The 57671-nt window shown below is 66.5% G+C and carries 51 protein-coding genes and 1 tRNA gene (1 of these 52 running past the window's edge); 33 read left to right on the forward strand and 19 right to left on the reverse strand.

Translation table 11 applies throughout. The annotated features are described in order from the left end of the window. The 12 genes from KBW98_RS05415 to KBW98_RS05470 all read left to right on the forward strand — a co-directional run. Positions 1–2518: FimV/HubP family polar landmark protein (locus KBW98_RS05415; RefSeq protein ID WP_211519107.1), on the forward strand; the 2518-nt coding region annotated here is incomplete at its 5' end. After that, on the forward strand, positions 2515–3315 hold the full coding sequence (gene truA, locus KBW98_RS05420; protein WP_211519108.1) for a tRNA pseudouridine(38-40) synthase TruA: 801 nt from the start codon (positions 2515–2517) through the stop codon (positions 3313–3315). The genes KBW98_RS05415 and truA, both read left to right, overlap by 4 nt. Before the next feature lie 9 nt (positions 3316–3324). Then, positions 3325–4017, forward strand: coding sequence for a phosphoribosylanthranilate isomerase (locus tag KBW98_RS05425; protein ID WP_211519109.1), 693 nt, complete (start codon positions 3325–3327; stop codon positions 4015–4017). Then, complete coding sequence (gene trpB, locus KBW98_RS05430) at positions 4001–5245, forward strand: tryptophan synthase subunit beta (protein WP_211519110.1); 1245 nt, start codon at positions 4001–4003, stop codon at positions 5243–5245. The genes KBW98_RS05425 and trpB overlap by 17 nt, the downstream gene beginning before the upstream one ends. A gap of 49 nt (positions 5246–5294) precedes the next feature. Continuing rightward, positions 5295–6095, forward strand: a complete 801-nt coding sequence (gene trpA / locus KBW98_RS05435) for a tryptophan synthase subunit alpha (RefSeq protein WP_211519111.1) — start codon at positions 5295–5297, stop codon at positions 6093–6095. Positions 6096–6413: 318 nt separating this feature from the next. Next, complete coding sequence (gene accD / locus KBW98_RS05440) at positions 6414–7286, forward strand: acetyl-CoA carboxylase, carboxyltransferase subunit beta (RefSeq protein WP_211519112.1); 873 nt, start codon at positions 6414–6416, stop codon at positions 7284–7286. 73 nt (positions 7287–7359) lie between these two features. Then, positions 7360–8658, forward strand: coding sequence for a bifunctional tetrahydrofolate synthase/dihydrofolate synthase (gene folC / locus KBW98_RS05445; RefSeq protein ID WP_211519113.1), 1299 nt, complete (start codon positions 7360–7362; stop codon positions 8656–8658). A 14-nt stretch (positions 8659–8672) separates the two neighbouring features. Further along, positions 8673–9593 carry an SPOR domain-containing protein gene (locus tag KBW98_RS05450; RefSeq protein WP_211519114.1) on the forward strand — a complete coding sequence of 307 codons (921 nt, stop codon included), beginning with the start codon at positions 8673–8675 and terminating at the stop codon, positions 9591–9593. A gap of 17 nt (positions 9594–9610) precedes the next feature. Beyond that, a complete protein-coding gene (locus KBW98_RS05455) occupies positions 9611–10099 on the forward strand; it encodes a CvpA family protein (protein ID WP_211519115.1) in 489 nt (162 codons plus the stop codon). 53 nt (positions 10100–10152) lie between these two features. Beyond that, a complete protein-coding gene (purF, locus tag KBW98_RS05460) occupies positions 10153–11676 on the forward strand; it encodes an amidophosphoribosyltransferase (RefSeq protein WP_211519116.1) in 1524 nt (507 codons plus the stop codon). Positions 11677–11683: 7 nt separating this feature from the next. Further along, positions 11684–12925 carry a cystathionine gamma-synthase family protein gene (locus KBW98_RS05465; RefSeq protein ID WP_211519117.1) on the forward strand — a complete coding sequence of 414 codons (1242 nt, stop codon included), beginning with the start codon at positions 11684–11686 and terminating at the stop codon, positions 12923–12925. Positions 12926–13031: 106 nt separating this feature from the next. Then, positions 13032–13769, forward strand: coding sequence for a tetratricopeptide repeat protein (locus tag KBW98_RS05470; RefSeq protein ID WP_211519118.1), 738 nt, complete (start codon positions 13032–13034; stop codon positions 13767–13769). Between the two features lie 183 nt (positions 13770–13952). On the opposite strand, the gene lexA is transcribed toward KBW98_RS05470, so the two are convergent. Beyond that, positions 13953–14585, reverse strand: coding sequence for a transcriptional repressor LexA (lexA, locus tag KBW98_RS05475; RefSeq protein WP_211519119.1), 633 nt, complete (start codon positions 14583–14585; stop codon positions 13953–13955). A 411-nt stretch (positions 14586–14996) separates the two neighbouring features. Here lexA and rpsF point away from each other — a divergent pair, with 411 nt between their 5' ends. The 9 genes from rpsF to pulA all read left to right on the forward strand — a co-directional run bounded on the left by rpsF (position 14997) and on the right by pulA (position 24083). After that, positions 14997–15383: a 30S ribosomal protein S6 gene (rpsF, locus tag KBW98_RS05480; protein ID WP_020656856.1), complete on the forward strand. Its 387-nt coding sequence runs from the start codon at positions 14997–14999 to the stop codon at positions 15381–15383. Positions 15384–15416: 33 nt separating this feature from the next. Beyond that, entirely contained in the window at positions 15417–15707 is a 291-nt protein-coding gene (gene priB / locus KBW98_RS05485; RefSeq protein ID WP_211519120.1) for a primosomal replication protein N, read from the forward strand. 30 nt (positions 15708–15737) lie between these two features. Beyond that, positions 15738–16028 carry a 30S ribosomal protein S18 gene (gene rpsR, locus KBW98_RS05490; protein WP_036249492.1) on the forward strand — a complete coding sequence of 97 codons (291 nt, stop codon included), beginning with the start codon at positions 15738–15740 and terminating at the stop codon, positions 16026–16028. Between the two features lie 38 nt (positions 16029–16066). Further along, a complete protein-coding gene (gene rplI, locus KBW98_RS05495; RefSeq protein ID WP_211519121.1) occupies positions 16067–16519 on the forward strand; it encodes a 50S ribosomal protein L9 in 453 nt (150 codons plus the stop codon). Positions 16520–16639: 120 nt separating this feature from the next. Continuing rightward, positions 16640–18037 carry a replicative DNA helicase gene (locus KBW98_RS05500; RefSeq protein ID WP_373888907.1) on the forward strand — a complete coding sequence of 466 codons (1398 nt, stop codon included), beginning with the start codon at positions 16640–16642 and terminating at the stop codon, positions 18035–18037. A 74-nt stretch (positions 18038–18111) separates the two neighbouring features. Next, complete coding sequence (locus KBW98_RS05505; RefSeq protein ID WP_211519123.1) at positions 18112–18738, forward strand: DUF47 domain-containing protein; 627 nt, start codon at positions 18112–18114, stop codon at positions 18736–18738. Between the two features lie 24 nt (positions 18739–18762). Next, on the forward strand, positions 18763–19773 hold the full coding sequence (locus tag KBW98_RS05510) for an inorganic phosphate transporter (RefSeq protein WP_211519124.1): 1011 nt from the start codon (positions 18763–18765) through the stop codon (positions 19771–19773). 136 nt (positions 19774–19909) lie between these two features. Further along, the gene (locus KBW98_RS05515; protein WP_211519125.1) at positions 19910–20695 is read left to right on the forward strand and encodes an IS1595 family transposase; all 786 of its coding nucleotides are present in this window, start codon (positions 19910–19912) and stop codon (positions 20693–20695) included. Positions 20696–20972: 277 nt separating this feature from the next. Next, positions 20973–24083, forward strand: a complete 3111-nt coding sequence (gene pulA / locus KBW98_RS05520) for a pullulanase-type alpha-1,6-glucosidase (RefSeq protein WP_211519126.1) — start codon at positions 20973–20975, stop codon at positions 24081–24083. A gap of 65 nt (positions 24084–24148) precedes the next feature. On the opposite strand, the gene KBW98_RS05525 is transcribed toward pulA, so the two are convergent. The 4 genes from KBW98_RS05525 to KBW98_RS05540 form a co-directional block, all read right to left on the reverse strand. After that, positions 24149–24388: a hypothetical protein gene (locus tag KBW98_RS05525; RefSeq protein ID WP_211519127.1), complete on the reverse strand. Its 240-nt coding sequence runs from the start codon at positions 24386–24388 to the stop codon at positions 24149–24151. 227 nt (positions 24389–24615) lie between these two features. Continuing rightward, positions 24616–24843 (reverse strand): hypothetical protein, encoded by a 228-nt coding sequence (locus KBW98_RS05530; protein ID WP_211519128.1) that lies wholly within the window; start codon positions 24841–24843, stop codon positions 24616–24618. Positions 24844–24903: 60 nt separating this feature from the next. Next, the gene (locus KBW98_RS05535) at positions 24904–27282 is read right to left on the reverse strand and encodes a GspE/PulE family protein (protein ID WP_211519129.1); all 2379 of its coding nucleotides are present in this window, start codon (positions 27280–27282) and stop codon (positions 24904–24906) included. Continuing rightward, positions 27279–28190: an MBL fold metallo-hydrolase gene (locus KBW98_RS05540; protein WP_211519130.1), complete on the reverse strand. Its 912-nt coding sequence runs from the start codon at positions 28188–28190 to the stop codon at positions 27279–27281. The genes KBW98_RS05535 and KBW98_RS05540 overlap by 4 nt, the downstream gene beginning before the upstream one ends. A 179-nt stretch (positions 28191–28369) precedes the next feature. On the opposite strand from KBW98_RS05540, the gene KBW98_RS05545 reads away from it, so the two are divergent. The 5 genes from KBW98_RS05545 (at position 28370) to KBW98_RS05565 (ending at position 38728) form a co-directional block, all read left to right on the forward strand. After that, positions 28370–29989 (forward strand): HD family phosphohydrolase, encoded by a 1620-nt coding sequence (locus tag KBW98_RS05545; RefSeq protein WP_211519131.1) that lies wholly within the window; start codon positions 28370–28372, stop codon positions 29987–29989. Between the two features lie 15 nt (positions 29990–30004). Beyond that, positions 30005–32281 carry a CHASE2 domain-containing protein gene (locus tag KBW98_RS05550; RefSeq protein ID WP_211519132.1) on the forward strand — a complete coding sequence of 759 codons (2277 nt, stop codon included), beginning with the start codon at positions 30005–30007 and terminating at the stop codon, positions 32279–32281. 210 nt (positions 32282–32491) lie between these two features. Then, entirely contained in the window at positions 32492–34102 is a 1611-nt protein-coding gene (locus KBW98_RS05555; RefSeq protein ID WP_211519133.1) for a ShlB/FhaC/HecB family hemolysin secretion/activation protein, read from the forward strand. Between the two features lie 11 nt (positions 34103–34113). Beyond that, on the forward strand, positions 34114–37890 hold the full coding sequence (locus KBW98_RS05560; protein ID WP_211519134.1) for a filamentous hemagglutinin N-terminal domain-containing protein: 3777 nt from the start codon (positions 34114–34116) through the stop codon (positions 37888–37890). Continuing rightward, a complete protein-coding gene (locus tag KBW98_RS05565) occupies positions 37856–38728 on the forward strand; it encodes a FecR domain-containing protein (protein ID WP_211519135.1) in 873 nt (290 codons plus the stop codon). Before KBW98_RS05560 ends, KBW98_RS05565 begins: the two co-directional genes overlap by 35 nt. Before the next feature lie 57 nt (positions 38729–38785). Here the strand turns inward: KBW98_RS05565 and KBW98_RS05570 are convergent, their stop codons facing one another. The 8 genes from KBW98_RS05570 to KBW98_RS05605 form a co-directional block, all read right to left on the reverse strand. Further along, positions 38786–40054, reverse strand: a complete 1269-nt coding sequence (locus tag KBW98_RS05570) for an RNA polymerase sigma factor (protein ID WP_211519136.1) — start codon at positions 40052–40054, stop codon at positions 38786–38788. Then, the gene (locus KBW98_RS05575) at positions 40054–40461 is read right to left on the reverse strand and encodes a VOC family protein (protein WP_211519137.1); all 408 of its coding nucleotides are present in this window, start codon (positions 40459–40461) and stop codon (positions 40054–40056) included. The genes KBW98_RS05570 and KBW98_RS05575 overlap by 1 nt, the downstream gene beginning before the upstream one ends. Beyond that, positions 40461–40853: a YciI family protein gene (locus KBW98_RS05580; protein WP_211519138.1), complete on the reverse strand. Its 393-nt coding sequence runs from the start codon at positions 40851–40853 to the stop codon at positions 40461–40463. The genes KBW98_RS05575 and KBW98_RS05580 overlap by 1 nt, the downstream gene beginning before the upstream one ends. Positions 40854–40946: 93 nt before the next feature. Continuing rightward, the gene (locus KBW98_RS05585; protein WP_211519139.1) at positions 40947–41303 is read right to left on the reverse strand and encodes a YciI family protein; all 357 of its coding nucleotides are present in this window, start codon (positions 41301–41303) and stop codon (positions 40947–40949) included. Between the two features lie 35 nt (positions 41304–41338). Then, positions 41339–42109 carry a hypothetical protein gene (locus KBW98_RS05590; protein WP_211519140.1) on the reverse strand — a complete coding sequence of 257 codons (771 nt, stop codon included), beginning with the start codon at positions 42107–42109 and terminating at the stop codon, positions 41339–41341. Positions 42110–42230: 121 nt separating this feature from the next. Then, the gene (locus KBW98_RS05595) at positions 42231–43997 is read right to left on the reverse strand and encodes a PhoH family protein (RefSeq protein ID WP_211519141.1); all 1767 of its coding nucleotides are present in this window, start codon (positions 43995–43997) and stop codon (positions 42231–42233) included. A gap of 268 nt (positions 43998–44265) precedes the next feature. Continuing rightward, positions 44266–44751 (reverse strand): peroxiredoxin, encoded by a 486-nt coding sequence (locus tag KBW98_RS05600; RefSeq protein WP_373888908.1) that lies wholly within the window; start codon positions 44749–44751, stop codon positions 44266–44268. A 154-nt stretch (positions 44752–44905) separates the two neighbouring features. Continuing rightward, complete coding sequence (locus KBW98_RS05605; RefSeq protein ID WP_211519142.1) at positions 44906–45286, reverse strand: Mth938-like domain-containing protein; 381 nt, start codon at positions 45284–45286, stop codon at positions 44906–44908. Positions 45287–45539: 253 nt separating this feature from the next. Here KBW98_RS05605 and KBW98_RS05610 point away from each other — a divergent pair, with 253 nt between their 5' ends. Next, the gene (locus KBW98_RS05610; RefSeq protein ID WP_211519143.1) at positions 45540–46769 is read left to right on the forward strand and encodes a pyridoxal phosphate-dependent aminotransferase; all 1230 of its coding nucleotides are present in this window, start codon (positions 45540–45542) and stop codon (positions 46767–46769) included. Positions 46770–46790: 21 nt separating this feature from the next. Then, a complete protein-coding gene (locus KBW98_RS05615) occupies positions 46791–48110 on the forward strand; it encodes a homoserine dehydrogenase (RefSeq protein ID WP_211519144.1) in 1320 nt (439 codons plus the stop codon). Between the two features lie 112 nt (positions 48111–48222). Here KBW98_RS05615 and KBW98_RS05620 read toward each other — a convergent pair whose 3' ends face one another. Then, the gene (locus KBW98_RS05620; RefSeq protein ID WP_211519190.1) at positions 48223–48411 is read right to left on the reverse strand and encodes a hypothetical protein; all 189 of its coding nucleotides are present in this window, start codon (positions 48409–48411) and stop codon (positions 48223–48225) included. Positions 48412–48690: 279 nt separating this feature from the next. On the opposite strand from KBW98_RS05620, the gene KBW98_RS05625 reads away from it, so the two are divergent. After that, entirely contained in the window at positions 48691–50583 is a 1893-nt protein-coding gene (locus KBW98_RS05625; protein WP_211519145.1) for an MFS transporter, read from the forward strand. A 9-nt stretch (positions 50584–50592) separates the two neighbouring features. On the opposite strand, the gene KBW98_RS05630 is transcribed toward KBW98_RS05625, so the two are convergent. After that, a complete protein-coding gene (locus KBW98_RS05630) occupies positions 50593–51786 on the reverse strand; it encodes a DUF418 domain-containing protein (RefSeq protein ID WP_211519146.1) in 1194 nt (397 codons plus the stop codon). Positions 51787–52011: 225 nt separating this feature from the next. Here KBW98_RS05630 and KBW98_RS05635 point away from each other — a divergent pair. From KBW98_RS05635 to KBW98_RS05645, 3 genes are all read left to right on the forward strand, one after another. Next, positions 52012–52088, forward strand: a tRNA-Pro gene (locus KBW98_RS05635). A 276-nt stretch (positions 52089–52364) separates the two neighbouring features. After that, a complete protein-coding gene (locus KBW98_RS05640; RefSeq protein WP_211519147.1) occupies positions 52365–52646 on the forward strand; it encodes a hypothetical protein in 282 nt (93 codons plus the stop codon). 17 nt (positions 52647–52663) lie between these two features. Then, on the forward strand, positions 52664–53122 hold the full coding sequence (locus KBW98_RS05645) for a hypothetical protein (RefSeq protein ID WP_211519148.1): 459 nt from the start codon (positions 52664–52666) through the stop codon (positions 53120–53122). Between the two features lie 44 nt (positions 53123–53166). On the opposite strand, the gene KBW98_RS05650 is transcribed toward KBW98_RS05645, so the two are convergent. The 3 genes from KBW98_RS05650 to KBW98_RS05660 are packed head-to-tail and all read right to left on the reverse strand — an operon-like array spanning position 53167 to position 55328. Further along, entirely contained in the window at positions 53167–53730 is a 564-nt protein-coding gene (locus KBW98_RS05650; protein ID WP_211519149.1) for an HAD-IIIA family hydrolase, read from the reverse strand. Next, complete coding sequence (locus KBW98_RS05655) at positions 53727–54413, reverse strand: glycosyltransferase (protein ID WP_211519150.1); 687 nt, start codon at positions 54411–54413, stop codon at positions 53727–53729. The genes KBW98_RS05650 and KBW98_RS05655 overlap by 4 nt, the downstream gene beginning before the upstream one ends. A 9-nt stretch (positions 54414–54422) precedes the next feature. Then, positions 54423–55328 carry a glycosyltransferase family 2 protein gene (locus KBW98_RS05660; RefSeq protein WP_373888909.1) on the reverse strand — a complete coding sequence of 302 codons (906 nt, stop codon included), beginning with the start codon at positions 55326–55328 and terminating at the stop codon, positions 54423–54425. 241 nt (positions 55329–55569) lie between these two features. On the opposite strand from KBW98_RS05660, the gene KBW98_RS05665 reads away from it, so the two are divergent. Next, positions 55570–57000 (forward strand): aldehyde dehydrogenase family protein, encoded by a 1431-nt coding sequence (locus KBW98_RS05665; protein ID WP_211519152.1) that lies wholly within the window; start codon positions 55570–55572, stop codon positions 56998–57000. 98 nt (positions 57001–57098) lie between these two features. On the opposite strand, the gene KBW98_RS05670 is transcribed toward KBW98_RS05665, so the two are convergent. Continuing rightward, positions 57099–57671, reverse strand: the 3' portion of a protein-coding gene (locus KBW98_RS05670) for a hypothetical protein (RefSeq protein ID WP_211519153.1). It continues 471 nt past the right edge of the window; the window shows 573 of its 1044 coding nt (coding positions 472–1044); its start codon lies beyond the right edge, outside the window; it ends in the stop codon at positions 57099–57101.

The raw sequence follows: 57671 nt of genomic DNA on the forward strand, positions 1-57671 counted from the left end.
GTCCGACAGCGCCGCCGCGCCGTCGAGCTACCGCGTGCGCCCGGGCGACACCCTGGGCCGCATCGCGACCAGATTGAAACCGGCCGACATCTCGCTCGACATGATGCTCGTGGCGCTGTACCGCGCCAACCCGGACGCCTTCATCGGCAACAACATGAACCGCCTGAAGTCGGGCCAGATCCTGAGCGTGCCGGACAACCAGGCCATCCGCGGCACCGGCGAGGGCGAGGCGCGCGGCGTGGTCGTGGCCCATGCGGCCGACTTCAACGCCTACCGCAACAAGCTCGCTGGCCAGGTCGAGACCGCGGCCCCGAGCCGCGCGCCGCAGGCCGGCCAGAGCGCCACCGGCAAGGTCACCGCCAAGGTCGAGGAACGCCCGACCGCCGCCAACGAATCGCAAGACCAGCTGCGCCTGTCGAAGGCCGTGCCGGGCGCCAAGGGCGGCCCGCAGGGCGCCACCGCCAGCGTCGAAGACACCATCGCCAAGCAGAAGGAACTGGACCAGGCCCAGGCCCGCGTCAAGGAGCTCGAGAAGAACGTCAACGAGCTCGAGGACCTGATGACCGTGAAGAGCCGCCCGGGCAGCGAAGCGCAAGGCGCCGCCGCCGGCGCCGCTGCCGGCGCCGCTGCCGGCGCTGCCGCGGGCAAGCTGGCCACCAAGGATGGCGAACAGGCCCCGGCCAGGAAGCCGGCCGCCAAGCCGAAGGCCAAAAAGCCGGTGAAGGAAGAGCCGACCCTGGCCGACAAGCTGATGGACAACATCGTCTACATCGGCGCCGGCGCCGCCGTGCTGCTGCTGGCGGGCCTCGGCCTGTCGCAGCGCCGCAAGCGCAAACCAGCCCCGGACAAGGTGACCATCACCGAACCTTCGGTACTGGGCGTGCCGGCCCAGGCCGCGCACTCGCTGTTCGCCGAAACCGGCGGCCAGAGCGTGGACACCAACAACAGCGTCTTCAATTCCAGCTTCGCACCTTCGGCCAGCCAGCTCGACACCAACGAGGTCGATCCGGTCGCGGAAGCCGACGTCTACATTGCCTATGGCCGCGACGCCCAGGCCGAGGAAATCCTGAAGGAAGCGCTGCGCGTGCATCCGGAGCGCCACGCAGTGCGCCTCAAGCTGCTCGAGATCTACGCCGCCCGCAAGGACCTGCGCGCCTTCGAAGCCCAGGCCACCGAGCTGCAGGGCCTGACGCGCGGGCAGGGCGACGAGTGGGCGCAAGCCGCCGCGCTCGGCCTCTCGATCGATCCGCTGAACCCGCTGTATGCGGGCGCTTCGCCGGTGGCGCCGCCGTCGCCGCCGTCGCCACAGGAACGAACCCAGCAAACCCTGCTGTCGCAGCAGCTCGAAGACGCCTTCCGCGGCGGCGCCCCGGCGGCCGCGGCGCTGGGTGCGGGCGCGGCGGCCGGCGTGATGCTCGACAAGGACGCGGACGCCGACCGCACCGCGGTGCCTGCGGCCGACGCCGACGCCACGGCGCGCACCGACGACAGCGCGCTCGACTTCGACTTGGGCGGCCTGACCTTCGAGCCGGTGGGCAGCGGCGATGCGATCGCCATGCCGGGCCCGGACGGCAAGGCCGGGACCGACACCGATGCGACCGCTGTGCCTGGCTTCGACTTCAGCCTCGACCCGATCGAGCCGGCCACCGCGGCCGCAGTCCCTGCTGCCGCCGAGAACACCGCCACGGACGACGCATTCGACCTGTCCTTCGACATGAACTTCGACCAGCCGGCCACGGCGCAGCCTGCGCAAGCGGCGGCGGCGATCGAGGAAGAGGACGAGGACTTCACCCTTGACCTGAGCCCGCAGGCCGCCCAGCCGCTGCCGGTGGACCACACGGTCGACATGCAGGGCCTGGCCAAGGAATTCGACGGCCTGCCGTCGCTGCCGGCCCTGGCCGTGGAAGCGCCCGCCGCCAAGGCGGATGAGATGAACGACCCGCTGTTCGACCTGGACAGCATGGACTTCGGCGCGCCGGCCGCGGCCAGCGCTCCGGCACCGGGAGAAGCGCCGGCGATCCGCCCGGCGGCCGACACGGCGGCCGCGTCGGCGTCGGAAGATCCGCTGTTCGATCTCGACACCATGGACTTCGGCCTGCCCGAGACCCCGGCCGCGCCTGTCGCCGCGCAGGACCAGGCGCTTGAAGACGACCCGTTCGCGCTGCCGGACGTGCCGGCCGCCGCGCCCGCCGAGGCCGCGACCCCGTCGCCGGGCGTGCCGCTCGAGCCGAGCTTCGACCTGGCCGACTTCGACCTCGAGCTGCCGGGCGCCGTTCCCGCGAACGCCTCCGCCGTGCAGCAGTTCGACGCCGCCGAGATCGCCGACGTGACCGAAATGAACCAGGTGGCCGAGCTGTCGCCCGAGCACATGGAAATGGAAACCAAGCTGGACCTCGCCATCGCCTACCAGGAGATCGGCGACAAGGAGGGCGCACGCGAATTGCTGGATGAAGTCATCAAGGGTGGCAGCAGCGAACAGGTGAGCAAGGCCAGCGCGATGCGCGAGCTGCTCGCGTGAGGCGGATCGCACTCGGAGTCCAGTACGTCGGCACTGGCTGGAACGGCTACCAGAAGCAGCCCGCGCGCAACACGGTCCAGGACCAGCTCGAGATCGCCCTCGAGAAGTTCGCGACCGTCCCCCTGCACACCACCTGCGCCGGCCGCACCGACGCCGGAGTCCATGCGATCGAGCAGGTGGTCCATTTCGACACGGAGCTCGACCGTCCGGCCCAGTCCTGGGTGCGCGGCGTGAACGCCTTCCTGCCCGACACCATCGTGGTGCGCTGGGCCCACGAGGTGGCGCCGGATGCGGAAGGGCAGGACTTCCACGCGCGCTTCTCGGCGCGCTCGCGCACCTACCACTACGTGCTCTACAACCACCCCAACCCGTCCGCGCTGCTGGCCGACCGGGCGGGCTGGGTGTTCCGCCCGCTCGACGTGGAGCGCATGCGCGAAGCCGGGCAGTACCTGATCGGCACCCACGATTTCTCGGCCTTCCGGGCCTCGGGCTGCCAGGCCAACACGCCGGTGAAGGACATGCACGAGGTCAGCATCAAGCGCCACGGCGACATCATCGTGTTCACCGTGCGCGCCAGCGCCTTCCTGCACCACATGGTGCGCAATATCGTCGGTTCGCTCATCTACGTGGGCACGGGCCGTAACGAGCCGTCCTGGATGGGCGAGGTGCTGGCAAGCCGCTCGCGCGACGTCGCGGCCCCGACTTTCATGCCGGACGGCCTGTACTTCGCCAGGATCGAGTACGATCCCAAGTGGGGGCTGCCGCAGGAAGACGCGCCGCCCCTGCCTTGGCTCTAAGGACGAGTTATGCAACGCACCCGCATCAAGATCTGCGGCATCACCCGCGAGCAGGACCTGCGCGCGGCGGTCGATGCCGGCGCCGACGCCCTCGGTTTCGTGTTCTATTCCAAGAGCCCGCGCTATGTCACGCCCGCGCGCGCGGCCGAGCTGTGCGCGGGGCTGCCGCCTTTCGTAGGGGCGGTGGCGCTGTTCGTCAATCCGTCCCTGGAAGAGGTGCGCGCGGTGGCCGAGGCGATGCCCCTGTCGCTGATCCAGTTCCACGGCGACGAAACGGACGAGCAGTGCGCGGCCATTGCCGCGGCGGTGGGCCGGCCCTATGTGCGGGCCTTCCGCGTAAAACCGGACACGGCGCCCGCCGCTTTGCTAGAATGGGAAGCTGCAAACCGCGCTGCCAGTCCCTGGTTCTCGGGCGTCCTGCTCGACACCTACGTGGACGCCTACGGCGGCGCAGGAAAGGTCTTCGATTGGTCTCTTATTCCAAAAGAGCTCGCGCCTCGGGTCGTTTTGAGTGGTGGCTTGAGCGTACACAACGCGACTGACGCGGTGGTACGTGTTCGTCCCTTCGCCGTCGACGTCAGCAGTGGCGTCGAGGAGGGCAAGGGAATCAAGGACGCCCGCAAGATCGCCGGCTTTATCGCCGCGGTGCGGGCTGCCGATGCCACCACCTCTAGTGAGTCCAGCCATGAAAGAAGTTCCTAGCCGCGGCGCCGCCGCACTGTTCAAGACCCCCGATTACCCGCTGCCAGACGCAGCCGGCCACTTCGGCCCCTACGGCGGCAGCTTCGTCGCCGAAACCCTGTCGCACGCGCTGGCCGAGCTGAACGAGGCCTATGCCCGCTACGCGGCCGATCCGATCTTCCTCGAGGAATTCCGCTACGAGCTGGCCCACTTCGTCGGCCGTCCGTCGCCCGTGTACCACGCTCGCCGCTGGTCCGAGCTCGCCGGCGGCGCACAGCTCTACTTCAAGCGCGAGGACCTGAACCACACCGGCGCGCACAAGATCAACAACGTGATCGGCCAGGCCCTGCTGGCGCGCCGCATGGGCAAGCAGCGCATCATCGCCGAAACCGGCGCCGGCCAGCACGGCGTCGCCACCGCCACCATCTGCGCCCGCTTCGGCCTGGAATGCGTGGTCTACATGGGCGCCGAGGACGTCAAGCGCCAGGCCCAGAACGTCTACCGCATGAAGCTCCTCGGTGCGACCGTGGTGCCGGTGGAGTCGGGCTCCAAGACCCTCAAGGACGCGCTCAACGAAGCGATGCGCGACTGGGTCACCAACATCGAAAACACCTTCTACATCATCGGTACCGTGGCCGGCCCGCACCCGTATCCGATGATGGTGCGCGACTTCCAGTCGGTGATCGGCGAGGAATGCCGCGTGCAGATGCCGCAGATGACGGGGCGCCAGCCGGACTACGTGGTCGCCTGCATCGGCGGCGGCTCGAATGCGATGGGCATCTTCTACCCCTACATCGGCGAGCCGGGCGTGCAGCTGGTGGGCGTCGAGGCGGCCGGCGAAGGGCTGGACTCGGGCAAGCATGCGGCGTCCTTGACGGCCGGTTTCCCGGGCGTGCTGCACGGCAACCGCACCTACCTGCTGCAGGACGAGAACGGCCAGATCATCGAGACCCACTCGGTGTCGGCGGGCCTGGATTATCCGGGCGTGGGTCCGGAACACGCGTGGCTGAAGGATTCTGCGCGCGCGCAGTACGTCTCGATTACGGACGAGGAAGCGCTGCAGGCTTTCCACGACTGCTGCCGCATCGAAGGCATCATTCCGGCGCTGGAGTCCTCGCACGCGATCGCCTACGGTGTCAAGCTGGCGGCGACCCTGCCGAAGGACAAGCTCATCCTGGTCAACCTGTCGGGCCGCGGCGACAAGGACATGCACACGGTGGCGGCGCGTATGGGACTGGATTTCAGCTGAAGGCTGCATCCCACCCATTCGTGAACGTCATTCAAATAGGAAGAACAGCATGTCCCGCATCGAACAAAGCTTCAACGCGCTCAAGGCGCAGAACAAGACCGGCCTGGTCACCTTCATCACCGCGGGTGACCCGGGCCCCGAACTTACCGTCCCCCTGATGCATGCCCTGGTCGAGGGCGGCGCCGACGTCCTGGAACTCGGCGTGCCGTTTTCCGATCCGATGGCCGAGGGACCGGTGATCCAGCGCGCCTGCGAGCGCGCGCTCAAGTTCAATATCGGCCTGAAGGACGTCTTCGGCTTCGTGCGCGAATTCCGCAAGAACGACCAGACGACGCCCGTGGTCCTGATGGGCTATGCCAATCCGATCGAGCGCATCGGCCCCGACAACTTCATTCGCTGCGCGAAGGAAGCCGGCGCCGACGGCGCCATCGTGGTGGACTACCCGCCGGAAGAGTGCGCCGCATTCGCCGACGCCATGCGCGAGAACGGCCTCGACCTGATCTTCCTGCTGGCGCCCACCTCGACGGTCGAGCGGGTCAAGCAGGTGGCGCGCTACGGCAGCGGTTTCAGCTACTACGTCTCGCTGAAGGGCGTGACCGGCGCCGGCAGCATCGACACGGCCGACGTGGCGCGCCGCGTAAGCGCGATCCGCGAGCACGTCAAGCTGCCGATCGGCGTCGGCTTCGGCATCCGCGACGGCGCCACGGCGAAGGCGGTGGCCGAGGTGGCGGATGCGGTCGTGATCGGCAGCCGCATCATCCAGGAGCTGGAAAACACGCCCCGGGAAAACGCCGTCGACGCCGTCCGCAGCTTCACCGCCGGCATCCGCAGCGCCCTCGACGCTCGCTAATCTCCCCCGGGCAATAGCCCAATAATGAGGGTCAGAGTCGAATTGCTGGGAAATTCCCTAAAGTTGTCAAACAATTCGACTCTGACCCTAATTTGTTGTTTGAAGAATAACTTCTCGGCAATTAGGGTCAGAGTCGAATTGTTGGGAAATTATCAAAAGTTGACAAAGAATTCGACTCTGACCCTCGTTCTCGCAGTCGAATAGAGAAGGGTGGAGTGGCTTGTTAAAGTGATAATTGTCGGCTTGCTACGATTCGACAAGCCGGGCCTGAGCGGCTACACTACCGCCACCTGAAAGATTTGCCGCAAAGGAGATAAGATGAGTTGGTTGGAAAAACTGCTGCCCCCTCGGATCCAGCGCTCCGATGCCGCCAAGAGCAAGACCATGCCCGAAGGGCTGTGGGTCAAGTGCCCGTCGTGCGAGTCGGTCCTCTACCGCGCGGACCTCGAGTCCAACCTGCACGTCTGCCCCAAGTGCGACCACCACATGCGCATCCGCGCCCGCGAGCGCCTCGATGGACTGCTCGACGAAGGCGGCCGCTATGAGATCGGCCAGGAAGCCCTGCCGGTCGATACCCTGAAGTTCAAGGATTCCAAGAAGTACCCGGACCGCCTCAAGCAGGCGATGGACGCCACCGGCGAAACCGACGCCCTCATCGTGCAGGGCGGCTCGATCATGAGCCTGCCGGTCGTCGTGGCCTGCTTCGAGTTCGAATTCATGGGCGGTTCCATGGGCTCGGTCGTCGGCGAACGCTTCGCCCGCGGTGCGCAGGTGGCCCTGGAGCAGAAGGTCCCCTTCATCTGCATTACCGCCACCGGGGGCGCACGCATGCAGGAAGGCTTGCTGTCGCTGATGCAGATGGCCAAGACCACCGCCATGCTGACCAAGCTGTCGGAAAAGAAGCTCCCCTTCATTAGCGTCCTGACCGACCCGACCATGGGCGGCGTCTCGGCTTCCTTCGCCTTCATGGGCGACGTCGTGATCGCCGAACCGAAGGCCCTGATCGGCTTTGCCGGCCCGCGCGTGATCGAGAACACCGTGCGCGAAAAGCTGCCGGAAGGCTTCCAGCGCGCCGAGTTCCTGGTCCAGAAAGGCGCCGTCGACATGATCGTCGACCGCCGCAAGATGCGCGAGGAAATCGCACGCCTGCTGGCCCTGCTGCAGAACCAGGCTGCCGAAGTTCTGGCCTGATCCATCCCTGGTGCGGCGCGCCTGAAAACGTGCCGCACCGTGCGCTCCCGCGCACGCCTTCCCAGACGTACACATGTCCACTCTCCCCACCACCTTGCCCGACTGGCTGGCCCTGCTCGAGTCGCGCCATGCCGAAACCCATATCGACATGGGCCTCGACCGTGTCCGCGCCGTCAAGGAGCGCATGCAGCTGGCCTTCTCCTGCCCCGTGATCATGGTGGCGGGCACCAACGGCAAGGGCTCGACCTGCGCGATGCTCGAAGCCATGCTGCTGCAGTCGGGCTACCGCGTCGGCCTGTACATCAAGCCGCACTTCCTCGACTTCAACGAGCGCGCCCGCATCAATGGCGAAATGGCCTCGAATGAAGCCCTGGTCGAGGCCTTCAATGCCGTCGAAGCCGTGCGCGGCGAGGTGTCGCTGACCTATTTCGAATTCACCACCCTGGCCATCATGCATCTGCTTTCAAAAAGCGGCGTGGACGTGGCCATACTGGAAGTCGGCCTGGGCGGCCGCCTGGACGCGGTCAACGTGGTCGACGCCGACGTCTCCATCGTGACCAGCATCGACATCGACCACACCGCCTACCTGGGCGATACCCGCGAGAAGATCGGCTTCGAGAAGGCGGGCATCTTCCGTCCGGGCAAAGTGGCGATCTGCAGCGACCCGGTGCCGCCGAGCACCCTGATCGAGCATGCCGAGGACATCAAGGCCGACCTCTGGCTGCTGGGCCGCGACTTCAACTACCAGGGCGACCAGCAGCAGTGGAGCTACGGCGGGCGCAGCCAGCGCCGCAATTCGCTGGCCTATCCGGCCCTGCGCGGCGCCAACCAGCTGCTCAACGCCTCGGCCGCACTGGCCGCGCTCGAAGCCCTGCGCATGCAGCTGCCCTGCGGCGCCCAGGAAGTGCGCGCCGGCCTGGCGATGGTCGAGCTGCCGGGACGCTTCCAGGTGCTGCCGGGCCGCCCGACCCAGGTGCTGGACGTGGCCCACAACCCGCATGCCGCGGCGACGCTGGCCCAGAACCTCGGCAACATGGGTTTCCACCGCTTCACCTATGCCGTGTTCGGCATCATGGAAGACAAGGACATCGACGCCGTGATCGCGCCGATGGCCGGGATCATCGATCACTGGTGCGTGGCCGACCTCGATTCGCCGCGCTCGGCCAAGTCGGCGGAGCTGGCGGAAAAGCTGGCCGCCCTGAAGCCGGCCGGCGCGAAAGAGGACGATTTTTCGGTCGCCGCCTTCGCCAATCCGGGCGAGGCCTATGCGAATGCCCTCAGCCGCGCAGGGGAGAATGATAGAATTGTGGTCTTTGGCTCGTTCTACACCGTCGCAGGCGTGATGGCGGCCCGCAAATCCTCTCTTCACTGATCGACTGAAAACGCATGGGCTTGTTCTCGTTCGGCAATAAAAACAAGCAAGAAACTGTCCGGGACAGCGGCCATTTCGTCAAGGATGACGATGCCGCGATTGGCGAGCGCGCCCGCTCCAAGCGCGCCTCGCACGCAGGAGAGGGCGCGCGGCGCGGCCGCGGTCCCGATCCGATACTGCCCGAAAAGAAACGCGCGCGCCGCCGCCTGGTCGGCGCCATCGCCCTGGCCCTGGCGGCCGCGGTCGGCCTGCCGATGCTGCTCGACTCCGAGCCCAAGCCGCTGGCCGGCGACATCGCCATCCACATTCCGTCCAAGGAAAAGGCCGCGCCGCTGCCGGTGCCGGCCGAGCCTGCTTCAACGGCGCCGGTATCCGCTTCCGAAAGCGTGGACAGCGACGAAGAGATCGTCGATGTCCCGTCCGACACGCCGCCCGCCGCCCCGTCCGCGCCGAAGGCCGCGCCCGCCAGCGTCGAGCCGCCGCCGGTGCGCACCGTCGAGACCGCCAAGCCGGATGCACCGAAGCCCGAGCCCAAGCCCGAGGCCGTGAAACCCGAGCCGGCGCGCAAGCCCGAGCCGGAAAAACGCGAACCCGAGAAGAAGCCCGCCAAGCAGGCCGAGCCCAAGACGGCTGAAAAAGCCGAGAAACCGCGCGCCGACGAGAGCGCCCGCGCCATGGCCATCCTGGAAGACAAGCCAGTGGTCAAGGCCGAAGGCCCGGCGCCACGCTACGTGGTGCAGGTCGCCGCGCTGGCCAGCCAGGAAAAGGCCGCCGAACTGCAAAGCCGCCTGCGCGCGGCCGGGGTCTCGTCCTTCACCCAGAAGTCCGGCGACCTGATCCGTGTGCGCGTCGGCCCGTTCAGCAAGGAAGAAGCGGAAAAAGTCCGCGCCAAACTGGGAAGCATCGGCCTGTCGGGCACGATGGTGCCGCTCTGAGACAGGGTTGAGCAGGCGTGACGATTTTCGATTATCTTGTCCTGTTCGTACTGGTGTCGTCCGTTGTCATCAGCACCCTGCGCGGGCTGGTCAAGGAAATCCTGTCGCTGCTGGGCTGGATCGTCGCCTTCGTGGTGGCGAACGCCTACGGGGCCAAGCTGGCGCCCATGCTGCCGGAACTGATTCCGGGCGAGACGGCGCGCCTGATCCTGGCCTTCATCGTCCTGTTCCTGGGCGTGCGCATCTTGATGGGCCTGCTGTCGCTGGCGATCGGGGCCCTGGTGGAAGCCACCGGCCTGAGCCTTGCGGACCGTGGCCTGGGAGGATTATTCGGCTTGGCGCGCGGCATTGTAATCGTGCTTGCCGCCGTCATATTGTGTGGGATGACGGCCATTCCCCAACAGCCTTTCTGGAGAGACGCGCTGCTGTCGCCCATGGCGGAAACCGGCGCGCGCACCGTCAGGCCCTTCCTGCCCGCTGCGCTGGCGCAGCACGTCAGATACTGAACCAAGTTTTGAACTTTTTAGCAATCAAGCAGTCCAGTTTTTAGGAGCGCACCATGTGTGGCATCGTCGGCGTCGTCTCGCACTCTCCCGTCAACCAGCTTCTGTATGACGCATTGCTGCTGCTGCAGCACCGCGGCCAGGATGCGGCGGGGATCGCGACCAATCACAGCAGCATGTTTTCGATGTTCAAGGCCAACGGCCTGGTACGCGACGTGTTCCGTACCCGGAACATGCGTTCGCTGCAAGGTAACACCGGTATCGGCCACTGCCGCTACCCGACCGCGGGCTCGTCGAGCGAGGAAGAGGCGCAGCCGTTCTACGTTAATGCGCCCTTCGGCATCACCCTCGCGCACAACGGCAACCTGACCAACCAGGCCCAGCTCAAGGAAGAGCTGTTCCGCAACGACCGCCGCCACATCAACACCGACTCCGATTCGGAAGTGCTGCTCAACGTGCTGGCCCACGAGATCCATGAGGCGGCCGACGGCTTCACCCTGAGCCCGGACGCCGTGTTCACGGCCGTCGCCGCCGTGCACCGCCGCGTCAAGGGCGCCTACGCCGTGGTGGCGCAGATCGCCGGCCATGGCATGCTGGCTTTCCGCGACCCCTTCGGCATCCGCCCGCTGTGCATCGGCGTGAACGAGACCGAGCAGGGCAAGGAATACCTGGTGGCCAGCGAATCGGTGGCCCTGGAAGGCCTGGGCTTCCGCTTCGTGCGCGACATCGCGCCGGGCGAGGCGGTCTTCATCTCGGACGACGGCGCCCTGCACGAGCGCCAGTGCGCCGAGAACCCGTCGCTGAACCCCTGCGCCTTCGAATTCGTCTACCTGGCGCGTCCCGACTCCGTGATCGACGGCGCCTCGGTCTACGCCACCCGCCTGCGCATGGGCGAATACCTGGCCGACAAGATCCGCAAGGAGATCCCGGTCGACGAGATCGACGTCGTGATGCCGATCCCGGATTCCTCGCGTCCGGCCGCGATCCAGCTGGCCCTCAAGCTGGGCGTGGAATACCGCGAAGGCTTCATCAAGAACCGCTACATCGGCCGTACTTTCATCATGCCGGGCCAGGGCATGCGCCGCAAATCGGTGCGCCAGAAGCTCAACGCGATCAGCTCCGAGTTTAAGGACAAGAACGTGCTGCTGGTCGACGATTCGATCGTGCGCGGCACCACCAGCCGCGAGATCGTGCAGATGGCGCGCGAAGCGGGCGCCCGCAAGGTCTTCTTCGCCTCGGCCGCGCCGCCGGTGCTGTACCCGAACGTGTACGGCATCGACATGCCGACCCGCGACGAGCTGATCGCCCACGGCCGCACCGTCGAAGAAGTCTGCAAGGAGATCACCGCCGACCGCGTGGTCTACCAGGACGTCGATGCGCTCAAGCGCGCGATCTCGGACGTCAACCCGGCGCTGAAGAACTTCGAGGCCTCGTGCTTCGACGGCGTGTACGTGACCGGCGACGTGACCCCGGAATACCTGGACAAGCTGGAATCGGCGCGCCACAACCCGACCAAGGCCACGGTCGAGGACCCGGTGCGCACCCAGCTCAACCTGAATCCGCCGGTCGCCGCCGAGTAAGTCAGCCATGACCGAGTCCAACAAGTACGGCTTCACCACCACGATCCTGCACAACGATCGCCGCAAGGCGATCGAGCAGGGCTCGCTGCACAAGCCGGTGCACACCTCGGTGGCCTTCGGCTACGGCGATGCGCGCCAGCTGGCCTCGGTCTTCCAGGGCAAGGAGCCGGGCTTCCGCTACGGCCGCCAGGGCAACCCGACCGTCGGCGCGCTCGAGGACAAGATCACGAAGATGGAGGACGGGTTCGCGTCCCTGTGCTTCGCCACCGGCATGGGCGCCATCGGCGCGCTGTTCCAGGCGCTGCTCAAGGCGGGCGACCACATCGTCTCCTCGTCCTTCCTGTTCGGGAACACCAACAGCCTGTGGCAGACGGTGGCGGGACAGGGCGTTGACGTCGCGTTTGTCGACGCGACCGACGCCGCCAATGTCGAAGCGGCGCTCACGCCGGACACCCGCCTGGTGTTCGTCGAGACCATCGCCAACCCGCGCACGCAAGTGGCGGACCTGGCGCGCATCGGCCAGCTGTGCCGCGAGCGCGGCATCCTCTACGTGGTCGACAACACCATGACCACGCCCTGGCTGTTCCGTCCGAAGGCGGTCGGCGCCGGCCTGGTGGTCAATTCGCTGACCAAGTCGATCGGGGGGCACGGCATCGCGCTGGGCGGCGCCCTGACCGACACCGGCCTGTTCGACTGGAGCGCCTACCCGAACATCGCCCAGAACTTCCGCAAGCAGCCGCCGCAGGCGCAGGGCATGGCCCAGCTGCGCGCGAAGGCCCTGCGCGACTTCGGCGCGGCGCTCGGTCCGGAAGCGGCCCACCACATCGCCGTCGGCGCGGAGACCCTGGCGCTGCGCATGGAGCGCACCAGCGCGAATGCGCTGGCGCTGGCGCAGATGCTCGAGGCCGACGAGCGCGTGTCGGCGGTCCACTACCCGGGCCTGGCTTCGCATCCGCAGAACGGCATCGTCAAGGAACTGTTCCGCTCGGGCGGTTCGCTGCTGTCCTTCGAGCTGAAGGAAGGCATCGACTGCTTCGACTACCTGAACCGCCTCAAGCTCGGCATCCCGGCCAGCAACCTGGGCGACACCCGCACCCTGGTGATCCCGGTGGCGCATACCATCTTCTTCGAGATGGGCGCGGAGCGGCGAGCCAGCATGGGCATCGCGGAGTCCCTGATCCGCGTCTCGGTGGGCATCGAGGATACCGATGACCTGCTGGCGGACTTCCGCCAGGCGCTGAGCGCCTAGCGTCAATACGGCCGGCTGCGATGCCGGCCGTTTTTGTTTCAGCGGTTGAGCAGGGCGGGCGAATGCCGCTATCATGGGGATTCGATTCGCCACTTCTTCGCCACCCATGAAACGTTCCCTGTCCGTTCTCGCCCTTTCCCTCCTGCTGTCCACCGCTGCTGTCGCAGGCCCGCTCGACGACGCCCACGCCGCCTTCGCCAAGAAGGATTACGCGACGGCGCTCAAGCTGTACACCAAGCTGGCCGACGCAGGCAACCCGGAAGCGCAGCAGCACCTGGCGCAGATGTACTGGTATGGCGAAGCGGGGCAGGTGGACGAGGCCAAGGCCGAGGCGCTGTTCCGCAAGTCGGCCGCCAAGGGCAACAAGGTGGCGGCGGCCTCGCTCGACGTCATGAAGCAGCGCGTGGAACGCCGCGCGGACATCGATTACTGGGTCAAGGGTTACGACGGTTCGGAACTGAAGTCCGGCGAATTCGCCTGCAAGGCGCCGCGCATTCCCAGCATGTCGAAGATCAACGACGAGATCGACCGCGTCAGCGGGGCGGTGACCACCTGGCAGAACTGCTACAACAAGTTCGTCACGAACCTGAACGAGTCCTCACCGCTGACCAAGAAGATCCCGGCGGATATCGCCAAGCTGATGAGCAAGCAGGAGACCGAGGCGGCCCAGGCTCACCTTGAGCGCGTGCGCGAGAACCTGGCGGAAGAGGCGAAGGTAAGTTCCAAGCTGATCCTCGCGGATTTCGCCGCCTGGCGCGCGGCGACGGAGGCGTATGTGGCGGAGCACAATGCGATGATCAAGAATAATGCGGGGGATGGGTCGATCAAGTCGAAGGTGAAGTGAGTGTGATTGGCTGATCGGGCGAACTTGTGTCCCCGCCTTCGGGGGGATGACGTTGATTGAAAATGCCGATCCAATCAACGATGTAACTTCGGCCACGCACCTATGCACGTCATACGCGCCACCGGCGCCTATGACTCCCCGCGAAGGCGGGGACCCAAGTGCGTAGCGTAGAGACAGCGCAGCTTAGTGCCAGCTACGCATCAACCCCACCGCCAGCCCTTCCAGCGCAAACTCGTCACCCGGTTCCACCCGGATCACCTTGAAGTCCGGATTCTCCGGCAGCAGCTCGACGGTATTGCCCGTCTTGCGGTAGCGCTTGACGGTCACTTCCTCGCCGAGGCGCGCCACCACGATCTGTCCGTTCTTGGCGCTGTCGATCTTCTTCACCGCCAAAAAGTCACCATCGCAGATGCCCGCGTCGCGCATCGACCAGCCCTTGACCTTCAACAGGAAGTCCGGGCGCGCCGAGAACATGGCGGCGTCGACGCTATAGGTGGCTTCCACGTGTTCCTGCGCCAGGATGGGCGAACCGGCGGCAACGCGGCCGACCAGGGGCAGGGACATCATCAGGGCCGGCGGCGGCATCGGGATCTGCTCGACGCTGGCGCCGACCAGGCGGATGCCGCGCGAGGTGCCCGGCGAAATCTCGATCGCGCCCTTGCGCGCCAGGGCCTGCAGGTGCTCCTCGGCCGCATTGGCCGACCGGAAGCCCAGTTCGGCCGCGATTTCGGCGCGTGTCGGCGGGAAGCCGGTGTTTTCGATCGCTTCCTTGATCAGGTTGAGGATCTGTTCTTGCCTTGCAGTGAGCTTGATCATGGATGTGGTACGGCAATGGTTATAGGAGCAGACTGTATTTTTGTACAGTATTCTGGTATGCGCAAGGGGAAACGCGCGAAAAGTGTAAAAAAATTGTGCAGCGCGGGGTGGGGAGGGGTGATTCTCGTGGTTTGCACGCCAACTTGGGTCCCCGCCGGCGCGGGGATGACGTTCTGAAGTTGCAGGCCACAACATCTTCTGCGATCCGCACCATCTGAACGTCGTCCCCGCGCAGGCGGGGACCCAAGTCCGTAGCAAACCGCCAACATCCCCCGAGCGTAGCGAGTCCCTGGACCCCACATACCATTTCCCATCCCCCCACTTTTCAGGCTATAATCGAAGGCTTTCCCTTCCCACACTCGTCTTGACGCCGAGGTGGGCATTTGTTTAAACGTCCTCAAGGAGTGTTGCATGCGTCATTATGAAATCGTTTTTATCGTCCACCCGGACCAGAGCGAGCAAGTCCCGGCGATGATCGAGCGTTACAAGACCACGGTGACCAGCCGCGGCGGTAACATCCATCGCGTGGAAGACTGGGGCCGTCGCCAGATGGCTTACCAGATCCAGAAGCTGCCGAAGGCACACTACATCTGCATGAACATCGAATGCGACAACGAGACCCTGGTCGAGCTGGAAACCGCATTCAAATTCAATGATGCCGTCCTGCGTCATCTGACCGTTAAGATGAAGAAGGCCGAAACCGCACCGTCGCCGATGATGAAATCGGTCCAGCGCGAAGACGCAGCCAAGAGCCACCGCGCAGAAGCAGCAGCCGCTGCCCCGGCCGCAGCTGCTTAAGTTTTTCTCCAGGAATTTGTTTGATCGGTAGTAGTGAACCAGCTCGAGCTCGAAGCGACCATCGCCGAGCGTGATGTCCTGCGCTACACCCCGGCCGGCGTACCCATCGTGTCCGCCATCCTGATGCACAGCGGGCAGCAGGAAGAAGCCGGAGTCGCCAGGCTCGTCGAGTTCGAAATCCCCGCCTTCGCCGCGGGTGAGATTTCAGGCAGGTTCGGCAGCGCGGAACTCGGCGCCAGCTACCGTTTCACCGGATTCCTTGCAAAGAAAAACCGCAACAGCAAAGCCCTGGTGTTTCACATCATTGATTTTCAAGCCGCATAAGCGGCACTAGATAGATACAGGAGCCTCAAAATGGCATTCGGTAAAAAGTTCGACAAAAACAAAGCTAAAGAAAAACTCAAGCGCAAGCAGCAGAACCCGCTGTTCAAGCGCAAGAAGTTCTGCCGCTTCACCGCCGCCGGCGTGGAACAGGTGGACTACAAGGACGTCGACACCCTGAAGGACTTCGTCCAGGAAAACGGCAAGATCATGCCGGCACGCCTGACCGGCACCAAGGCGCACTACCAGCGCCAGGTTGACACCGCCATCAAGCGCGCCCGTTACCTCGCGCTGCTGCCGTACACCGACCTGCACAACGCCTAATCGTCGGCCACGACAGTCAAAAGATCCTGGAGAAAAATATGCAAGTCATTCTGTTGGAAAAAGTTGTTAACGTCGGCAACCTGGGCGACGTGGTGAAAGTCAAGGACGGTTACGCACGTAACTTCCTGATCCCGCAAAAAATGGCGCGCCGCGCTACCCAGTCGGCTGTGGCCGAGTTCGAAGCCAAGCGCGCCGAACTGGAAAAAGCTGCTGCTGAAAAGCTGGCTGCTGCCCAGGCGCAAGGCGACAAGCTGAGCGGCATGACCGTCACCATCGCCCAGAAAGCCGGCGTGGACGGCCGTCTGTTCGGTTCGGTCACCAACTTCGACATCGCCGAAGCCCTGAGCAAGCAAGGCTTCCCGGTCGAGAAGTCGCAGGTTCGCCTGCCGACCGGCCCGCTGAAGACCACTGGCGAGTTCCCGATTGCCGTCGCGCTGCACACCGACGTCGTCTCGGAAATCACCATCGCCGTCGTCGGCGAAGCTGCCTGATCAGCCGCATCGGCAACAGCCTAAGCTGTTGTTGTATAAAAGAAAAAAGCCGGGTTCGCCCGGCTTTTTTTATTGGCAAGTTTCACCAATTATTTCAGCCGTGTGACCGGAGCAGGTATAATGCCCGCCATGAACGCCGCCCCCGCCGATCCGCAAATCGAATCCCTGCGCATCCCGCCGCACTCCATCGAAGCAGAACAGTCCGTCATCGGCGGCCTGCTGCGCGATAACGCGGCCTGGGACCGGATCGCCGACTTCATGCACGCGGACGATTTCTACCGCTACGACCACCGGATCATCTTCGAACAGATGGTCCGCCTGATCAATTCGGGTAAGCCGGCCGACGTCATTACCGTCTACGAAGCCTGCAACCAGCTCGGCAAGGCCGAGGAGGTGGGCGGCCTGCAATACCTGAACGCGATGGCGCAGAACACGCCGTCCGCCGCCAACATCCGCCGCTATGCCGAGATCGTGCGCGACCGCGGCATCCTGCGCAAGCTCATCACCGTCGCGGACGAGATTTCCGGCAATGCGTTCAACCCGCAGGGCAAGGAAGTCAAGCAGATGCTGGACGAGGCCGAGTCCAAGATCTTCGCCATCGCCGAGCAGGGCGCCCGCGGCGCCCAGGGCTGGACCGCCGTGCAGCCGCTGCTGACCCAGGTGGTCGAGCGCATCGACGAACTGTATTCGCGCGAGAACCAGGGCGAGATCACCGGCGTGCCGACCGGCTTCATCGACCTCGACCGCATGACCTCGGGCCTGCAGCCGGGCGACCTGGTCATCGTCGCCGGCCGTCCGTCGATGGGCAAGACCGCGTTCTCGGTCAATATCGGCGAGAACGTCGCGATCGAAGCCGGCTTGCCGGTGGCCGTGTTCTCGATGGAGATGGGCGGCGCCCAGCTGGCCATGCGTATGCTCGGTTCGGTCGGCCAGCTCGACCAGCACCGCCTGCGTACCGGCCGCCTGAACGACGAGGACTGGCCGCGCCTGACGCACGCCATCCAGAAGATGAACGACGCCCAGCTCTACATCGACGAGACGCCGGCGCTGAACCCGATCGAGATGCGCGCCCGCGCGCGCCGCCTGGCCCGTCAATGTGGCAAGCTGGGCCTGATCATCGTCGACTACCTGCAGCTGATGCAGGGCAGCCAGCCGGGCGACAACCGGGCTTCCGAGATCTCCGAGATCTCGCGTTCGCTCAAGGGCCTGGCCAAGGAACTGCATTGCCCGGTCATCGCCCTGTCCCAGCTGAACCGCTCGCTGGAACAGCGCCCGAACAAGCGTCCCGTCATGTCCGACCTGCGCGAATCCGGCGCTATCGAGCAGGATGCGGACGTGATCATCTTCCTGTATCGCGACGAGGTCTACAACCCGGACTCGCCCGACAAAGGAACCGCCGAGATCATCATCGGCAAGCAGCGTAACGGTCCTATCGGCGCGATTCGCCTGACCTGGATCGGCCAGTACACCAAGTTTGGCAATTACAGCGGTAACCTCGCCATTTACCAGGGCGACTAAACCGTCGAACCTTTGCCGCTGCCGATCCGGTGCAGCGGTTTCGAAGTCCCAAGAGATTCACAACGGAGAACAATATGTTTGGACGCCTCATGCCCACGGAGGGCAAGTTTTTCGATCTTTTCAACCAGCACGCCGCGCTGTGCGTAAAGGGTGCGCAAGAAATGGTTGGCCTGATGACCAACTTCGACGACCTGGAAACCCGCACCCACGCCGTGGAAAGCATCGAGAAACAGGCTGACAAGATCACCTACGCCTGCGTCGACCTGCTGCACAAGACCTTCATCACCCCGCTCGACCGCGACGACATCCACAAGCTGATCACCCGCATGGACGACATCCTCGACATGATGGAAGACGCGGCCCAGACCATTTCGCTGTACGACCTGCACGCCGTGACCCCGGAAGCCAAGCGCCTGGCCGAACTGTGCCTGTCGTGCTGCCTGAAGGTCCAGGAGGCCGTCGGCCTGCTGCACGACATGGGCAATGCCCAGAAGATCGTCGCCATCTGCGAAGAGATCGACCGCTTCGAGTCGGACGCCGACCACGTGATGCGCGCCGCCATGTCCAAGCTGTTCCGCGACGAACCGGACGTGCGCAACCTGATCAAGATGAAAGCCATCTACGAGATCCTCGAGACGGTCACCGACCGCTGCGAAGACGTCGCCAACATCATCGAAGGCATCATCGTCGAGAACGCATAACGCGGCCACAGAACAAGAATAACTATGGAAACTCTACACATCAGCATTTACGTGCTGGGCATGCTGGTGCTGCTGGCGCTGGTGTTCGACTTCATGAACGGCTTCCACGATTCGGCCAACGCCATCGCGACCGTCGTGTCGACCGGCGTCCTGAAGCCCCAGACCGCCGTGGCCATGGCCGCCTTCTTCAACTTCATCGCGATCTTCGTGGTGAGCATGAAGGTGGCGCAGACGATCGGCAAGGGGACCATCGACCCGCACGTGGTCGACCACTACGTGATCTTCGGGGCCCTGGTCGGGGCCATCGTCTGGAACATCATCACCTGGTACTACGGCATTCCCTCCTCCTCGTCGCACGCGCTGATCGGCGGCCTGGTAGGCGCCGCGGTGGCCAAGTCGGGCACCGGCGCGCTGATCTCGGCAGGCCTGATCAAGACCGTCATGTTCATCGTGCTGGCGCCGCTGCTGGGCTTCGTGCTCGGTTCGGTCATCATGCTGATGGTGTCGTGGATCTTCGTGAAGTCCACCCCGCGCAAGGTCGACGTCTGGTTCCGCCGCCTGCAGCTGGCCTCGGCGGCCGGCTACTCGCTGGGCCACGGCGGCAACGACGCGCAGAAGACCATGGGCATCATCTGGATGCTCCTGATCGCGGCCGGCTACACCAGCCCGACCGATGCGCTGCCGCCGACCTGGGTCATCATCTCGTGCTACGCGGCGATCAGCTTCGGTACGCTGTTCGGCGGCTGGCGCATCGTCAAGACCATGGGCCAGAAGATCACCAAGCTCAAGCCCGTCGGCGGCTTCTGCGCGGAGACCGGCGGCGCCATGACCCTCCTGATGGCGAGCTTCTGGGGCATCCCGGTCTCGACCACCCACACCATCACCGGCGCGATCGTCGGCGTGGGCGCCTCGCAAAAGGCCTCGGCCGTGCGCTGGGGCGTGGCCGGCAACATCGTCTGGGCCTGGATCTTCACCATCCCGGCGTCGGCCTTCATGGCGGCGGTGGCCTGGTGGATCGGCACCCACATCATGTAATGCCTGCCTGAATGGCGCAAAAAAAAGCGGAGCTAAGGCTCCGCTTTTTTTTTGCGCTGTCACCGCTGCGTGTGGAATTTGAACTGTCGGGTTCCATCGCAGTCCAACCGTGATCTCACGGACCAGCGGAGCGGCGATGGAAAAGCAGCGCTTTGCCAGATGGCTGAGGCAAGTTTCCGTACTAACCAGGCGCCAGCGTCTCCAGCTGATGGACGGCTTGCGGCCAGCCGTCGGGATGGACCGGGTGTGCGAGGCGATTGCGGGAGCGGACCCAGATCCCTGCTGTCCATTATGTCAGGCGCGGCGCTCCTACCGGCACGGTCACAGCCGGGGGCTGCAGCGCTACCGTTGCCGCGCCTGCGGCAAGACCTTCACGGCCTTGAGCGGCACACCCTTGTCCCGACTGCGCCACCGCGCCAAGTGGCTCGACTGCCTCGGTAAGATGCTCGACGCTAAAAGCGTACGGGCAAGCGCCAAGGCGGTCGAGGTCCACCGCAACACCAGCTTCCGCTGGCGCCACCGCTTTCTCGCACTCGCCAAGCATGACCGTCCGCAGCGGCTGGCAGGCATTGCCGAAGCCGACGAGCTGTTCCTGCTGGAATCGCAGAAGGGATCGCGCAAGCTCGACCGGCCGGCGCGGCGCCGGGGTGGCGTCGCCTCGACCCGCGGCATCTCGCGCGAGCACGTGTGCGTGCTGGTCGCCCGCGACCGCACCGGCGGCACCCACGATTTTATTACCGGACGTGGCGCCTTCACCAAGGATCAATTGCACCTGCATCTGCTCCCTGTGCTCGACCCCGATGTCCTGCTGGTGACCGATGGCCACCCGGCTTACCTGGGCTGGCAATGGGCGCTGGATGGAGCCCGCATCGCCACGCCGGAGCAGTTCTTGCGCACGGCGATTGGCGTCTTCAACACGTAACGGGCACAGCGCCTTTTTTTTGCGCGTAGGGTTGGCAGCTTCGCCGCCGACGCGTTCAACCGTCATCTGAACTGCGTATCGGCTTTGACGCTGCTGCCTGAACGCGTCGGCAGGAAATCTGCCGACCCTACGATCGTGTTGTCGTTCGCATACACACTCCATTTACATTTTTGCTAACGCTAGTAGTAATATTACACAGTAGCCGCTGGCCACCGCTGCCGCCGGTACCAAAGCCTCACAATGAAGGCAGCGCAAACAAAAACAAACAGGAGACACAATGTCGAACGGACGTAGTTTCACTTCACGGCTGCGCGTACTCGCGGCCGTGCTCGCCGCAGGAGGACTATTAAGCGCCTGCGGCGGCGGCGCAGAGCCGGGCACAGCCGGCATGTCGGCCAACCGCAGCCTGAGCGCCACCACGGCGGTCGCGGCCGCCGAGGCCGTGGCGCCGGGCAGCATCCGCATCCACTTCCGCCGGGTCCAGGGCGACACCGCCCAGTGGGGCGTGTATTCCTGGGACGGCCCGCAGAACCCGAGTTCGGCCTGGATCACCGACCGCTTCATGTTCACCAAGACCGACGGCTTCGGCGGCTACGTCGACATCCCGCTGGCTGCAGGCAAGAGCGCGCTCTGGTTCCTGGTCACGGACGGCAACGGCACCAAGAACTGCGGCGCCGACCAGGGCGCCACCCTGAATGCCGACGTCTACACGAAGGGGCAGGAGATCTGGCTGCTGGAAGGCGACTGCACCATCTACAGCAGCGCCCCGGCGATCAGCCTGGGCAACCTGTCGAACGCCAGCGCCCACTGGCTGTCGGCGCGCCACCTGGCCTGGCCGGGCGTGCCCGCCGCCGGCAGCTACCGCCTGTACTACGCGAGGGAAGGGGGCCTGGGTTCGAGCACCGAGGGCGTGACCGGCGCCGACGGCAGTTTCGCGCTCCTGCCGTCGAATCTGCCGCACGTCCTGCGCCAGAAATTCCCGCACCTGGCCGGCGCGACCGGCCTCGAGCTGTCGACCTCCGACGCTGCCCAGGCTGCCGGCTTGGCCAGCGCCCAGTTCGCGATCGCCCAGTTCGGCGGGGACGGCCGCCTGGTGCAGGTGACCTCGCTGCAGAACGCCGGCATGCTCGACGAGGTCTTCGCGGCCAAGGCCGTCAACGCCCAGCTGGGCGTTTCCTTCGACCGCGCCGGCGTGCCGACCTTCCGCGTGTGGGCGCCGACCGCGCGCTCGGTGGCCCTCGATATCTATCCGGACGCCAGCTCGCCCGCGGCCACCCAGGTTCCGATGGCGCGCGACGCCGCCAGCGGCGTGTGGACCTATACCGCTCCGAGCGCGGCCTGGACCAACCGCGCCTGGTACACCTACACCGTCAAGGTGCTGTCGCGCTGGGCGAACAACACGGTGGTCACCAATACGGTGACCGACCCGTATTCGGTCAGCCTGAACGCCAACGGCCGCCGCAGCTTCGTCGCCGATCTCGATAGCCGCGCGCTCAAGCCGGCCGGCTGGGACGACCAGCGCAGCCCCAGACTCGAGCACCCGGCCGACATCTCGCTGTACGAGCTGCACGTGCGCGACTTCAGCGCCGGCGACGAGACCGTACCGAGCGCCCACCGCGGCAAGTACCTGGCCTTCGCCGACCGCGACTCGAACGGCATGCGCCACCTGAAATCGCTGCAGAAGGCGGGCCTGAGCCACGTGCACCTGCTGCCGGTGTTCGACATCGCCAGCGTCGACGAAACCGGCTGCACGACGCCTTCCATCCCCAACGCGGCCCCGGATTCCGAAAGCCAGCAGGCGGCGGTGGACGCGGTGCGCGACAGCGACTGCTTCAACTGGGGCTACGACCCGGTCCACTACAACGCGCCGGACGGCAGCTATGCGACCAACGCCAACGACGGCGCCACCCGCGTGCGCGAGTTCCGTTCGATGGTGCAGTCCCTGCACGAAACCGGGCTGCGCGTGACCATGGACGTGGTGTTCAACCACACCAGCGGATCGCAGCAGGGACCGACCTCGGTGCTGGACAAGATCGTCCCGGCCTATTACTACCGCCTGAACAACAACGGCGCCATCCTGAACGACAGCTGCTGCGCCGACACCGCGGCCGAGAACGCGATGATGGGCAAGCTGATGATCGACTCGGTGGCGCTGTGGGCGAAGCACTACCAGGTCGACAGCTTCCGCTTCGACATCATGGGCTTCGCGCCGCTCGACCTGATGAAGCGCCTGCAGGTGGAAGTGAACCGCGCCGCCGGCCGCGAGATCTACCTCTACGGCGAAGCCTGGAACTTCGGCACGGTGGGCAACGACGCGCGCTTCGTGCAGGCGCGCCAGGCCAACATGTTCGGCAGCGGCATCGGCTCCTTCAACGACCGCCTGCGCGACACGGTGCGTGGCGGCGGCTGCTGCGACGGCGGCGCCAACCTGGTGAGCCAGCAGGGCTTCATCAACGGCGTGTGGTACGACCCGAACGGGCAGGCCAGCCAGTCGAAGGACGATGCGTTGCGCCTGGCCGACCTGGTGCGCGTGGGCCTGTCCGGCACCTTGCGCGACTACCGTTTCGTCGACCGTTTCGGTTCGCTGCGCAGCAATGCCCAGATCGACTACTTCGGCCAGCAGGCCGGCTTCGCGGCCGCGCCGGCAGAGACCATCAACTACATCGAGGCGCACGATAACCAGACCCTGTTCGACATCAACGCCTTGCGCCTGCCGCAGCAGACCAGCGTGGCCGACCGTGTGCGGGTGCAGAACCTGGGCGCGGCCATCGTGCTGCTGTCGCAGGGCGTGCCCTTCATCCACGCGGGCCAGGAGATCCTGCGCTCCAAGTCGCTCGACCGCGACAGCTACAACGCGGGCGACTGGTTCAACCGCCTGGACTACAGCTACGCGTCGAACAACTTCGGCGTCGGCTTGCCGATGGCCGGGGTCAACCGCGACAACTGGTGGGTGATGCAGCCGGTGCTGGCCAATCCCCTCATCAAGCCGGACAGCCGCGCGATCCAGTCGGCCAAGGCGGTGTTCGAGGAATTCCTGGCGATCCGCAAGGACAGCAGCCTGTTCCGCCTGCGCAGCGCCCAGGACGTGAGCGAGCGCCTGCGCTTCTTCAACACCGGCCCGGACCAGCAGCCCGGCCTGGTAGTGATGCGCATCGACGGCGAGCAGCCTTACCGCTACCGCGACGCACAGTACCGCAGCGTGGTGGTGCTGTTTAACGTCGACAAGGCGGCCAAGACCATCGCCATTCCCGAGCTGAAGGGGCGCAAGCTGTCGCTGCACAAGCTGCAGCGCAAGTCGGATGACGCGGTGGTGCGGGCTTCGTCCTACGAGCCGGCCAATGGCAGCTTCATGATTCCGGCGCGTACCGCGGCGGTCTTCGTGGAGTAAGGGGGTAAAGCAAAAGGGCCGTGAACGCGCTGCGTTCACGGCCCTTGCCGGCATGCGCCCGCGGATTACATCCGCGCGTTCGGATCGAGCACGGAGCCGCTCTGGCGCACCATGTTCTCCAGGTCTTCGCCGCTGGTGACCTTGGTGCGGTCGGTGCGCTTCGGATCCTTCTTGGAGAAGAGCGTGCCGGTCGGGACGTAGCGGTCCTCGTAGGCGACCTTCTCGCCGGGCTTGGATTCGGTGGGGGTGGCGGCGCAGCCGGCGAGCAGCGCCAGCGAGCCAAGGGCCATCAGGATGGTCTTCATTGTGAGCTCCGGGTTAAATGTATGTATGTTGCGCGCATTCTCGTTCAACTGATGCGAACAACGCCTGTCATTCTAATGCGGCGAAGTGCAGTCCGGTGTCACCAATTGTCGCTTTTCGGACGGGCATATCGCGGACCTTGCTCTTCCCGCTCCGATGAAGACGGCGCCAAAGAAAAAGGGCCGTGAACGCAGCGCGTCTCCGGCCCTCGCACCATGGCCTGTGCAGCCTACATCTTGGCGCCCGGGTTGATGACCCCGCCACCGTTGCGGACCATTTCCTCCAGTTCGCCACCGTTGGTGATTCGGGTGCGGTCGGTGCGTTTCGGATCCTTGTTCGAGAACAGGGTGCCGGTCGGGACGTAGCGCTCCTCGTAGGCCACTTTCTTGCCGGGCTGCTTGTCGACAGCGGTGGAGGCGCAGCCTGCCAGCAGCATGCAGGCGCCAACGAGCATCATTGTGATTTTCATTGAGATTTAACTCCGGTTAAATGAATGTATGCTGCCTGCATCTTCCCGTCATCTGATGCACACGGCGCGTACCATTTTAATATCAGTCAAACCGGAAAGTACCTTCTCGATGCCGTCCATTTTCAGGGTCCGCATCCCGTCTTCGAGCGCCGCGGACAGCAGCGCGGCCACGCGCGCGTGTTCGACGATCAGGCGCTTGAGGGCGTCGGTACCCAGCATCAGCTCGTGCAGGCCCACGCGGCCCCGGTAGCCCTTGGTGCAGGCCTCGCAGCCGGCCGCGCGGTAGAGGGTGAAGCGGCCATCGGGGTCGGCGTGGCGGGCGCGCCATCCGGCCAATATGCCGGCACGCGCCGCTTCCGGGTCCTCGAGGAAACCTGTTGTATTTGACAGGTCCTCGCAGTACTCGGATAGCAAATCGGCGATTTCGTCCTCTCCCGGATGGTAGGGCTGGCGGCAGGCCGTGCACAGGCGCCGGGCCAGGCGCTGGGCCAGCACGCCGAGCAGGGCGTCGGCGAAGTTGAACGGGTCCATGCCCATGTCCATCAGACGCACGATCGATTCGGGTGCGCTGTTGGTATGCAGGGTGGCCAGCACCAGGTGGCCGGTGAGCGAGGCCTCGATCGCGGTGCCGACCGTCTCGCGGTCGCGCATCTCGCCGACCATGATCACGTCCGGGTCGGCGCGCAGGAAGGCGCGCATCACGGTGGCGAAGTCCAGGCCCGCCTTGCGGTTCACCTGCACCTGGCGCAGGCCCTTCTGGGTGATCTCGACCGGATCTTCCGCGGTCCAGATCTTGGTCTCGGGCGTGTTCAGGTGGGCCAGGATCGAGTGCAGGGTGGTGGTCTTGCCCGAGCCGGTCGGGCCGCACACGAAAAACAGGCCGTAGGGCTTCTCGATGGCCGGGCGCAGGCGCTCCAGGTTGGCCGGCAGGATGCCCAGCTGTTCGAGCGGGATCGGTTCGCCCGCCTGCAGGATGCGCATCACCACGTCCTCGACCCCGCCGCTGGACGGGATGGTGGCCACGCGCAGCTCGATGTCGAGCGGGCCGTACTTGCGGAACTTGATCTTGCCGTCCTGCGGCTTGCGGCGCTCGGAGATATCGAGGTCGCACATGATCTTGACGCGCGCCACCAGGGCGTTGCGGTAGCTCGACGGGATCTCGATATAGGGCACCAGCACGCCGTCCTTGCGGAAGCGGATGCCGGTCTTGCCCTTGCCGGGCTGGGGCTCGATGTGGATGTCCGACACGCCCTGGCGGTAGGCGTCCACGATCACTTTGTTGAGCAGCTTGACCAGCTCGTTCTCGACCGCTTCCGAGACCTCCGAGGGGCCTTCGCCGTCCTCGTCGTCTTCCAGGCCCGAGAGCAGCTCGCCCACCGACTCGCCGCTGCTCGGGCCGGCGCCGAAGAACTGGTCGGCGGTCTGGCGGAACTCCTGGCGGGTGGTGACGCGCCAGCTGACCTTGGCCTTGGGAAAGAGCTGGGACACGATGCGCGAGGCGCCGGTGCGCTCGGGGTCGAGCGCCAGCACCACCAGGCCGTCGCGCCCGTCCTCCAGCGGCAGCCAGCCGTTCTCCTCGACGTACTGGGGCTTGATGTTGCGCAGCAGCTCGACCGGCTTGAGCCGGTCGGCGCGGAAGGGCTCGTAGGGCACGCCGTAGAAGCCCGCCAGCGCCGCGCCGATGGCGGGGCGGCGCACGCGCAGCTGTTCGGTCAGCACATCCTCGATGTCGAGGTCGCGGTCGCGCGCGTTGCGGCTGGCCTGCTCCAGCTCGGCGGCGGACAGGACCGCCTCCTGCACCAGGACGTCGTACTTGCCCCGGAGCGGCTGGGGCTTGATGCGCTTGTCGAGCGCCACCGCCAGGGTTTCGCACAGGCGGCGCACGCCGTCCAGGTAGAGCGCGGGGAAGGGCCCGCCGTCGCGGTGGTTGATGAACTGGACCACGCCCAGCAGCTCGCCGCCGTTCGTCACCAGGGGCGCGGCCAGCATCTCGCGGGTGCGGTAGCCGGTGCGCTGGTCGACCCCGCGCTGGAAATGCAGTTCGGGCGACAGGCGGCGCAGCTCTTCCTCGTCGTAGACGTCGGCGATCGCCACCGTCTGGCGCGACAGGGCGGCGAAGCCGGCCACCGAGCTGGCGCCGATCGGCAGGCGCAGGTCGCGGAAGGACGTCAGGCCGGTCTTGACCTTGGAGACGATGGTCTCCTTGTCCGGCGCCACCGCGTACAGGGTGAAGCGGTCGCAGTGGAACAGGTCGCAGAAGTCCATGCCCAGGTCGAGCATGATCTCGTCCAGGTTGGCGGTGGCGTGGATCTTGGTGGTGATGCTCTGCAGTTTGGCCAGGAAGGCCAGGCGCCGCTCGGCGTCGCCGGCGCCGGCGCGGCGCTCGATTGCGGGATAGGAGCCGGGAGTGCCGCCGTCGTGGTTCATCGCAGTGTGACTTCGAGTCCTTCGTAGGCCAGGTGGATCCGCAGCTCGCCCAGGCGGCCGTCGCGGGCGCCGTAGCGGGCCAGCACGCCGGCGAACGCGGCTTCGAGTTCGTCGTCGCTGCGGGTGGGTTCGTGATGGGTGCAGTATAGCGCGCGTGCGCCGACCCGCAACGCCATCTCGAACGCGGCGTCGAAGGTGCCGTGGCCCCAGCCCAGCTTGGACGGGTATTCCTCTCGCGTGTAGGAGCAGTCGACGATCAGGGCGTCGACGCCGCGCATGGCGGCGTCGATCTGGCGCTGGCGCTCGGCCAGGTGCTCCTCGAAGCCGGCGTGCTCGAGGCTGCCCGGCGCATGCGGGTTGTGCCAGGGCTCGTGGTCGCCCGTGAAGAACACCGATTTGCCGCCGCATTCGATGCGGTAGCCGAGGTTGGTGATCGGGTGGTTCATCAGCACGTTCGAGACCCGAGCGTCGCCCACCTCGATGGCCTGCCCGATCTCGAGGGTGCGGTATTCGATGGTGGCGTCCATCTGGGTTTCGCTCACCGGGAAGTAGCTGTTCTGCAGCTGCACGCCCATCACGTGCTCGATGCCCTTGCCGGTGACCGGGTCGTAGGCGCCGTGCAGGCGCACCCGGCTGCCCTTGATGAACAGGGGCGTGAAGAAGGGCAGGCCGTGGATGTGGTCCCAGTGGCTGTGCGTGATGAGGATGTTGGCCTGGATGCCGCCAGGGTGCGGCATGCCGGCCAGCAGGTGCTGGGCCAGCGGGAACAGGCCCGTGCCGCCATCCAGGACGATCAGGGTTCCGTCGTCGGTGCGCACTTCGATGCAGGTCGTGTTGCCGCCGTAGCGCGCGGTGCGCGGACCCGGAGACGGGATCGACCCCCGCACTCCCCAGAAGCGGAATTTCATCAGGACTCCCCAGCCAAAACTAGTCTTTGTTGTTGTAGAAACAGGTTCGATGATAGCGGGTTTGTGTCCCCATGGCTCCAAAAATCGCAGATTCTCACCGGAAACTGTGGTCAGCCAGGCGTAACAAAGCTACACTCACACCGAATTACCCATTTGCAATTCAAATTGCCCGCTTGACCATGGAAGAGCTGAACCCCTCCCAAATCGCGCAACGCCTGCACCAGCTGACCGAGCTCAGCGTGGCGCTGGGCGACAACCGCGACACCGCAGCGCTGCTCGACCGCATCGTGCGCGTGGCCAAGCAGATGACCGACGCCGACGGCGGTACCTTGTACCGCCCGAGCGAGGACGGCGCGCACCTGTGCTTCCACATCTCGATCAACGACACCCTCGGCATCTACCAGGGCGGCGTCAGCGGCAAGGCGATCGACATCCAGCCGGTGCCGCTCTATGACAACTACGGCAACAAGAACCTGGCCTCGGTCGCGGCCTATGCGGCCAACTTCAACCAGTCGGTCAACATCGAGGACGTGTACAAGGCGGACGTCTTCAATTTCTCGGGCATGCGCGCCTTCGACGCCGCCTTCGGCTACCACTCGCGCTCCTTCCTGACGGTGCCGATGGCCGACCACGAGGGCGAACTGGTGGGCGTGCTCCAGCTGATCAACGCCAAGGATCCCGAGACCGGCGCGATCCGCGCCTTCACCCAGACCGACCAGCGCTTCATCGAGGCCCTGGCGGCCCAGGCGGCGGTGGCGCTGACCAATCAGCAGCTGGTCAAGCAGCTCGAAGGCCTGCTCGAAGCCCTGGTCAACCTGATCAACATCGGCATCGACGAAAAATCGCCGTATACCGGCCGCCACTGCCAGTTCGTGCCCGAGCTGACCATGATGCTGGCCGAAGCGGCGCACGCCTCGAGCGAGGGCCCGCTGGCGGGGTTCAGCATGAACGAAGGCGACCGCCGCGAGCTGTGGCTGGCCGGCCTGCTGCACGACTGCGGCAAGATCACGACCCCGGTGCACGTGGTGGACAAGGCGACCAAGCTGCAGACCATCTTCGACCGCATCCACATGATCGACACGCGCTTCGAGGTGCTGCTGCGCGACAGCGAGATCCGCGCCCTGCGCGCCCAGCTCGCGCCGGACGCCAACCGCGCCGCCATCGAGGACCGCCTGCAGTCCGAGCAGGCGCGCATCAAGGCCGACCGCGACTTCCTGCGCCGCGCCAACATCGGCGGCGAGGGCATGTCGCCGGAAGACCAGGAACGCGTGCGCCTGATCGCGCGCACCCGCTGGACCGGCCCAAGCGGCCGGGAAGAGGATTTCCTCAGCGCCGAGGAAGTGCTGAACCTGACCGTGCGCTTCGGCACCCTGACCGAGGAAGAGCGCAAGATCATCAACAACCACATCGTGGTGACGATCCGCATGCTGGAATCGCTGCCCTGGCCGAAGCACCTCAAGAACGTGCCGGAATACGCCGGCGGCCACCACGAGCGCATGGACGGGAAGGGCTATCCGCGCGGCCTCACGCGCGAGCAGATGTCGGTCCAGGCGCGCATCATGGCCATCGCCGACATCTTCGAGGCCCTCACGGCGCGCGACCGCCCCTACAAGAAGGGCAAGACCCTGTCGGAGTCGCTGCACATCCTGGGCAAGTTCGCGCTCAACGGTCACATCGATCCGGACCTGTTCGACGTCTTCGTGCGCCAGAAGGTCTACCTGGAATTCGCGCGCAAGAACCTCGATCCGTCCCAGATCGACGAGGTCGACGAGGCGGCCATCCCTGGCTACCGGCCATAAATTCCGGAGCCAGGCATGGGACGCATCCGGCAGGCATTCGGCCGCGCGTGGTCGAAATACGGCGCGCGCTGGGCGCTCGGGATGCTGCTCACCGTGATCGCGGTGCTCTACCCGCTGGACTTCTGGACCAGCCACACGATCGTGCGCCAGGACACGATCATCGCCGACCTGCGCATGCGCCTCGAGCCCTTCGAGCTCGATCCCTCGATCGTCATCGTCGATATCGACGGCAAGAGCCTGAACGAGATCGGGCGCTTTCCCTGGCCGCGCGACGTGCTGGCCAGGCTGACGCGCCAGCTGACCGTCCACTACGAGGCGGGCGCGGTGGGTTTCGACGTCTCGTTTCCCGAACCGGACTTGAGTTCCGGCTATGCGGTGCTGGAGCGCCTGGCCCAGCGCGAACTGAAGGACGTGCCCGGGATAGGGCGAGAGCTCGGCCAGCTCAAGGAGCAGCTCGACTACGATGGCCTGTTCGCCCAGGCCCTGCGGGACCAGCCGGTGGTGCTCGGCTTTAACCTCTCGGCGGACCAGAAGAAGGGCGTCCTGCCCGAACCCGCGTTCACCACCGACTATCTGAACGGACGCACGGTGCTGGCCTATGCCGCGGACGGCTACGAGGCGAATATCACGCGCCTGCAGGAGGCGGCGGCAGGCGCCGGCGTCTTCACGACCGAGCCCGGTCCGGACGGCCTGGTGCGCAGCTCCCCGTTGATGTTTCGCATCGGCGACGGCTTCTATCCGGCCCTGTCGGTGGCCACTGCCGCCGCTTTCGTCGACGCCACGGCCGTCAAGCCGCGCTTCGTGGAAACGGTGGACACGCTGTCCGCGCTCGATCGCGAGACCGACACCGTCGAATTCATCGACATGTACTTCGACAAGCGTGCAACCGGTTTTCCGGTCGGCCAAGCGATGACGGTGACCGTGCAGTACCGCGGCAGCGGCGGCCCGGAAGGCGGCGCCTTCCGCTATGTCTCGGCCGCCGACGTGCTGGCGGGCCGGGTGCCGAAACAAGTGTTGGAGGGGACCATCGTCCTGGTCGGCACCACCGCGCCGGGCCTGCAGGACCTGCGCGCCACGCCCGTGAATCCGGTCTTCCCCGGCGTCGAGGTGCACGCCAACCTGATCAAGTCGATGCTGGATGGCCGCTTCAAGACCCGGCCGTGGTGGGCGCATACGGTCGAAGCGATCCAGATCGGCGTGGTCGGCCTGGTCTTGACCGCCGCGCTGGCGCTGCTGTCGCCGGCCTGGTCGGTGCTGGCGGCCGGCCTCGTGTTCGCGGCCTGCGCCTGGTTCAACTACTACGTCTATACCGAGCATGACTTCGTGCTCAATGTCTTCATCTGCCTGCTGCTGATCGGCGCCCTGTTCGTGCTGAACCTGGCCTGGGGCTACTTCTTCGAGTTCCGCAAGGGCAGGGCGCTGGTCTCGCGCTTCGGCGAATACGTGGCGCCCGAGCTGGTGGCGAAGATGGCCGAGGACCCGGCCGCCTACAACATGGACGGAGAAAGCCGCGAGCTCACCGTCATGTTCGTCGACGTGCGCGGCTTCACCACGATCTCGGAGGGCCTGAGCCCGAAGGAGCTGCGCGAGTACATCAACCTGTATCTCACCGCGATGTCCGAGGACATCCGCTCGGCCCACCAGGGCACGCTCGACAAGTACATCGGCGACGCCGTGATGGCCTTCTGGGGCGCGCCGGTGCATTTCCCCGACCACGCCAGCCGCGCGGTGGCGACCGCGCTCCTGATGCAGGCCAGCGCCGAACAGCTGAACCGCGACTTCCTGCAGCGCGGCTGGCCGGAACTGAAGATCGGCATCGGCCTGAACACGGGCCTGATGCACGTGGGCGACATGGGCTCGGCGATCCGCCGGGCCTACACGGTGATGGGGGACGCGGTGAACCTGGGGGCGCGCCTGGAAGGCATCACCAAGGTCTATGGCGTCGGCATCGCCGTGGGCGAGGCGACCCGCCTGGCGGCGCCCGGATTCGTATGGCGCGAACTGGACCTGGTGCGGGTCAAGGGCAAGAACGAACCGGTCGCCATCTTCGAGCCGCTGGGCAAGGCCGGCGACCTGGCGCCCGCGGCGCTGGACGAACTGGCCGCCTGGGAAGCGGCGCTGCGGCTGGTGCGCAGCCAGCACTGGGACGCGGCGCAGGCCGCGCTCGAGGCGCTGCAGGCCGCCCATCCCGCGCGCGGCCTGTATGCGCTTTACCTGGAACGCATCGCCCACTACCGCCGTTATCCGCCAGGGGCGGATTGGGACGGCGTCACGAGCTTCGAGACGAAATAGGCGCACCGCCCGCGCGAAGTTGCATCAGAACAACAATTCGGGTTGCGCCTGCCCCCCTCCCGGTGGGGGAAGTTGCTTTTGTCACCCTATTTTTTCTCTGCTGCAAGTTAAAGCTGGTTACACTCATACCGCATGCATGCCCTGGCGCGCCCACGGCTTGCCTCCGGCCGCAACAGCACCCGATAAGAACGACAATTCGTAGAGTCAAACATGAAACAACGCTTTGCACGCCTGCTCGCAGGCTCCGTGCTTGCCGCCGCCGTCAGCGCCGCGTGGGCGCAGGAACCCGCTGCTCCCGCGGCCGCCGATGACGTCGTCCGCTTCGAGATCAGCCGCTTCGACGTGGCCGGCAACAGCCTGCTCGACCCGAAGGAGGTCGAGCGCGCCGTGGCGCCCTATGTGGGCGCGCAGCGCGACTTCGGCGACGTCCAGCGCGCCCTGGAGGCGCTCGAGGCGTTGTACCACGCGCACGGCTACAACGTGGTGACGGTGCAGCTGCCGGAACAGGAACTGAACGGCGGCGTGGTGCGCCTGAACGTGGTGCAGACCCGGATCGGCAGCGTCAAGGTGAGCGGCAACCGCTACCACAGCGAAGACAACATCCGCCGCAGCCTGCCGGCCCTGGTGCCGGGCCAGACCCCGAACCTGAAGCAGGTCTCGGCCAACCTCAAGCTGGCCAACGAGAACCCCTCCAGGAAGATCAAGCTGAGCCTGGGCAGCGGCGCGGCCGACGACAGCGTCGACGCCAGCATCGAGGTGGCGGACGACAAGCCGTGGAGCGTGATGCTCAACCTCGACAATACCGGCAGCGAGGAAACCGGCAAGACCCACGCCGGCGTGGTGCTCCAGCATGCGAACCTGGGGGGGCTCGACCATGTCGGCAGCCTGCAGTACACCACCACGGTGGAGAAGCCCGACCAGGTCGCCGTCTGGGGCCTGGGCTACCACATCCCCCTGTATGCGCAGGGAGCGGCGCTGGACTTCTACGCCAGCTATTCCGACGTCGATTCCGGCATCGTCAGCGCCGGCCTGTTCGACCTGGCCGTGAGCGGCCGCGGCGCCGTCTACGGTGCGCGCTATACCCGGATCCTTCCCAAGAGCCTGCTGGCCGGACGCGACTTCGAGGCGCGCCTGCTGCTGGGCGCCGACGTCAAGGCCTACAAGAACAGCGTGCTGTTCGCACAGGAGAACTTCGGCAACGACGTCACCGTGCGTCCCCTGAGCATCGGCTACACGGGCCGGGTGGCGCTCGATGGCGGCGAGGCGAGCTTCGCGTTGACCCTGCTGCGCAATGTGCCGGGCGGCTCGCGCGGCGGCAAGGAAGACTTCCAGCGGGCCCGCCTGGGGGCCAAGGCGGGCTACACGGCGCTGCGCTTCTCGGGCGCCTGGAGCCGGGCCCTGGGCGAGAGCGACTGGCAGGCGCGCCTGCTGGCCAACGGCCAGGCAAGCGGCGACGCCCTGGTGCCGGGCGAGCAGTTCGGCGCCGGCGGCTCGACCTCGGTGCGCGGCTTCGACGAGCGCGCACTGTCGACCGATTCGGGCCTGGGCGCCAACCTGGAACTGTACACGCCGAACTGGTGCAGCCGCGCCGGCTGGCAATGCCGCGCGCTCGCCTTCTATGACACCGCCTACGGCAAGCGCAAGCATGCGCTGCCGGGCGAACTGGCCAGCACCACCATCGCCGGCGCCGGCCTGGGCCTGCGCTTCGCGGTGGGCAGCTCTGCCTCGCTGCAGGCCGACTACGGACATGTCGTGAAAGAGGGCGTGTTGAAGGGCGCGGGCAGCGGCAAGCTGCACGTGCGCCTCGGCCTGGCTTATTAAGGAAACACCAGATGAACAATCCACTCTTCAAGGTCCGCGCTCCGGCGCTCCGGCAGGCCGCCATCTTCCTGGCCGCCGCGGCGGTCTGCCTGAACGCTGCCCAGGCCGCGCCGGCGCTGCCGCAGGTCGTCGCCGGCCAGGCCAGCTTCGCCCAGCAGGGCAATGTGTTCTCGATCACGAACACGCCCGGCACGATCATCAACTGGCAGAGCTTCTCGGTCAATCCAGGCGAGATCACGCGCTTCGTCCAGCAAGGCAGCGACAGCGCGGTGCTCAACCGCATCCTGGGCCAGGACCCGTCGCGCATCCTGGGTGCGCTGCAATCGAACGGCAAGGTCTTCCTGATCAACCCGAACGGCATCCTGTTCGGCCGCGACGCGCGCGTGGACGTCAACGGCCTGGTGGCCTCGACCCTGAACTTGAGCGACGCCGACTTCCTGGCCGGCAAGCGCCGCTTCACGGCGGGGGCCACGGCTGGGGCGGTGCGTAACGAAGGCGCCATCACGACCCCGGGCGGCGGCCAGGTCTTCCTGGTCGCGCCGCAGGTCGAGAACAGCGGCGTGATCAGCGCGCCGAACGGCGACGTGATGCTGGCCGCCGGCCGCAGCGTGGAGCTGGTCGATTCCAGCAACCCGGACCTGCACGTGGTGGTGTCGGCGCCCGCCGACCAGGCTGTCAACCTGGGCCAGGTGGTGGCGAACAGCGGCCGCATCGGCATCTACGGCGCCCTGGTGCACCAGCGCGGCGCGGTCAATGCCGACAGCGCCGTGGTCGGCGCCGGCGGCAAGATCGTCCTCAAGGCCAGCCGCGACACGGTGCTCGACAGCGGCAGCGTGACCAGCGCCAAGGGCGAGGGCAAGGGCGGCGAAATCCACCTGCTGGGAGAACGGGTTGGCCTGGCCGGCAACGCGGCGGTCGACGCCAGTGGCCGCCTCGGCGGCGGCATCGTGCTGGCCGGTGGCGACTACCAGGGCAAGAACGCCCTGGTGGCCAACGCGCGCCAGACCTGGTTCGGCAAGGACGCCAGCATCCGCGCCGACGCCACCCGGCAGGGCGACGGCGGCAAGGTCGTGCTGTGGGCCGACGGCGCCACCGCGGCCTACGGCAGCATCTCGGCGCGCGGCGCCGGTACCGGGGCCCAGGCGGGCAAGGGCGGCCTGGTGGAAACCTCGGGACACGAGCTGGACGTGAGCGGCATCCGCGTCGATGCCGGCGCCAGCCATGGCCGCAAGGGCACCTGGCTGCTCGATCCCTACGACATCGTGGTCGCGGCCGACGGCAACGCCAGCGCGGCCGACGTCGCGCTGTTCGGCATGGGGTCGAACAGCGGCGAGACCCGGGTCTCGGCCACGACCCTGCTGGCGACCAACGCCGACATCGTGCTCCAGGCCCAGCACGACCTGACCTTCGCGCAAAGCCTGAACACGCCCTACAGCCTGCGCGCCGAGGCGGGCAACAGCATCTTCGTCAACGCGCCGCTGCAGGCCGGCGGCAATCTCGATTTCCGCGCGGCCAACAGCTTCACCCTGAGCGCCGGCGCCACGCTCGCCAGCGCGAACACCATCGACTTCAAGGCCGAGCGCATGACCTTCGACGGCGGCGTCGGCGGCGTCGGCAGCGCGCTGCCGGTCATCAGCTTCAGCACATACAACGACGCCACCGCGATCAACGTGCGCGGCACGGCGACCGGCAGCGTCCTGACCCTGGACCCGGTCAAGCTGAACGCGATGGGCGCCTACTCGATCAACATCGGCAACAGCGCCCACACGGGCGCGATCAGCATCGACAATGCGCTGGGCCTGAACAGCCACCTGGCGATCGACACCCAGGGCGTGATCAACATCAATGCCCCGGTCATCCTGAGCGGCAGCGGCAGGCAGTTCATCGGCAACCTGCATCCCAAGCTGGGCGGCGGCGCGGTGATGGTGCATGGCGGCGGTTCGATCGACGCGGCCGGCGGCATCCAGATGAGCGGCAACTCACTGAGCGTGGACGGTGCGCTCAGATCGAGCGTGATAAAGCTCGCGGCCGGCGACAGCCTGGTCGTGAACGGCACCCTGGACGCCGGCAGCCTGGCCGACCTGAGCGCGCTGGGTTTGATCAACGGGGCGGGCGCGATCAAGGCGCCAAGCCTGAAGATCGAGGCCGAGTCGGTCTACCTGCCCGGCGCCAACAAGGTCGGCACCCTGGCCGGCCTCGCCGCCGGCAACCTGTTCCGCTTCAACTGGGTCGACAGCCTGCGCGTCGGCACCGTCGGCGGCCTGACCGGCCTGAAGGCCGGTGTCGAACTCAACCTGACCGGCGGCGCCTTCGCCGTCGACAGCTGGGCATCGGGCACCGCGGTGGTGATCGACGCCGCCTCCATCGGCGGCGGGGGCGTCCTCAAGGGGGACTTCGTGTCGCTGACCTCGCGCGGCGGCATCGGCGCCGACAACCTCGCGCTGCGGACCAGCACCGGCATCCTGTCGGCCATCAACACGGCGGCCGGCAGCGCGCCGATCAAGATCGTCAACGACCGCGCACTGATCCTGAAGGACGTGGTGCAGGCCGGCAGCGGCAACGACGGCGCGATCTCGATCGACAGCACCGGCGGCCTGACCGTGGCGCGCACCGAATCCTTCGGCCAGGGCGTGAAGACCGGCAGCGGCAACATCAGCCTGGTCACCCACAGCCCGCTGACCATCGAAGGCAGCGTGACGTCGACGAGCGGCAACATCCGCCTGTTCGCCGACAACGGCGGCGCGGTCACCATCCGCAACACGGCCAGTGTCAACACCAGCGGCAACCTCAGTCTCGAAGGCGGCAGCGCCTCGATCGCGCCGGGCAGCGTCCTGGTGCCGGCGGAACGCCTGCAGGTGACCACCACCGCGCCCCAGCCCCAGCCGCAACCGGACCCCAAACCGGAACCCGATCCCGATCCCGTGCCTGATCCCGATCCCATCCCCGATCCGGAGCCCGAGCCGCTCCCGCCGCCCCAGTTGTCCGCCTGCCTGGCCAATCCGGCGCTGGCCGGCTGCGGCCCGGTGCTGGAAGCGGCGCTGCAGTCCTGCGTCGCCAACCCGCTCGGTGCGAACTGCTCGGCCATCCTGCCGTCGCTGGCGCAGTGCCGCGCCAATCCCAAGCTGCCGGGTTGCGAGCCGGTGATCGCGCGCGCCACTTTCGAGGCCTGCCTGGTCGATCCGACCGGCCCGAACTGCGCGGTGGTTCTGCCGCCGATCGAGGTCTGCAAGCTGACCCCGGGACGCGAAGGCTGTGCACAGACCCTGCAGGTGACCTTCAATTCCTGCCTGATCGACCCGAGCGACGCCGTCTGCGCGGGTGTGCTGCCGACCCTGTCGGAATGCACCGGCCGGCCGGGCGCGCCGGGTTGCGAGGTGGTGCTGCCGACCCTGGCGCAATGCATCGGCAGCCCGTCGCTGCAAGGCTGCGAAGTGCGCCTGCCGGGCGTGGCGCAGTGCGTGGCCTCGCCGTTCACCGCGGGTTGCGAGGCGGTGCTGCCGGTGGCGGCGCTGTGCACGCGCGACCCGTCCCATCCGTCCTGCCTCGTCCCGCTCAACGGCGGGGCAGGCGGCTCGCCGACCGCGCCGGTCGTCAAGGCCCAGCGCGTGGTGCTCGACCTGATCGACCGCCAGATCCGGGACGAACCGGGCAAGCAGGCGGCGCAAGCGGCGACCGGCGCAGGCCAGCCGGACAAGGATGACAAGGGCGACAAGCTGGCCGGACCTGCGTCCGCGGAGAACACTGGAGTGAAGAATGAAAAACCTGCGACTAAACTGTACTGCAATTAAGGCTGTCCTGTTCGCCGTGCTGCTCGGCTTCGGCGGCGCGGCCTGGGCGGCGCAGGTGGCGGGCATGATCACGCGCCTGAGCGGCCCGCTGCTGGCCAAGAAGGCCGACGGCAGCGTCAAGGTGCTGGCCCTGCGCTCGGAGATCGAGAGCGGCGACACCCTGGTGTCGGAGAAAAATACCTACGCCCAGATCAAGTTCGTCGACAACAGCGAGATCACGCTGCGTCCCGGCACCACGTTCAAGGTGGAGGATTTTTCCTTCGACCAGAACAAGCCGGAAGACGACAAGGCCAGCTACAGCCTGGTAAAGGGCGGCCTGCGCTCGATTACCGGCCTGATGGGCAAGCGCAACAAGGAAAAATTCTCGCTCAAGACCCCGACTGCGACCATCGGCATCCGCGGCACCACCTTCGTGGTGCAGTACGTGCCGCCGCCGGCGGCGGGCGCGAACGGCCTGCGGGTCGTGGACAGCGTGGACATGCCCGGGCTGAGCGACGAGATGGTGCAGAACCTGGCCGGCAAGAACGGCGCCGGGCAGGGCAAGGTTGCGCGTGGCGCGGATGGCCCGGTCAACCCGGGGCCGCAGCAGAAGCTGCCGCCCGGCCTGCACCTGCAGGTGACCGACGGCGCCATCATCGTCACTAACAATGGCGGCGCGCTGGGCTTCCAGGCAGGCCAGTTCGGCTATGTGCCGAGCGTGAACCAGCCGCCGGTGATCGTGCCCTCGAACCCGGGCATCCAGTTCGTGCCGCCGCCGTCCTTCGACGCAGGCAGCGGCGGCCCTACGGCCAGCAACGGATCGGGACAGGGCGACGCGACCGACTGCATCGTGCGCTGAGCGGCGCCCGCACCATCCACAGCCCCGCGCGCCGCTCGGCCCGCGGGGCTTGTTGTTTCAGGCGCCCATGGCCGCGGCGCGGGCCAGCAGCAGCTCGCGCTCGCGCGCATTCGCGGTGAGGGCGGCGGCGCGCTCGAATTCGATCCTGGCCTCGGGACCGCGTCCGAGCTTGGCCAGCAGGTTGGCGCGCACGCTCGGCAGCCAGTGGTAGCCATCCAGCTTGCCGCCGGCCGCCAGCGCATCGGCCAGTGCCAGGCCGGCGGCCGGCCCTTCGGCCATGCCGACCGCCACCGCGCGGTTGAGTTCGACCACCGGCGAGGGCTGGCGCGCCGCCAGCTCCGCATACAGGTCCGCGATGCGGCGCCAGTCGGTCTGCTCCGGCCGGTGGGCGCGCGCATGGCAGGCGGCCAGCTCGGCCTGCAGCACATAGGGGCCGCGCGGCAGGCCCAGTTGCGCGGCGCGCTCCAGCGCGGCCAGGCCGCGCCGGATCAGGACCCCGTCCCAGCGCGCGCGGTCCTGGTCGAGCAGCAGCACCGGCCGCCCGGCGGCGTCCAGGCGCGCATGCATGCGCGAAGCCTGGAGCTCCATCAGGGCCACCAGCCCGTGCACCTCGGGCTCCCCCGGCGCCAGCTCGGCCAGGATGCGCCCGAGGCGCAGGGCTTCCTCGATCAGCTGGGGGCGCATCCAGTCCTCGCCGGCGGTGGCCGCGTAGCCTTCGTTGAAGACCAGGTAGACCGCTTCCAGCACCGTGCCCAGGCGCTCGTCGAGCTGCTCCGGCGGCGGCAGCTCGAAGGCCACGCGCGCCTCGCCGAGGGTGCGCTTGGCGCGCACGATGCGCTGGGCCATGGTGGCCTCGGGCACCAGGAAGGCGCGCGCGATCTCCTGGGTCGACAGGCCGCCCAGCAGCTTGAGGGTGAGCGCCACCCGGGCGTCCGGCGGCAGCACCGGGTGGCAGGCGGTGAACATCAGGCGCAGCATGTCGTCCTGGAACACGTCGCGCCGCTTGTCGTCCAGGCTGTCGGAGAAGTCGGGCTCCACGAGCGCCTCCCGGGCCTCGAGGTCGAGGCCGATCTGTTCGAGTTTCTGCTGGAGCAAGCGGTCGCGCCGCAGGCGGTCGAGGGCGTTGTTGCGCGCGGCGGTCAGCAGCCAGGCGCCGGGGCGCTCCGGTATGCCGTCGTGCGGCCAGTGCTCGAGCGCCGCGACCAGCGCATCCTGGGCCAGCTCCTCGGCCAGCCCGACGTCGCGCACGATGCGCGCCACGCCGGCCACGATGCGGGCCGACTCGATGCGCCAGACCGCCGCGATGGCCTTCTCGACCGCTTCCATCAGGCCTGCGCCGGCGGCATCGACTCCATATAGGCCAGCTCCCAGATATGGCCGTCCGGGTCCTCGAAGCCGTGCTGGTACATGAAGCCATGGTCGCGCGCTTCGGTCGGCACGCTGCCGCCGGCCGCGCGCGCCTTGGCCACCATCTCGTCGACCGCGGCGCGGCTGTCGCGCGACAGGCAGACCAGCACCTCGGTGCTGTCCCTGGCGCTGGAGACCGGCTTGCGGGTGAAGCCCTGGAAGAAGGGTTCGGCCAGCAGCATGACACAGGCATCCGGGTTGACGATCATGCAGGCCGCGTTCTGGTCGCTGAACTGGGGGTTGAACTCGAAGCCGAGGGCGCCGAAGAAGGCCTTGCTGCGTTCGAGGTCCTTGACCGGGAGGTTCACGTAGATCTGGGTGTTCATCACTGCTCCTTGTGCATGTCGGTGTGGAAGGGAAGGTCGTCCATCTCGTACAGCGGGCGCACCTCGATCTCGGCGCTGGCGCCCTCGCCCTGCGGGTTGGGGAAGCGGCGCGCCCATTCGAGCGCTTCCTCGCGCGAGCGGACCTGGATCAGGGTGTAGCCGGCGATCAGCTCCTTGGTCTCGGCGAAGGGGCCGTCGATCACGCTGCGGCGGCCCGCCTCGTAGCGGATGCGCCAGCCCTGGCTGCTCGGCTTGAGGCCGTTCGCGTCGAGCAGCACGCCGGCGCGGGCCAGTTCCTGGTGGTACTCGCCCATCGCGGCGAACAGCGCCGCCTCGGGCATGACGCCCGCCTCGGTCGCGCCCGTCGCCTTGACGATGATCATGAAACGCATGTCGTTCTCCTTGGTTGGAAAGCGGCGCATGCCGCGTTCACTCCCTACGACGAACGGCGGCGCGGCGTTTCGACATCGCCGCGCACATTTTTTTCAGGGCTCGAAGCAGGGCGCCAGCGCGCGCACCTCGACCGTGGCCCATTCGGCGGCCGGGCAGCGCTGGGCCAGGGCCACCGCTTCCTCGCGCGTGTCCACGTCCAGCAGGTAGAAGCCGCCGACCATTTCCTTGGCTTCGGCGAAGGGACCGTCGACGATGCGCGCGCGGCCGCCGGCGGTGCTGACGCGCACCGCATGGTCGAGCGAGGAGAGCGATTCGGCGCCCAGCAGCAGGCCGCGCTCCTTCAGCTCGTCGCCCCAGCGCAGCATGCGCTCGTAGACGGCGCGGCCTTCGGCGTCGCTGCGCGTGGCGCGCTGGCCGACGGGTTCATGGATCAGCAGCATGTGGGGCATCCCGGTCTCCTTTTGGTGTTGTGAATCCGGCTATTTTAAGCGGGCTTGGCGGAGCGGGCCACGGCGGCGCGCAAGCCCAGCTGGACCGCCAGCGCGCAGATGGTCGCTGCCACGAAGCTCGACGCCAGCGGCTGGGCTCGCAGCAGCAGGGCCAGCACCAGGCAGAACACGGCGAAGGCATAGTAGCCGCGCACCATGCCGCGCAGCAGGTCGACCGCGAAGCCGGGGCCCGAACTGCGGTGCGAAAAGCCGACCAGCACCGTACTCATGACGGGGAACATGGCGAACATGCCGCTCAGGCGCGGGCCCATCTGGGCGGCGGCGGCGGTCACCGCCAGGGTCAGGAGGGCGCCGGCGGCCATGCGCCAGGGCAGGTCGCGCGCCGGGGCGCCCTGGCTGTCCTTGCGCCCCTTGACGTGGCCGATCAGGCGCGGGGCGGCCAGCAACGCCGCCAGCACGGCGGCGAAGCCGACCCACAGCGGCAACTCCAGGCTGCGCAGCAGGGCGACCGATATAGCCCAGGCGAGCAGGGCGGCGCTCATCGCCGCGAATACGCCCTTGTGCTGCGCCACGCGGGCGTAGGCGATGCTGAAGACCAGGATGGCCAGCACGGCGAGCAGGGTGTTGGCGGCGGCGGTGGCGGCGAAGTCGCTGCCTTGTTCGAGGGCGATGGCCAGCAGGATGGGACCGGAGACGATGGGGAAGGCGGAAAGCCAGCCGGCGACGGCGGGGCCCCAGCGGCGGCCGGCCAGGGTGACGGCGGCGATGAGGGAGGGGACGAGCAGGAGCTTGAGTAAGAGGGGCATGCTTGTTGTGCGGTGACAGGAGAGGGTAAAGGTATGTTGCGAACTTGGGCGCAATTTGTACCCGCGGAGAATAGGAATAAAAAAAGCCCGCCATCCGGCGGGCTTTTCACACTACGATCGATCAAAGCACGTCGCTCGCGTGATCGGCCAGGCGCGAACGTTCACCGCGCGCCAGGGTCACGTGCCCGCTATGCCCCCAGCCCTTGAAGCGGTCGACCACATAGGTCAGCCCGCTCGAGCCTTCGGTGAGGTAAGGCGTGTCGATCTGGGCGATGTTACCCAGGCACAGGATCTTGGTGCCCGGGCCGGCGCGCGTGACCAGGGTCTTCATCTGCTTCGGCGTCAGGTTCTGTGCCTCGTCGATGATCAGGAACTTGTTGACGAAGGTGCGGCCGCGCATGAAGTTGAGCGACTTGATCTTGATGCGCGAGCGGATCAGGTCCTGGGTCGCGGCGCGCCCCCAGTCGCCGGCGTCGCCATCGGACTTCATCAGCACCTCGAGGTTGTCGTCGAAGGCGCCCATCCAGGGCGACATCTTCTCTTCCTCGGTGCCCGGCAGGAAGCCGATGTCCTCGCCCACCGGCACCGTCACGCGGGTGACGATGATCTCGTTGTACTGCTTGGTCTCCAGCACCTGGGCCAGGCCGGCGGCCAGGGCCAGCAGGGTCTTGCCGGTGCCGGCCTGGCCGAGCAGGGTGACGAAATCGCAGTCCGGGTTCATCAGGAGGTTGAGGGCGAAGTTCTGCTCGCGGTTGCGCGCGGTGATGCCCCACACGTTGTTCTTGTTGTGGCTGTAGTCGCGCAGGGTCTCGAGCACCGCGGTCTTGCCGTTGATCTGCTTGACCTGGGCGTAGAAGGGCGAGTCGCCGTCCTTCGGTTCCAGGTAGACGAACTGGTTCACCAGCAGGCCGGGAACCACCGGACCGGTGATGCGGTAGAAGGTCGAGGAATAGCCGTTGCGGTTTTCCTGCCAGGACTCGATGTCCTTGCCGTGCGAGTCCCAGAAGTCGTCCGGCAGCTGGACGATGCCCGAGTACAGCAGGTCGGTGTCTTCCAGCACATGGTCGTTGAAGTAATCCTCGGCCGGCAGGCCCAGGGCGCGCGCCTTGATGCGCATGTTGATGTCCTTCGACACCAGCACGATCGCGCGGCCGTCCATCTGCTGCTCGAGCGCGCGGACGACGCCCAGGATCTGGTTGTCGGCCTTGCCCGAGGGCAGGCCTTCGGGCAGCGGGGCCGAGTCCAGCTTGGTCTGGAAGAACAGGCGGCCCTTGGCGTCCTTGTTGCCCAGCTTGGCCAGCGGGATACCGGATTCGATCGCGTCGTCGTCGACGTTGGCGATCAGGGCGTCGAGGGTGCGCGAGACCTGGCGCGCATTGCGCGCGACTTCCGACATGCCCTTCTTGTGGTTGTCGAGCTCCTCGAGGGTCATCATCGGCAGGTAGACGTCGTGCTCCTCGAAGCGGAACAGCGAGGTCGGGTCGTGCATCAGGACGTTGGTGTCGAGCACGAAGACCTTGGTGATGCCGGACTTGTCGGCCTTGCGGCTGGTGGAAGACTTGACGGTCACTTCGACCGGCTTGTGCTTGGCCGGATGCGGCTGCTCGGCGTCGGTCTCGCGCAGCTTGGCCACGGTGGCCGGCGCGCTGCGCTGGGTTTCGCCGCGCGCCGGCGCGGGGACGGCCGCCAGCACGGGCGCGGCTTGCGCGGCTTTCTTGCGGGCGCGGCCCTTGGGCGCTGGCACGGCCTGGCCGCTGATCAGCTCTTCGAGTTCGGTATCGGTCTGGGTGGATGCGGGACGGACCGGCGACTTGCCGGGTTCCGCCTTCGGGTAATCCTTGGCCAGCAGCATGGTGGCTGGCTTGGTGGGCATTTTGGGTAGTGGCATCAGGTTCTCAATCTCAAAAAAGACGGGAAGGCCGAACGTGCGCGGGCCACAGGGCCGCGCCGTCGTTCGGAATCGGTACTCGGGAAAGGGCTGCCATGCTGATTGGAGCCGGGAGAAGCCCGGTCCGGCAGGCAGCCAGATTGGAATGATGCGGATGTGTTACGGGTTGACTCAAAATAGGCGATGGCTATCCAGGTACGTTAAGAAACTGGAGCCATCCATCGGAACCTGGATAACCTGCTGCTCGCGAAGGTTTTTCAAGTTCTTCTTAAGGCTGGCTCTTCAAAAATTCCAGCACTTCGGCGACGTGATCATTGACTTTCACGCCACGCCATTCTTTCACCAATCGGCCTTGAGCGTCAATGACAAACGTACTGCGCTCGACCCCCCGGACCTGCTTGCCATACATATTCTTCATCTTCATGACATTGAACTGGGTGCAGACGGCCTCGTCGGGGTCGGAAATCAGTTCGAAGGGCAGGCCCAGCTTGCCCTTGAAGTTCTCGTGCGAGCGCAGCGAATCGCGGCTCAGGCCGTAGATCTCGGCGCCCAGCGCCTGGAACTCGGGATAGGCTTCGCGGAAGTTGATGCTCTCGGTAGTGCAGCCTGGCGTGTTGTCCTTGGGATAGAAGTACAGCACGGTGTACTTGGCGGGACGTCCGGCCAGCTCGAAAGTCAGGCCGCCGGTCATCGGGGCAGAAAATGGGGCAACCGGCGTTGGGGTGATCGGTGCGGCGTTTGGGCTCTCGGCCACGGGGCTCTCCTGGCAGGGGCAGCGCGGCGCGCTGCGGTCAATCTCCCTGGCGCACAGGGAGCGGCAGTGCGCATGATAATCCCGCACCGCCTCCAGAGGCTAGTCCCTGCCGCCAGGCTGATAATTCCGCCAGGTGGGGATTAGTTTCTTTTTTTCAAGTGGTCTGTTCGATAATCAGGGCCAGCGTGACCTTGCGCCCTTCGCCCATCAGGATGTTGTAGGTGCGGCAGGCGGCCTGGCTGTCCATGCATTCGACGCCGATGCGCAGCGCCGAGAGGCTGGCGACCAGTTTCGGATGGACGAAGCGCTGGCGCTCGCCGGTGCCGAGCACGACCACGTCGGGCGCATCCTTCGCGATCTCCTCGAAGTGGGCGGCGGCCAGGTCCTCGAAACGGGCGACGTTCCACGGACGCGGCGGGACTTCGGGCATGACGGTGAGGCTGAACTCGAAGCGCTGGGCATTGATTTCGACGCCCTTGGCGTCGTAGCCGGTCACGGTCTGGTATTGTTGAGTGTTGTCGGAATGGAGCTTCATGGTCTTGCGTTTTCAGAGGCGAAAGTAGTCGCTCATTGTAACCGGATCGGCAAGGTTGCCTGATTCCGCTGCCTAAGGCAGAATGGTATTTTTCGCACTGCAACATACGGAAGGGTCGAAAAACCTGCTGCGCGTTGCACTGTCGTCCTGCGATGCTCGCTGTACTCATGTACAGCTGCGCTTCTCGGACAACATTGCTGCCGCTCGCGACGGTTTTCCGATGCTTCCTTAGCGCATTCTTCCAGGGGATATCTTGCGACCCATTTTCAAATCGAACAAACTCGACGACGTTTGCTACGAAATCCGTGGCCCGGCCCTGGAAAAGGCCCGCCAGATGGAAGACGACGGCCAGAAGATCATCAAGCTTAATATCGGCAACCTGGCCGTGTTCGGCTTCGATCCGCCGGACGAGATCGTGCACGACATGATCCGCAACATGCAGGGCGCGGCCGGCTATACCGATTCCAAGGGCATGTTTGCGCCGCGCAAGGCGGTCATGCACTATACCCAGGAAAAGAATATCCAGGGCGTCGGCATCGACGACATCTACCTGGGCAACGGCGCCTCCGAGCTGATCGTGATGGCGATGCAGGGCCTGCTGAACAACGGCGACGAGGTGCTGGTGCCGGCGCCCGACTATCCGCTCTGGACCGCGGCCGTGAGCCTGGCCGGCGGCAATCCGGTGCACTACGTGTGCGACGAGCAGTCCGGCTGGTTCCCCGACATCGAGGACATGCGCAAGAAGATCACGCCGAACACGCGCGCGATCGTCGTCATCAACCCGAACAACCCGACCGGCGCCCTGTATCCGCGCGAAGTGCTGCTCGAGATCGTCGAACTGGCGCGCCAGCACCAGCTGATCATCTACGCCGACGAAATCTACGACAAGACCCTGTACGACGGCGAACAGCACGTGTCGATCGCCTCGCTGGCCGACGACGTGCTGTGCCTGACCCTGAACGGCCTGTCCAAGAACTACCGCTCCTGCGGCTACCGCGCCGGCTGGATGACGGTGTCGGGCGAGAAGCGCCATGCCAAGGGCTATATCGACGGCCTGAACATGCTGGCCTCGATGCGCCTGTGCGCCAACGCGCCGGGCCAGTACGCGATCCAGACCGCCCTCGGCGGCTACCAGAGCATCGCCGACCTGGTAGGCCCGGGCGGACGCCTGCTCAAACAGCGCGACCTCGCGCACAAACTGCTGACCGATATTCCGGGCGTGTCCTGCGTGAAGCCAAAAGCCGCGCTGTACATGTTCCCGCGCCTCGACCCGAAGATGTACCCGATCACGGACGACCAGCAGTTCATCTGCGAACTGCTGTCCGAGGAAAAAGTGCTGCTGGTGCAAGGCACCGGCTTCAACTGGATCGCCCCGGACCACTTCCGGCTGGTGTTCCTGCCCAATTCCGACGACCTGACCGACGCTTGCGGACGCATCGCGCGCTTCCTCGACGGCTACCGACGGCGCCATGGACGCGCCTAGACTTCAACGAGAAACCACACCATGAAACCCATCAAAGTTGGCCTACTGGGGCTCGGCACCGTCGGTGCCGGCACCTATAACGTTCTTCAGCGCAACCAGGAAGAGATCCGCCGCCGTGCCGGCCGCGGCATTGAAATTACCATGGTGGCGGCGCGTAACATTGAACGGGCACGCCAGCTGACAGGGAACACCATCGAGGTGGTCGCCGACGCCTTCGCCGTGGTCAACCATCCCGACATCGACATCGTGGTGGAACTGATCGGCGGCTACGAGCTGCCGCGCGAGCTGGTGCTGCAGGCCATCGCCAACGGCAAGCACGTGGTCACCGCCAACAAGGCCTTGCTGGCCCTGCACGGCAACGAGATCTTCGCCGCCGCCCAGGACAAGGGCGTGACGGTGGCCTTCGAGGCGGCCGTGGCCGGCGGCGTGCCGATCATCAAGGCGCTGCGCGAAGGCCTGACTGCCAACCGCATCGAATCGGTGGCCGGCATCATCAACGGCACCACCAACTTCATCCTTTCCGAAATGCGCGAGAAGGGCCTGGACTTCGCGACCGTGCTCAAGCAGGCGCAGGAACTGGGCTATGCCGAGGCCGACCCGACCTTCGACATCGAGGGCGTGGACGCGGCGCACAAGCTGACCATCATGTCGGCGATCGCCTTCGGCATCCCGGTGCAGTTCGACAAGGCCTACATCGAAGGCATCAGCAAGCTGGAAGCGGCCGACATCCGCTACGCCGAGCAGCTGGGCTATCGCATCAAGCTGCTGGGCATCACCCGGCGCACCCGTACGGAATCGGGCGAAGGCATCGAGCTGCGCGTGCACCCGACCCTGATCCCGGCCGCGCGCCTGATCGCCAACGTCGAAGGCGCGATGAACGCGGTGCTGGTGCAGGCCGACGCCGTCGGATCCTCGCTGTATTACGGCAAGGGCGCGGGCTCCGAGCCGACCGCCTCGGCCGTGATCGCCGACCTGGTCGACGTGACCCGCCTGGCGACCGTGGACCCGTACTGCCGCGTGCCGCACCTGGCCTTCCAGCCGGGCGAGATGACCGACGTCGCCATCGTGCCGATGGCCGAGATCACCACCAGCTACTACCTGCGCGTGCACGTGAAGGACCAGCTGGGCGTGATGGCGGACCTGACCCGCATCCTGGCCGACGCCGGCATCTCGATCGACGCCGTGCTGCAGAAGGAGCCGGGCGACCAGACCGACCTCGACATCATCATGCTGACGCACCAGACGCGCGAGAAGAACATCGATGCGGCGATCGCCAAGATCGAGGCGCTGCCGGCGGTGATCAGCAAGGTGACGCGGATTCGCCTCGAAGCGCTGAGCTGATTGATCGTAGGGTTGGCGGCTCCGCCGCCGACGCGTTCAAGCGGCGCTTGCCGGATCGTTCGCGAGAACGGAGCCGCCAACGATCACCGCGTGGACGGGGGACCCGTCCACCCTACGTCATCGGCGGCATATCCCACTGCAGCGGCATGGCGCCGCGCACCCCTTCGGGCACACAGCGCATGGGCTGCGCCTCGTCGTCGTCGAGAAGGGCAGTGGTGAGGAGGAGCAGATCCTGCTCGATGTGCTCGAACAGCGCGCTGGCGACGCTGGCGTAGCAGACGTGGAAGGTGGCTGAAGTCATCCGCGGATTCTACCTGCGCTGCACTGCAGCATGGCCCGGGAAAAGGGCCTCCTTGACCCACTTCAATTAGGGGTCGCCCGGGATCATACAGTTTGATTCCGCACGGCCGTCCAGCGCCACGTTTTGTGTTGAATGGCGATCGCGTATCAAAATATGCAACCCCCGGTATTCCCTGCGGCGACCAGATCATGAATTTGAGAAACAGCGTTTGTGAGCCCGGGGCGGCCGTTGTACAGTACGCACTCCCGTTCAGCGAACTTTTTCAGCAATCTCTAGCGCATGAGCCATCCGAACCAGTTTTCCCTGCTGACGCAGCGCCGCTTCGGCCCCTTCTTCTGGACCCAGTTCCTAGGCGCCTTCAACGACAACCTGTTCAAGACCGCGCTGCTGGTCGTGCTGACCTATGACGCGCTGTCCTGGACCACGCTCGATCCGGCCCTGCTGAACAACCTGATCCCTGGCCTGTTCATCCTGCCCTTCGTGCTGTTCTCGGCCACGGCCGGCCAGATCGCGGACAAGTTCGACAAAGGGCAGCTGGCGCGCTTCGTCAAGCTGCTCGAGATCGCCATCATGGGCGTGGCCTGCATCGGCTGGATGACGCATACCTTGTGGCTGCTGGTGGCGGCCGTGGCCGGCATGGGCCTGCATTCGACCCTGTTCGGCCCGGTCAAGTACGCCTACCTGCCGCAGCAGCTGAAGCCCGAGGAACTCGTGGGCGGCAACGGCGTCATCGAGATGGGCACCTTCGTCGGCATCCTGCTGGGCGAAGTGGCTGGCGCGGTGCTGGTGGCGACCAAGCCCTTCGGCATCGAGCTGGTGGCGGCTGGCACCCTGGGCTGCGCCGTGCTGGGCCTGGCCGCCAGCTGGCGCATTCCCCCGTCGCCGGCCCCGGCGCCCGAGCTGAGGATCAGCCGCAATCCCTTTGCGGAATCGCTGCGCAACCTGAATTTCTCGCGCCAGAACCGCACGGTGTTCCTGTCGATGCTGGGCAATTCCTGGTTCTGGTTCTACGGCGCCCTGGTGCTGGCGCAATTCCCGCTGTTCGCCAAGGACTACCTGCATGGCGACCACAGCGTCTTCGTGCTGCTGCTGACCGTATTCTCGCTCGGCATCGGCGCCGGTTCGCTGCTGTGCGAGCGCCTGTCGGGCCGCAAGGTCGAGATCGGCCTGGTGCCTTTCGGCTCGATCGGCCTGTCGGTGTTCGGCATCGACCTGTACTTCGCCAGCAGCGCCTATGCCGGTGCCGGGACGGCCGCGCTCGACGCCTTCGCGCTGCTGGCCCAGCCGGGCGTGCCGCGCATCCTGGCCGACATCGTCCTGATCGGTATCTTCGGCGGCTTCTTCATCGTGCCGCTGTTCGCCCTGATCCAGACCCGCTGCGACCAGAAGCACGTGTCGCGCACCATCGCCGGCATGAACATCCTGAACGCGCTGTTCATGGTGGCTTCGGCTGGCGTGGCGATCCTGCTGCTGGGGCAGGGCTTCACGATTCCCGAACTGTTCCTGGTCACGGCCCTGCTGAACGCCGTGGTGGCGGTGTACATCTTCTCGCTGGTGCCGGAATTCCTGATGCGCTTCCTGGCCTGGCTCCTGATCCACACCGTGTACCGCGTGCGCACGGTGGACGTGGCGCGCATCCCGGAGGAAGGCCCGGCCGTGCTGGTATGTAACCACGTGAGCTATGTCGACGCGCTGGTGATCGGCGCCGCCAGCCCGCGCCCGATCCGCTTCGTGATGGACCACCGCATCTTCAAGACGCCTTTCCTGAGCTGGCTGTTCCGCGCCGCCAAGACCATCCCGATCGCGCCGGCCAAGGAAGACCCGTGGGTGATGGAAAAGGCGTTCGTGGACATCGCCCATGCCTTGCACGATGGCGAGCTGGTCTGCATCTTCCCGGAAGGGAAGCTGACCTCGACCGGCGAGATCAGCGAATTCCGCGCCGGCATCGCCAAGATCGTCGCCCGCAGCCAGGTGCCGGTGATCCCGATGGCCCTGCGCGGCCTGTGGGGCAGCATGTTCACGCGCGACAAGACCAACATTTTCGAGCGCCGCATCGAACGCGGCGTGCGCTCGAAGCTGGCGCTGGCCGTCGGCTTGCCGGTGACGCCGGAGCAGGCCACTCCGGAATACCTGCAGGAGCAGGTGCTGGCCTTGCGCGGCGACTGGAAATAAACAGGGCGCTCAGCCCGGCTGGCGCAGGGGCGCCGCGGCCGGGCGCCCGATCCAGGTGGCGCGGTGCCACAGGGCTTCCAGCGGACCCTGCGTGTGCCGGCGCAGCCACCAGCTGCTGAACCAGATTTGCAGCACCGCCAGCGCGATCCCGATCAGGAGGCAGAGGCTGGCGCCGGTGAGGGCGTACAGGCCCAGCCCGAATCCATAGTAGAGGACGGTGCCGGCGAGGGACTGCATCATGTAGCTGGTCAGGCTCATGCGTCCCAGCGGCGCCAGGCGCGCCAGCATCCTGCCCCCGGCCGCCCCGCGGTGGAGCAGGGCGAAGCCGGCGACCAGCAAGGCCGCGAAGGCCAGGTTGGCCCAGGAACTGAACATCAGCACCAGGGGCCGCTTCAAGCCTTCAGCGCCGTTCCAGCCGTCCAGGCTGCGGTGGGCGAAGAACAGCGGAACGAACAGGACCAAGGCGATGAGGGCGATCCTGCGCCAGCGCACCGCCGCGGCCGCATCGTCCGCAAAGAAGCGCGCCCGGCAGGCCAGCATGCCGAGCATGAACAGGGCCGGGATCTGGAACAGTCGGCCGTTCTCCCAGCTCCACAGGATCGCGGCTGGCCTGCCATTGAAGAGATTCCCGCTCCATACTTCCCACATCGAACCGTGCATCAGGTAGGCGTTGCCGCGTCCGAAGTAGGCCCAGGATGCCGGGTCCGGCAGCTTGAGCGCGGGCGCGGGAAGGGCGCGCAGCAGCTCGACCAGGGCATAGGGCTGGAGCAGCAGGACGCAGACGATCGCCAGCACCAGGCGCCGAGGCAAACGGGCCACCAGCAGCAGGCTCGCGCCGAGCACGGCATACATGGCCAGGATGTCGCCCTGGTAGAACATCGAGTTCACCAATCCGAAACCGAGCAGGAGCAGCAGGCGCCACGCGAAGCGGGCGCGAAAGTCCTCGCCGACGGCTGCGCGGCGGCCATCCTGCAGCGCGAAGGTGAAGCCGAACAGGAAGGCGAAGATGGCGTAGGCCTTGCCGTGGAAGAGGAAGAACAGGGTTTCCCAGACGAGCTTGTCGAGGCTGATCATCCAGGCCGGCAGATGGGTCGGAAAATGGTAGAGATCGAAGTGTTCGAGGTTATGCAGCAGCATGATCGCCAGGATCACGAAGCCGCGCAGGGCGTCGACCACGGCAAGACGTTCGGACGAAGTGGGCATCTCAGCTCCAGCGAAGGACGGAGGGGCCATTGTAGGTGGTAGCGTTACCACTGCGGCGATGCCGGGCTCTGCAATTGGTGAGAGATGGGGTTGCTGCTTGATCCCGGGAATCGCTTCCGGGACCGCCGGAAGGGTAGGCGGCTTACGTCGGCGCAAGCCTTTTATTGAAAACGTATAACAAAAACTCAAGGTTTTTTTCCGGCTCTGATATAATTGCTGGCTAGTCGGGGCGTAGCGCAGCCTGGTAGCGTACCTGCATGGGGTGCAGGGGGTCGGAGGTTCGAATCCTCTCGCCCCGACCATTAACATCAAGGCATTGCAGTTCATCGTAATGCGGCGCAATAGCGCACAACCGCCGTCTGCACATGCAGGGCGGTATCCAGGGAAAAGCCGCATTGCGGCTTTTTTTTCGTCTGAAGAATGGTACCGGCTACCGGACTCGCCTGAAGAATGTGAAGCGGGCAGAAGCTCATCTTGCCATGCGGTAACAAGTTTCGTACACTGAGCCTTTCCCTATTCTTGCTTCCGACCGGCCATGGCCGCTTAGTGCACGAGGGCGTTTCATCGATGAGGCAACGATGGCTTTTTCCTCGGTTTGGACGAACTTCTTCATGGCCTACGCGGCTGTCATGCTGGGGCATCGATGGATGAGCAAGCGGGAGTTCCGCCAGCACCCCGATAAAGGCCGGCGTTACCAGGCGCTTCCTCTCGCCTACAAGTTCGCTTGCTGGTTCATGGTCATGCCCTTACTGGCGGGCACTGTCGTACATGAATTTCTTGGCGCCTTGGGCCTTGCTTCCTTTCTCGTGCTCGAAAGCGCCTGCATTCGCTGGTATCGGCGTGCCGGCCTGCTTCGGTGATCAGGGAGCGAAAGCGGATGCATGAGATCACAGGCGAACCGGCCGGCAAATGGAAGGCGTGGGTAAAGTGGATCTGGCTGGCGATCGCGCTACTGGGCGGCGCCTGGATAGTAGGGATGTCCCGGCAAGATACTGGCGTCACGCTGGCCTGGGCTGCGGTGATCCTTTTCATGATGGTCCGGTTTCGCATCACGGAACAACGCTTCGACCTCCTGGTCGACCGGCATCCCGTTCGCGTCGACATCTACACGGACAAGCGCCGGCGTACATGGATACAGTGGAAAAGCCGAGGCGCCACCATGCGCGCCTGCATCCAGGAAGCGTATTGCACGGGCTGGGTGAACCACGACATCACACTCGACGAAAGAACGTATCCGCTGCGGATTCTTGTCAAACCGATCGGTGATGGCTACATGGTTTTTCCTGCCAGCCGCGAGTTCGAGATGCGTGTGATCCGGCATTCGTACTCCTGTTAACCAGGCTGGGCCCGGGTTGCGGACATCACCTTGGACACCTGGGCTTAGTTCACTTCATCGTGCTCGGCAATCAGCAAGGCCGCGCTGTACAGATCCGGCGCCATGCGCGTCGGAAGGCGGCGCGGGCCGAGCCGCCATTCGGTTTCGTTGCCGTTGTCGATTAGCAGGGTGCGGCAGCCGGCCCGGTTGCCGGCTTCCACATCGTGCAGCACGTCGCCGATCATCCACGAGGCGCGCAGGTCGATGGGATGGTCGCGGGCGGCGCGCAGCAGCATGCCCGGCGAGGGCTTGCGGCAGTGACAGACCAGCGCATAGGCGGCAACGGTGCCGAGCGGATGATGGGGGCAGTAGTAAAAGCCGTCGAGCGTAAGCTGCTCGCGGAACAGCAGGTCCGACAGGCGGTCGGCCACCGGCGCCATGACCTCCTCGCCGAAGCAGCCGTGCGCGATGCCGGACTGGTTGGTGACCACGAACAGCCGGTAGTCGAGACCGGCGAGCAGGCGCAGCGCGGCGCCGGCTCCCGGCAGCAGGTGAATGCGGCGCGGCTCGATGTTATAGGGCAGGTCGTCCACCAGGGTCCCGTCCTTGTCGAGGAAGATTGCTTTCATTCCGCTTTCCCCAAACCGCTGCACGGTGCCGGCTGCTCCGTCTCGCCGGAACCGGCGCGGCCAAGGAGCACGTGCGCGTACCCTGCGGCCACGTGGCTGCGTGAGGCGCGCAGGTGCCGGCGTCCCGCCAGTCCCATGGCCTGGGCGCGCGCCGGCCGGCGGTACAGCCTGTCGAGGCGTTCGGCCAGCGCCTCGGCGTCGCGCGCGGGAACCAGGAAGCCGGTCACACCGTCGACGACCAGGCCCTCCATGCCGCGAACCCGGGTGCCGACCACCGGACGGGCATGGGCCATTGCCATCGCCGGCGTGAACCCGCAGGGCGCATACCAGGGCGTGCTCGCGACCACGTTGGCCGCGCCATAATAGTCGTTCAGGCGCTCGCCAAGGCCGTCGTGCCCGGCCGGCGCAGCGAAGCACACCTGCGCCTTGACGCCGAGATCGGCGGCGACGTGGCGCAGGCGCGCCAGCTGCGGCGCGTCGCCGCGGCTTTCGCCGGCGATGACGATCAGCCAGGCATCCGCACCCCAGCGTGCGCGCAGCATGGCCAGGCCCTGGATGGCGGTGTCCGCGCCGGCGCGCGGCGCCAGGCCGGCGGCGTGCAGGACGATGAAGCGTCCTGGCTCGAGACCCAGGCGGCGCCGGGCCGCCGCCATGCGGGTGGCGGTATCGCGATAGGCGGGCATGGGGGGGCCTCAGGCGAAACGGACGCGATAGCGCACCGCGCCGGCCGGGCGCCAGAACACCGCCAGCGGCGGCAGCAGGGCGGACGTGAAGACCATCTCGGCCACGTGCGAAAGGCTGCGGGCGGCCCCGTGCAGGCGCTGGGCGCACAGGCGCGCCGTCAGCAGCAGTGCGGCGACGGCCGCATAGTGTCCCCAGCAGGGATGGGCTTCGATCTTCTGGCGGTACAGGGCCGGGTGCTTCTTGTATAGCAGCGCATCGAATACCGCGTGGCGGATCTGCAGCAGGCTGGCGCCCCGGGGCGCGGGACGCACCGGATGCACCGCCAGCGCCTGCGGCGCGCGCCCGAGCCGGACCCGGTGCTCCAGCAGGCGGAAATGCAGGTCGGCGTCGGCGCCGCGCTGCACGCTGAAGCATTCGTCGAAGCCGTCCATGCGTTCCAGCACCGGTTTGCGGATGAAGCAGCTGGCGCTCGTGAGGTCGAGCTGCGCATGCGCATGGGCGCTGCGCTGGCGGTCGGTGGGATGCACCGGCACCGGCGCGTCGATGCGCCCGCAGACGACGTCGACGTCGTCGCGGAAGGCGGCCAGGCCCTCGGCCAGCCAGTGGGCGGCGGGCACCGCCTCGTCGCTGGTGAAGGCGACGATGTCCGCGCGCGCGGCGCGCCATCCCCGGTTGCGCGCCGCCGCCGGGCCGCGCGGGCCCGGATTGGCGACATAGGACAGGCGCGGCCCACGCTCGAGGGTGCGCGTGCGCCAGCCCGCCACCAGGTGCTGGGTATGGTGGTTCGGTTCGCCGTCCACGACGATGATTTCGTAGCTGCGCGGGTCCAGGCGCTGGCGCATCAGCGCATCCAGGCTGCGGTCGAGCAGATCCATGCGGCCGCAGGCCGGCAGCACGACCGAAACGGCAAGCACTGCGTTATCCCTTGCTGACATTGACATGTGAGGTCTCGTTCAAGAAGGTGTCGAGTGCCGTTCGATTGCTCTGATATTGCTGAGTTCCTGCGCGGCGGGGCGGCTTCGATGTGCATCAACCGGTGCGGCGCCCGGCGGCAGTGTAGCAAACGGCGCCGGCATTTTCGGACGCTCATGCCGGCGCCGTTTGCTACACTGCCGCCTGACATCACCATCATCACCATAACAACAGGGACCGAGCATGAAACAACTGTATATCGATGGCCAGTGGATGGCCGGCGCAGGCGTCACCACCACCCGCAGCCCGTCCGACCGCAGCGACGTGATCGCCGAGTACGCGAGCGCGGGCGCGGAGCAGGCCGCGCTGGCGGTGGCGGCGGCGCACGCCGCCGCGCCGGCCTGGGGCCTGTCCGGGGTGCAGCAGCGCGCCGACGCCCTCGACGCCATCGGCACCGAGATCCTGGCGCGCAAGACCGAACTGGGCACCTTGCTGTCGCGCGAGGAAGGCAAGACGCTGCCGGAAGGCATCGCCGAGGCGGGCCGCGCCGGCGCCATCTTCAAGTTCTTTGCCCAGGAAGCCCTGCGCGTGCGCGGCGACCGCCTGGCCTCGGTGCGCCCCGGCATCGAGGTCGACGTCACCCGCGAGCCGGTCGGCGTGGTCGGCATCATCGCGCCGTGGAACTTCCCGATCGCCATTCCGGCCTGGAAGATCGCGCCGGCCCTGGCCTACGGCAATACGGTCGTGTTCAAGCCGGCCGAGCTGGTGCCGGGCTGCGCCTGGGCGCTGGCCGAGATCATCAGCCGCGCCGGCCTGCCGCCGGGCGTGTTCAACCTGGCGATGGGGCCGGGCCGCGTGGTGGGCGAAGCCATGCTGAACGACAGCCGCGTGAACGCCATCAGCTTCACCGGCTCGACCTCCACCGGCGAGCGCGTGATGCTGGCCTGCGCGCGCCGCCGTGCCCGCATGCAGCTGGAAATGGGCGGCAAGAATCCGCTGGTGGTGCTGGCCGACGCCGACCTCGACGTCGCCGTCAATGCCGCGCTGCAGGGCTCCTTCTTCTCGACCGGCCAGCGCTGCACGGCTTCGTCGCGCCTGATCGTCGACGAACAGATCTACGGCAAGTTCGTCGACGCCCTGGCCGGCCGCATGGCGGCGCTCAAGGTCGGCCATGCGCTGCACCAGGGCATCGACATCGGTCCCGTGGTCGACAGCTCGCAGCTGGAGCAGGACCTGTCGTACATCGAGATCGCCAAAGGCGAGGGCGCGCGCCTGGTGTGCGGCGGCGAGCGCCTGCAGCGCGAGACTGATGGCTACTTCCTCAGCCCGGCGCTGTTCGCCGATTGCGAGCCGGGCATGCGCCATGCGCGCGAAGAGATCTTCGGACCGGTCGCCTCGGTGATTCCGGCCAAGGGCTACGAGCATGCGCTGGCCCTGGCGAACGATACCGAGTTCGGCCTGACCGCGGGCATCTGCACCACTTCGCTCAAGCACGCCACGCATTTCAAGCGCAACGCCAAGGCCGGCATGGTGATGGTGAACGTGCCGACCGCGGGCGTCGACTACCACGTGCCTTTCGGCGGCACCAAGGGCTCGAGTTTCGGGCCGCGCGAGCAGGGCAGCAACGCGGTGGAGTTCTTCACGACCGTCAAGACCAGCTACACCAGCGCCTGACGGCGCCGCGCCCGTGCAATAAAACGAGGAGGGCTTCCTGCGCAGGAAGTCCTCCCCGCAGACGTCCTGCGAACGCAGGCCGTCAGGAAGCCCTCGGGCTACTTGCGCGAGAAGCCGGTGTCGTCGTCCATCTTGCGGTCGCCGGCCAGCTTGTTGGCGCCGGCCGGGCTGCGCGGCAGGCCGCCGACGGTATCGTTGGATTCATGCACCGCCGGGTCGCGCTGCATGCTGCCGCCCGGCTTCCAGCCCGGGTTGTCGCTGCGCGGGCCGCTGTTGCCCGGGCTGCGCGGCAGGCCGCCCGACACGTCGTTCGACAAGTGCACGTCTTCGGTGCCGGTGTCGCGCGCATGCTCGCCGGTCTGCGATCCATCGCGGTCGGCGCTGTACTGCGAGTGGCCGCCACTGCGCTGCTCGCTGCCGCCTTCGCCTTGCGCGGACTGGACGCTGCCGGACTGCGCGTTCTGCGGACCGGCCTGCATCGCATTGGGCGGCGCACGGAAGCTTTCCTGGTCACGGCCGTAGAGTTCCTCGTGCGGCGTCGCGGACAGGTCGGCCTGGGCGCTGCGCAGCGGCGATTCGCCGACCACCTGCGGCGCATCGTAGTGCTGGTGGTGATGACCCATGGAGCCGCCGCGCAGCTCCGGCTGGGCGACATTCTGGGGATTCAGGTC

The organism is Massilia sp. ST3, from assembly GCF_018119405.1.
Lineage (GTDB): Bacteria > Pseudomonadota > Gammaproteobacteria > Burkholderiales > Burkholderiaceae_D > Telluria.

Bases quoted from the DNA above. Each gene is read 5' to 3' on its own strand.
- KBW98_RS05585 (WP_211519139.1), bottom strand. From the start codon at position 41,303: ATGCCCCACATGCTGCTGATCCATGAACCCGTCGGCCAGCGCGCCACG.
- KBW98_RS05655 (WP_211519150.1), bottom strand. From the start codon at position 54,413: ATGCCCGCCTATCGCGATACCGCCACCCGCATGGCGGCGGCCCGGCGC.
- KBW98_RS05540 (WP_211519130.1), bottom strand. From the start codon at position 28,190: ATGAAATTCCGCTTCTGGGGAGTGCGGGGGTCGATCCCGTCTCCGGGT.
- KBW98_RS05465 (WP_211519117.1), top strand. From the start codon at position 11,684: ATGACCGAGTCCAACAAGTACGGCTTCACCACCACGATCCTGCACAAC.
- KBW98_RS05525 (WP_211519127.1), bottom strand. From the start codon at position 24,388: ATGAAGACCATCCTGATGGCCCTTGGCTCGCTGGCGCTGCTCGCCGGC.
- KBW98_RS05510 (WP_211519124.1), top strand. From the start codon at position 18,763: ATGGAAACTCTACACATCAGCATTTACGTGCTGGGCATGCTGGTGCTG.
- rpsR (WP_036249492.1), top strand. From the start codon at position 15,738: ATGGCATTCGGTAAAAAGTTCGACAAAAACAAAGCTAAAGAAAAACTC.
- accD (WP_211519112.1), top strand. From the start codon at position 6,414: ATGAGTTGGTTGGAAAAACTGCTGCCCCCTCGGATCCAGCGCTCCGAT.
- KBW98_RS05550 (WP_211519132.1), top strand. From the start codon at position 30,005: ATGGGACGCATCCGGCAGGCATTCGGCCGCGCGTGGTCGAAATACGGC.
- folC (WP_211519113.1), top strand. From the start codon at position 7,360: ATGTCCACTCTCCCCACCACCTTGCCCGACTGGCTGGCCCTGCTCGAG.
- KBW98_RS05580 (WP_211519138.1), bottom strand. From the start codon at position 40,853: ATGCGTTTCATGATCATCGTCAAGGCGACGGGCGCGACCGAGGCGGGC.
- KBW98_RS05605 (WP_211519142.1), bottom strand. From the start codon at position 45,286: ATGAAGCTCCATTCCGACAACACTCAACAATACCAGACCGTGACCGGC.
- KBW98_RS05650 (WP_211519149.1), bottom strand. From the start codon at position 53,730: ATGAAAGCAATCTTCCTCGACAAGGACGGGACCCTGGTGGACGACCTG.
- lexA (WP_211519119.1), bottom strand. From the start codon at position 14,585: ATGATCAAGCTCACTGCAAGGCAAGAACAGATCCTCAACCTGATCAAG.
- KBW98_RS05565 (WP_211519135.1), top strand. From the start codon at position 37,856: ATGAAAAACCTGCGACTAAACTGTACTGCAATTAAGGCTGTCCTGTTC.
- KBW98_RS05500 (WP_373888907.1), top strand. From the start codon at position 16,640: ATGCCCGCCATGAACGCCGCCCCCGCCGATCCGCAAATCGAATCCCTG.
- KBW98_RS05625 (WP_211519145.1), top strand. From the start codon at position 48,691: ATGAGCCATCCGAACCAGTTTTCCCTGCTGACGCAGCGCCGCTTCGGC.
- KBW98_RS05640 (WP_211519147.1), top strand. From the start codon at position 52,365: ATGGCTTTTTCCTCGGTTTGGACGAACTTCTTCATGGCCTACGCGGCT.
- KBW98_RS05545 (WP_211519131.1), top strand. From the start codon at position 28,370: ATGGAAGAGCTGAACCCCTCCCAAATCGCGCAACGCCTGCACCAGCTG.
- KBW98_RS05630 (WP_211519146.1), bottom strand. From the start codon at position 51,786: ATGCCCACTTCGTCCGAACGTCTTGCCGTGGTCGACGCCCTGCGCGGC.
- KBW98_RS05595 (WP_211519141.1), bottom strand. From the start codon at position 43,997: ATGCCACTACCCAAAATGCCCACCAAGCCAGCCACCATGCTGCTGGCC.
- KBW98_RS05470 (WP_211519118.1), top strand. From the start codon at position 13,032: ATGAAACGTTCCCTGTCCGTTCTCGCCCTTTCCCTCCTGCTGTCCACC.
- KBW98_RS05425 (WP_211519109.1), top strand. From the start codon at position 3,325: ATGCAACGCACCCGCATCAAGATCTGCGGCATCACCCGCGAGCAGGAC.
- KBW98_RS05665 (WP_211519152.1), top strand. From the start codon at position 55,570: ATGAAACAACTGTATATCGATGGCCAGTGGATGGCCGGCGCAGGCGTC.
- trpA (WP_211519111.1), top strand. From the start codon at position 5,295: ATGTCCCGCATCGAACAAAGCTTCAACGCGCTCAAGGCGCAGAACAAG.
- KBW98_RS05570 (WP_211519136.1), bottom strand. From the start codon at position 40,054: ATGGAAGCGGTCGAGAAGGCCATCGCGGCGGTCTGGCGCATCGAGTCG.
- purF (WP_211519116.1), top strand. From the start codon at position 10,153: ATGTGTGGCATCGTCGGCGTCGTCTCGCACTCTCCCGTCAACCAGCTT.
- trpB (WP_211519110.1), top strand. From the start codon at position 4,001: ATGAAAGAAGTTCCTAGCCGCGGCGCCGCCGCACTGTTCAAGACCCCC.
- KBW98_RS05590 (WP_211519140.1), bottom strand. From the start codon at position 42,109: ATGCCCCTCTTACTCAAGCTCCTGCTCGTCCCCTCCCTCATCGCCGCC.
- rpsF (WP_020656856.1), top strand. From the start codon at position 14,997: ATGCGTCATTATGAAATCGTTTTTATCGTCCACCCGGACCAGAGCGAG.
- KBW98_RS05515 (WP_211519125.1), top strand. From the start codon at position 19,910: ATGGAAAAGCAGCGCTTTGCCAGATGGCTGAGGCAAGTTTCCGTACTA.
- KBW98_RS05645 (WP_211519148.1), top strand. From the start codon at position 52,664: ATGCATGAGATCACAGGCGAACCGGCCGGCAAATGGAAGGCGTGGGTA.
- KBW98_RS05575 (WP_211519137.1), bottom strand. From the start codon at position 40,461: ATGAACACCCAGATCTACGTGAACCTCCCGGTCAAGGACCTCGAACGC.
- KBW98_RS05450 (WP_211519114.1), top strand. From the start codon at position 8,673: ATGGGCTTGTTCTCGTTCGGCAATAAAAACAAGCAAGAAACTGTCCGG.
- KBW98_RS05530 (WP_211519128.1), bottom strand. From the start codon at position 24,843: ATGATGCTCGTTGGCGCCTGCATGCTGCTGGCAGGCTGCGCCTCCACC.
- KBW98_RS05555 (WP_211519133.1), top strand. From the start codon at position 32,492: ATGAAACAACGCTTTGCACGCCTGCTCGCAGGCTCCGTGCTTGCCGCC.
- KBW98_RS05615 (WP_211519144.1), top strand. From the start codon at position 46,791: ATGAAACCCATCAAAGTTGGCCTACTGGGGCTCGGCACCGTCGGTGCC.
- pulA (WP_211519126.1), top strand. From the start codon at position 20,973: ATGTCGAACGGACGTAGTTTCACTTCACGGCTGCGCGTACTCGCGGCC.
- KBW98_RS05620 (WP_211519190.1), bottom strand. From the start codon at position 48,411: ATGACTTCAGCCACCTTCCACGTCTGCTACGCCAGCGTCGCCAGCGCG.
- KBW98_RS05505 (WP_211519123.1), top strand. From the start codon at position 18,112: ATGTTTGGACGCCTCATGCCCACGGAGGGCAAGTTTTTCGATCTTTTC.
- rplI (WP_211519121.1), top strand. From the start codon at position 16,067: ATGCAAGTCATTCTGTTGGAAAAAGTTGTTAACGTCGGCAACCTGGGC.
- KBW98_RS05535 (WP_211519129.1), bottom strand. From the start codon at position 27,282: ATGAACCACGACGGCGGCACTCCCGGCTCCTATCCCGCAATCGAGCGC.
- KBW98_RS05560 (WP_211519134.1), top strand. From the start codon at position 34,114: ATGAACAATCCACTCTTCAAGGTCCGCGCTCCGGCGCTCCGGCAGGCC.